Here is a 57,671-nt window from a genome sequence, read left to right as displayed (position 1 = left end):
CGGCGCATCAGGGAAGTGCGGGCCGAGTACTTCCGCAGCCTCATCAACGCGAGCCAGGTCGTGATCAACCGCGCCTACTTCTACAACAACGCGGCGATCAGCCGGGACCTCCTGGAAGAGGGCGAGGCCCGCTCGGCGCACCGCAGTCTGCTCGCCTCGGGTGCGATCGTGCCGTTCCTGCTCAACGAGCGCCACCCCGCCGAGGAACCACCCGCACACCTGCATGTACGACCCGAGGGGTTCACCGCCTGGCAGGAGACGCTGGAGGGCATGTCCGGCACCGACCGGGTCCGCTGTGTGCGCATGGCCTGGGACGACTCGCTCGGCGACCGGGCGAACCGGGAGTACACCCGGATCCGGCTGTTCCAGCCGTTCACCGAGAAGGTACAGGGCCTCACCGCCAAGAACATCGATGTCCTCGCCTCGCAAGTCGGCGTGCCGCCGGAGGAGTTCGACGCCTTTGGCAGGCGGCTCGGCGAGGTGGTCAGCCACAGCAACAGCCTCAGCGTCCGACGGCAGCCCGTGGTGCGCAACACGCTGTACGAGGAGTTCGTGTCCGTCCCCGGGTCGAATGTGGCAGAGGGGAGGTACGACCGCGACAAGCTCTTCGCCAAGGAGATCAAGCAGCTGCTCGACCTGATCTACAACGTCAACCTCGCCGACGCCCTGGGGCGTTACCCCCTCACCCCGGCCGACAGCCTGCGGCGGGTGGTGTTGCAGGAAGCGCGTGAGGCACGCACCACCACCGGGTTCGTGGAGGACCCCGAACAACTGCTGACCTTCCTGCGGCGGCAGGCCTTCGCGACCGTTCAGGACCATCTGACGCCGGCCGCGGTGAACTCGCTGGCTCTGCAGGACATCTGGCGGCTGCGGCAGACCTCCGTCTGGAACAGCTACATCCGGGCGTTCGGGGCGCTGACCGCGGCTCCGGACCACTTCCACGACGCCGCGGGACAGGTGTTCGACCGCTACGTCCGGCTCAACTCGGAGATTCTCAAACTCGCGCAGGAACGCAGGCAGGCTCGTCCCAACCGGTGGCGTCCGGTCGTCGAGGTCGTCGTCACCCTTACCGCGGGCACCTTCTCGGCCATCAGCGGGGCAGGCCTGTGGGAACTGACCGGCGCTCTCCTGCCGACCGCGGTGTCCGGTCCGGTGACCGGCTCGGTGCAGCTGGTGCTGCGCAACTGGGAGGCCGGGCGGCAGGAGCAGAGATTCGCCCGGGAGATAGCCTCCGTACGGCTGGCGAGTGAGCGAGAATGGCGGCAGTTCCGCGACCTGGTGCGGCGGCTGCCCGATTACCGGCAGGACGCGCACACCGGATCGGCCGGCAACGCCGCCACCACCACCCAGGACGACGACGTGCCCAACGACTACTGAGCTTCCGCTGGAGTACCGTGCACTGCCTGCGAAACGCCCGATGAACCGGTACGAGGCCCTGCGCCGACGCGTTCCGGAGTGGTTCCGCAACGAGCCAGGGGGCATCGAGATCCTGACGGACCCCGCGCTGGTCCGCAGGGCCCGCCGGTCGGCCGCCCCGACGGTGCGACGCGGCCCGTTGGGTTCTCTGCGGGCGTGGGCGAGGGCTGCCCTGCGGCCGGTCCCGACCGGTGTGGTGTCGGCCAACCGCTATCTGTGGTATCTGCGCGATCCGGTGCGGTTCCCCGACGGCCGGCTCGGGCTGTACGACCGTCTTCTGCCGCCTCCGGAGTCCTCCCCCGGCGTCGTCGTGCTGCCGCTGCTCGACGACGGGGCGAAGGTCGTGCTGATCGAGCACTACCGGCACGCCACCCGCGATCGGCACTGGGAGGCCGTGCGCGGCTTCGGTAATCCGGGCGCGACCGGCGAGGAGAACGTGGCGCGGGAACTGGAGGAGGAGGTCTCCGCGCGCCCCACGGTGGTGATCGCCCTCGGTGAGCTCCACCCCGACACCGGTCTGTGCGCGCACCGCGTCGAACTCTACGCGGCACGAGTGGAGTCGGTGGGTGCGCCGGAGGAGGGCGAGGCGATCCAGCGGGTGATCACGGTGCCGGCCGCCGAGGCGGAAGCCATGGTGGCCGACGGACGGATCACCGACGGCTTCACGGTCGCCGTCCTCTACCGGGCCCGGCTGGCGGGGTTGTTCACGTCTGTCACGGAAAACGGCGGTGAGAACTGACGGCTCGTCCGGCGGATGTCCGTCGCCGGACACCCGCCGTTTTGGAGCGCGGCGGCACTGATCAATAGGATCCGCCGATGATCACAAGAACACGGCTGGCGGCGGGTGCCTGTGCCCTGCTCGCCGCGCTGGCGGCCGGGATGGCGTTCCCGGCCGGGGCGAGTGCCGGTGAACCCACGGGTGAGGACGCGCCGAAGGTCGACCTCGTGCTCGACGTCAGCGGTTCGATGCGGACGCGGGACATCGACGGCGGTACGCGCATGGCGGCGGCGAAGCAGGCGTTCAACGAGGTGCTGGACGCGACGCCGGAAGAGGTGCAGCTGGGCATCCGGACGCTCGGCGCTGACTATCCGGGCGACGACCGCAAGACCGGCTGCAAGGACACCGCGCAGCTCTACCCGGTCGGGCCGCTGGACCGCACCGAGGCGAAGACGGCGGTGGCGACCCTGGCGCCGACCGGCTGGACGCCGATCGGGCCCGCGCTGCTCAAGGCGGCCGACGACCTCGACGGCGGCGACGGTTCCAAGCGGATCGTGCTGATCAGCGACGGCGAGGACACCTGCGCCCCGCTGGACCCGTGCGAGGTGGCCCGGGAGATCGCCGCCAAGGGCATCGGGCTGACCATCGACACGCTGGGACTGGTCCCGAACACCAAGATGCGGCAGCAGCTCAGCTGCATCGCCGAGGCGACCGGCGGCACGTACACCTCGGTCGAGCACACCGACGAACTGACCGACAAGGTCAACCAGTTGGTGGACCGGGCGGCCGACCCGGTGGTGACACCGGTGGCCACCGAGGGCGCGGACGCGTGTGCGAAGGCCCCGACGCTCAAGTCGGGGCTGTACACCGACCGCGAGGAGTTCGGGCAGCAGCGCTGGTACCGGGTGGACGTGGAGCCCGGCCAGGAGCTGCGCGCCTCGGTGAGCGTGGGCGCCGACCGGGCCGTGAACCCGTCCTACGGGGTGCTGCTGCGGGCGGTGACGGTGCACGGCCGGGAGATCGTGCGCGGCGAGGCGGCGGGCAACGGCCGTACCGACGTGCTCTCGACGGGGCTGCGCTACCCGAAGCAGGAGAGCGACGAGGAGGACGCCCCGGCCGAGGCCGTGTGCCTCCAGGTCACCAACTCCTTCTCCGTCGCCTCCGGCGTGAAGACCACGCCGGGTCTGCCGCTGGAGCTGACCGTCGACGTGGTGGACGGTCCGGGCGACTCCGACGACGTGGCCGCCTTCGGCCTCGGGCGCGGCTGGTGGCTGCTCGGCCTGCTGGTGCTGGTCGGCTTCGTCGCCGGTCTGCTGTGGGGCTGGCTCTCGCGCTGGCGGTTCGCGATCTGGAGGACCAACTGATGCGATTCACCCGAGCGTTGAGCGCGGCCGTGCTGCTGCTCGGCCTGGCCGCGGCTCCCGCGGCGGCCGACTCCTCGCCCTCCGCGAGCCCTTCGGGGGACGGTGACGCGCCGACCACGGCGGGCACGTCCTTCCGTACGGCGACCGAGTTCGAGCAGGGGCAGGCGGCCACGGCGAACGGGGCCGCGGGCGACTACCTGTACTGGTCCTTCCCGGCCGACGCCGGGCAGCGCCCCACCGTGAAGGCCACGGTGAAGCTGCCCGAGACGCACGCCGCCCAGACCTGGCGGGTCGACGTGTACGACGGCCTGCGCCGCCGCCAGGCCTGCCAGTGGGGCGCCCAGGCCCGCACCGCGGACGCGGGCGCCTCGTCCGTCGAGCTGGCCTGCGTGCTGCGCACCGTGCGCGCCTGGACCGAGCCGTGGGCCAACGACCCGCTGCCGGGCACCTACTACGTCCGGCTCACGGCGGTGAGCGTGCCCACCTCCGACCTCGGTGTGCCGGTCTCCGCCGAAGTCAGGGTGGAGTCCAAGGACATCGGCGGGGCCGCGGCGGTGGACGGTTCGCTGGCCGAGCCGCTGGTGCCGGGCATCGCGGTGACCTCCGGCGCCGACCAGGGCGACGAGGACGAGAAGGGCGCCGTGCTGTCCGCGATCGAGCCGGAGGACGGCTGGTCGTCGGGCTGGTGGTCGGACCGCTGGGTGTGGAGCGGGATCGGGGCCGTACTGGCCGCGCTCGCGGGCATCGGCGGCTACGCGCTGACCCGGGGTTCGGGACGGCCGTCCCGGGTGCCGCCCGGCGCCTGACCGCCACCCGGAAGGCCCGCCCACGGCGGGCCTTCTGCCGTTTCACGCCTCCCGCAGCGCCTTGGCCGCCGTGCCGTCGCCGGTCACCGCGACGCGGCCGTCGCGCACCGCGTCGCGCAGGGCGGCCTCGCCGCGGCCGAGGGCCGCGCAGGTCGCGGCGTCCAGCACGAGCGTGGCGTCGGGCTCGCCCGGTGCGGGCCCCTCGCCGTACACGGGACCGTCCTCCCCCTCGGCGCGGGCGTCGGCGTACAGGTGGAAGTCCCCCTCCTCCAGCCGGACCTCGACGAGGCCCTCGGCGGCGCCCGCCTCCCGCAGCGCCCGCAGCAGCGGCAGGGCGAACCAGTGCGCGCGCACGGCGTCGGTCGGCCGCCGCTCCCCCAGCTCGCCCGCGCCCCACGCGCCGAGCGCCTCCAGCACGGGCAGCAGTCCGCGTCCCCGCGCGGTGAGTTCGTAGACGTACGCCGCGCCGGGCGGGGGCAGCCGACGCCTGGTCGTCAGTCCCTCGCGCTCCATGTCCTTGAGCCGCGAGGCGAGTACGTCCGTGCTGACGCCGGGCAGGTCGGCGTGCAGGTCGGTGTAGCGCCGCGGACCGGCGAGCAGCTCCCGGACGATCAGCAGGGTCCAGCGGTCGCCGACGGCGTCGAGCGCGCGGGCGGCGGAACAGTACTGGTCGTAGCTACGGCGAGGACGTGGTGACATGCGACGCAGTGTAGACAAGTTGTTGGACTTCCCAAGCTGCTACTTGGTAAAACCAAGCAACACCAGATTCCGGAGGGGAAGCCGCGCATGGAGTTCCGGCAGTCGAACAAGCTCAGCGAGGTCTGTTACGAGATCCGCGGCCCGGTCATCGAGCACGCCAACGCGCTGGAGGAGGCGGGCCACAGCGTCCTGCGCCTCAACACCGGCAACCCGGCCCTCTTCGGCTTCGAGGCGCCGGAGGAGATCGTGCAGGACATGATCCGCATGCTGCCGCAGGCGCACGGCTACACGGACTCGCGCGGCATCCTCTCCGCCCGCCGGGCCGTCGCCCAGCGCTACCAGGCGCTCGGCCTGGAAGTGGACGTGGACGACGTCTTCCTGGGCAACGGCGTCTCCGAGCTGATCTCCATGGCCGTCCAGGCCCTGCTGGAGGACGGCGACGAGGTCCTGATCCCCGCCCCCGACTTCCCCCTCTGGACGGCGGTGACCACCCTCGCGGGCGGCAGGGCGGTGCACTACCTCTGCGACGAGCAGGCGGAGTGGTACCCGGACCTGGCCGACATGGAGGCGAAGATCACCGACCGCACCAAGGCGGTCGTCATCATCAACCCCAACAACCCCACCGGCGCCGTCTACCCCAAGGAGATCGTCGAGGGCATCCTCGACCTCGCCCGCCGGCACGGCCTGATGGTCTTCGCCGACGAGATCTACGACCAGATCCTGTACGACGACGCCGTGCACCACTCCGCCGCGTCCCTCGCCCCCGACCTGGTGGTGCTGACCTTCTGCGGGCTGTCCAAGACGTACCGGGTGGCGGGCTTCCGCTCCGGCTGGCTGGTGGTGACGGGGCCGAAGCAGCACGCGAAGGACTACCTGGAGGGCCTGACCATGCTGGCCTCCATGCGCCTGTGCGCCAACGCGCCCGCCCAGTACGCCATCCAGGCCGCGCTCGGCGGCCGCCAGTCCATCCGCGAGCTGACGGCCCCCGGCGGACGGCTGCACGAGCAGCGGGACGTGGCCTGGGAGAAGCTCAACGAGATCCCCGGTGTCTCCTGCGTCAAGCCCAAGGGCGCGCTGTACGCCTTCCCGCGCATCGACCCGGCCGTCCACAGGATCCACGACGACGAGCGCTTCGTCCTCGACCTGCTGCTCAGGGAGAAGATCCAGGTGGTGCAGGGGACGGGATTCAACTGGCCCTCCCCGGACCACTTCCGCATCCTGACGCTGCCGCACGCGGAGGACCTGGAGGCGGCGATCGGGCGCATCGGGCGCTTCCTGAGCGGCTACCGGCAGTAGCGGCCGGGCCTCAGCCCTTCCGAGTGTCCTTCCGGGTGAAGCGGACGCCCAGGTCGCAGGGGGTCTCCGGGTCCGACGTGGCGCACAGGGTGCCGCCGTCGTCGACGACCGTCAGCGTGAGCCGGCAGGGTTCGTCGGACTGCTCGGCGAAGGACAGGCCGATCTCCGATCCCGACCGGGCCCGCGGTGAGGTCATGTACAGGCCGTCGCCGTCGTCGGCGAAGAAGGCCCAGTCGCCGCCGGTGTCCCCGCCGGGGCAGCCGGTGCCGGCGAGCTTGCCCGAGTCGAGCCCGGACGCGGTGAAGGTGCGGTCGGCGGTCAGGGCGAGGGCCGTGCCGTCGCCGGCCTGCCAGGCGCCGGTGACGCGGTCGTCCGGGACCGTCGCGGCCCGCGCGCCGGTGCCGTCGCACGCCGTGGCCGCCAGCAGGGTGATCAGCACGGCGGCAGTCCAGCGGACGGCGGGCGCGAAGGGTGTCTTGAACACGGAGGAATCCTAGAAGGGTGCCTGATGCGGTGGTGGTCCGGGGCAGCGGGCCGCCCCGGACCACCGGGTGTCTGTCACGGTCGCGGCGGTGCTACTCCAGCCACTCCGAGTAGTTCACGCACTCGTTGATGGGCCACTTCTCCTCCCAGGAGAAGTCCTCCCGGACCGCCGCCCCGAAGGTGTCCTCGAACGCGGGGTTCCACGAGCGGGGAATGACGTGGGTCGCGGACCGCCAGTCGGAGCCGTTCCACGCGGTGAACTTGAGCGTGACCGAACCCTCCTTCTTGTTGATCGAGCTGATCCGGGCCTTGCCGCTGTACGTACCCAGGAAGGCGTCGGCCTGGTTGCCGGTGCCCACGGCGCCGTTGGTCAGCACACCGGCGATGTCCTTGGCCGCACCGCGCAGCGAGTTGAACTTGTACCAGGGGCTGCCGGGCTCGGGACCCTCGTCCACGTACTGGAACCCGACCTCCTTGGCGTAGGCCCCCTTCGTGCCCTTGCGGGCCTGACCGACCATCTTCGACCGCAGGCCGGAGATGGTCTCGTCCTGCGCCAGGATGGACGTGAAGGCGTCGCCGCCGCGGAAGTCCTGGTGCTCGCGCAGCGGGTAGCCGCCGCCCCAGAGCCAGCCGAAGAACAGGGAGCGTGAGGTCTCCCAGCGGTTGGCGGCCTTGGGGTCGCTGACGATGCCCCAGTCGGGCATCGACGCCAGCATCTCCTCCAGGCTCTGGGAGGGCGGGTTGAAGGGCAGGTCCCACGACTTGGTGATGAAGTTGTAGGTCGCCCCCGGCGTCCACTGCTTGGTCAGCGGCTGGGTCCAGCCACCGGACGAGGTGGGCGCCGTGCCGCCCCAGCCACCGCCGCCGCCCGAGCCGCCGCCGAGCGAGCCGACGGCCGTGATCGCTGCGCCGACCGCGCCGATCACCGCGCCCACGACACCCCCGATGATCGCCCCGATGGCGCCGAGGAGGCCGCCGAGACCGTCGCTGGTGCCGCTCGGGTCGGAGTTGGTGACCGGGCTGTTGCTGGCGTAGGCGTAGCCGTTGAGGGTGTTGGGCTTGTCCGGTTCGAGCAGCGGGTCGACGCTCAAGAACCGCCCGGTGTCCGGGTCGTACTGGCGGGCGCCGAGCTGGGTGAGGCCGGTCGTGGCGTCGGCCGGCTTGCCGAGGAAGCCCTTGTCGTCGGGCCAGGCACCGGAGGCCGTGCCGCGCGGGGCGCCGAACGGCGTGGACCAGCGCTTGGCGAAGGCCAGCGTGTCGGCGTTGATCGCCAGCCCCGAGGTGCCGTGGTGGTCACCGGCGACGAAGGTGAGCTTCGTGCCGCTGACGCCCGCGGTGGAGGTGCGGACGGCGATGACGGACGAGCCCGCCTTGTAGGTGCGGGCCCCGGAGAGCGCCTTGGCCGCGCCGTTGCCGCTCACCTTGAGGTGGACCTCGGTGGTGCCCAGGTACAGGACGGTCTCTCCGTCCGTGGTGGTGGGGCGGCGGATGAGCAGGTCGCCGCCGGCGTCGTACACGTAGGCCGTGCCGGTGGCCGCCTTGCCGCCCGCGGCGGGCTCGCTCGCGGTGGCGAGCCTGCCCTCGGAGTTCCAGTCCAGGGTCTGGGTGGCCTGGACGCCGGGCCGGGTCTCGGTGTTGCCGGTCTCGTCGTAGGTGTACGACGCCGTCTTGGCGCCGGTCACCGTGGAGGACAGGGCGTGCGGCCCGTCCTCGCCCGTGCCGTACTCGTACTCCGTCGTGACGTCGCCCGACGCGCCGTGCTCGGTCTGCCGTGAGCGCAGCCCGGACTCGTTGTACTGGTAGCTGGTCCAGTACGGCGCCGCCCCGCCGAGGTTGGCGACGGTGCGGCCGGCCGCGGAGCAGTCGGCGGACTTGGGTGTCCAGGCCTCGCTCAGTCGGCGGTGGCCGTCGTAGGTGAAGCACTGGTGGTCCGCCTTGCCGGTGCCGCCCAGGGTGGTGGCGTCGGAGACGGAGGTGACGTTGCCGGCGTCGTCCTGCTGGTACTTCAGCTCCTGGAGCATGAAACCGTGGACGTCGTCGGTGACGTACGACCGGGTGAGGCGGCGGGTGCCGGCCTCGTAGTCATTGTTGAGATAGACCTTCTTCGCTCCGGCCGGGTCGGTGGCCAGCGTCATCTGGCGCAGATCGCCGAGGGGCGAGTACGCCGTCTGCTGGAGGTAGCCGGTGGTGCCCTTGGCGGTCAGCACCTGGCCGAGCTCGTCGTAGGTGTAGGACACGGTCTCGGCGGACAGGCCGGCCACCGCGGGCGCGGCCGCCTGCTTGACGGTGCCGTCGAGGTTGTAGCCCGTGGAGAAGGCCAGCTTGGCGGGCACGCCGGCCGCGACCAGCGGGTCGTTCCCCGGGAGGGTCAGTTCGTTGTTGGTGACCTTGTACAGGGGGTCGTAGCGGGTGACCTTCTGGACGTAGGCCCTGCCGGTCGCGCCGCCCTCGTAGCGCACGGCCGTGTCCTGCTGGCCCTTGGCGAGGGTGTCGAAGGTCCAGGCCGCCAGCTTGCCGGCGTCGGTCTTCGCCGACTGCCACATGCCCGTCTTGCGGCCCAGCACGTCGTACTCGAAGAGCAGTGCCTTGCCGCGGCCGTCGGTGGACTTCACCGCCTGGTCGAGCTCGTTGTGCTGGGTGAGCGTCGTGCCCTTGTCGGGGTCGGTGACGGACACCTGGCGGCCGAAGAGGTCGTAGGTGTACGTCCACGCGGACCGGTCGTGCGCGGTGATCGACTCCTGCCGGTCGGCGGCGTCGAAGGTGTATCGCGTGGTCAGGTAGTCCGTGCCGGCCGGGCGGGGGCCCGCGTAGTCACGGCGCTCGACGGTCCGTCCGAGCGCGTCGGTGACCACCGCGTTGGCCGAGCCGCCCTCCGGGGCACCGGTGAGGACCAGGTCGCCCCGGTAGGCGGTGTCGACGGTCCATTCGGTGACGCCGTAGCTCTTGGTGACCGCCCTGGTGACGCGGCCCATGCCGTCGTACACGCTGTCGGTCTGCCGGGGTGCCTGGCCGCCGTCGATCTGCACGATCTTGCCGGACGGGGCCGCGGAGTCGTCCCAGATGTCCGACTGCGCGGTCACCGGCAGGCCACGGCCGTCGTAGAGGGTCTGCGCGATGATCCGGCCGCCCTGGGCCGAGGGCGCCTGCACCTGCCGGGTGCGCAGCAGCGAGTCGTAGATCTCGTAGGTGGTGTGGTAGCCGGAGCCGTCGCCGTTCAGGGTGGCGCTGGAGACCCACGGCAGCGACGTGGACTTCACGCTGTAGCCGTAGACGTAGTTGGCGGTCTTGCCGAGCGCGCGGGAGCGGTTCGGCAGCCACACGGCGGTGACGCGGCCCAGACTGTCGTAGCTGCTCTCCGTCACCTTCCCGTTGGCGTCGGTGACCTTCAGGTCCGCGCCCAGCGCGAAGTCCTTGACCGTGGTGGTCCGGTGTCCCTTGGCGTTGACGACCGCGGTGGAGATCAGCGGACCGGCCGCGGGCGGCTGGTACTCGGTCTTGGAGGTGATGACGTTGTTGGTGTTCTTCACCTGGACCGGGCGGCCCAGCGTGTCGAAGTCGGTGACGGCCGTCATCTGCCACAGCGGCTGGTCGTCAGCGCCGTAGCCCTTGGCGCGTCCGGACCAGCGCGCGTCGCCCCTGGTGGGCTTCTGCGTGGCGGACCAGGTGGTCGTGTCGTAGGCGGTGGCCTTGTCGGAGACGACGTCGCCGGGGCGCGTGGCGTCCGCCGGCAGGTCCAGGGCGGAGTCGGTGACCGAGCAGGCCCGGCCCACGATCCGGGTCCGGGAGACCAGCGCGGTCAGTCCCGCGGCGTCGTTGCGGGCGTACCAGGTGCGGGTGCACTTCTCGTCCCCCGTGACGGAGTCGTCACCGAGGTCCTCGACCGATACGGGCATGCCGTAGTCGTCGTAGCTCGTCCTGGTGGTGCGCACCCGGTCGTAGGGGTTGAGTCGGCTGGTGATGCGGGTGCGGGCGTGCGAGGCGCCCACGCGCACGTAGTACGCCTCGGTGTCGGCGTACGACTTGTGCTGGGTCGCCGTCCGCTTGGACCAGGGGTCGTTGACGGTGCCGGAGACCTCCTTGTCGCCGTCGTAGGCGACGCTCTCGCGCTGGAAGCCGGCCAGTTGGTCGGAGTCGGTGACGGCGACGGCGGTGACGCCGGAGACCTCCACCTTCCTGCGCCGGTCCGGGTCGGGGGTCTTGCCGTCGCTGCCGAGGACGCGGTCTCCGTCCATGCCGCGCAGGTACACGGTGACGGTCTTGGCCCGGGTGCCGTCGGACGGCCCGGTGTAGTGGGTGACCTTGCCGTAGCCGCGCCACTGGGACCAGGTGCGTTCCTTGGCGGGGGTCAGCGGGTCGTCGTTGTAGTGCCAGGCTCCGCCGCCGGAGTACTCGTAGGTGTGCTGCACGGCCTCGGAGCCGCCCAGCGGGTCGGTGGTGCGCACCGAGCTGACGGGGTACTTCTGGAACCAGTCGAGGATCGGCTCCTCCTGGCCGTAGGGCGACCAGTACACCGGGAAGCAGCGACCGGTGTTCTCGTCCACCTCGGGCATGGTCTGCCCGGCCACGCAGTCCGCGGGCAGGTAGTCGACGACGGTCTGCGCGCCGGTCTCGGAGACGACGGTCTTCAGCCGGGGCCGCTCGAAGGACAGGATGTCGTCGCTGGGTCCGTCCACCCGGTTCGGCAGGAAGACGTGGGAGAACTTCACCGCGTCCAGGGAGAGGTCGGTCCCCCGCTTGCCGGTGTGCTTGATCTCGTCCAGCCACAGCGACTGGTCGGTGGAGTCACCGGTGTCGCCCGGGTCGAGGTAGAGGTGCTTGAGGGCCCAGGTGTCGACCGGCGAGAAGGCCGGGGTGGCCGCCGCGGCGTCCCACGCGTAGGTGCTGACCGAGGTCAGCATCTTGCGGGTGAAGAACGACGGGCTGTCCAGGTACGGGCACTTGTCGCCGTCCTTGCAGATCCGGTCGAACGGCACGTCGGGCCAGTTGTCCCGGGTGTCCTCGGTGAGCGCGTCGCAGCCGGTACCGGAGGCCAGGCAGCGCTCGGCGTGACCGAACACGATCTTGTGCGAGGCTTCCGGGGTGCCGGAGAAGAGGGCACCGGCCCGCTGTCCGTAGCGGATCTCCTTCAGGTAGCCGCCGCGGATGTACGACGTTCCGGTGTTGTCGTCGCCGAGCTTGTCGTAGTTGTTGGTGTCGTCCTCGTACCAGTAGGTCGTGGCGTTGCCGTGGGTGTCCTCGGCGTAGTCGAGGTTCCACCGCCACGCCTGCTTCTTGTCGCGCGAGGTGAAGCCGGTTCCGTCGGCGTAACCAGGCTCGCCCTCGTCGTCGCCGAAGACCGGCACGGTCCACACCGACTTGGTGCGGACGTCGGCGGCGGCGCCGTCGAGCTTGTTCAGGCCGAACACGAAGCGGGTGCCGTCGCCCGTGGTGACGGTCCAGTACTCGCCGTTGTCGTCGCCGTTGTCCGCGCCGGTGGAGTGGGTGACCTTGGAGGCGTCGTCGTTCTTCAGCCGCCACTGGCCGGTGGTGTCGTCCTTGACCAGCTCGGTGGCCTTGCCGTTGAGGACGAGGGAGGCGTTGTCGTACTTCCAGCACAGGTCGTGCCGGTCCTTGTGCCCGTCGTCGGTGCACGAGCCGTACTTGCGCTCGATGAAGGACGAGGTGATGTCGAAGCCCTCGCCGACCTCGGTGCCCTGGTTGTTGCTGGTGGAGGTGCGGCCGTCGACGCTGCCGGAGTCGTAGGAGATCTCCAGCTTCGGGGCCTCGCCGGCGGCCGGCTCGGGCGCCTTCAGCGGGTAGGACCAGGTGAACGAGCCGGAGCTGCCGCCTGCCTCCCAGGTCGACGACGGCGACAGCGGGGTCGCCTTGTAGTCGCCGTCGGCGGAGGCGGTGCCGGCCGCCAGGGCGAGGGTCATGGTCTGCCCGGAGGTCGCCTTCGGGGCGAAGGCGAGGTCGGCGGTGAGCCGTTCGTCGCCGCGCGCGTTGGTGAACCTCACCGGCGTCGCGGGCGGGCAGGCTGCGGCACCGGTGGTGCAGTCGGGCAGGCGCAGCACCTGGAGGCGGCCGGCCCAGTCGCCGCCGTAGGCGGCGGCGAACGCCGAGTAGTCGATGCCGAGGCGGGCCGCGCCGCCGTCGGTGGGGCCGGTGACCTTCAGGACGACGCCCTTGACGCCGAGGCCGCGGGAGGCGCCCTGGTCCAGCACGTCGACCTTGACGCTGTGGGCGCGCTTGGTCTTCTTCGCCGCCGGCGGGGCGAGGGTGACGGGCAGCCGGCCGGGGGCGGCCTCGGCGGTCGCGGCCCCGGACGCGGTCAGGCGGGCCGAGCCGTGGGTGGGCCAACTGGTGTCGCGGGACTGGTCCTTGACAGCACGGCCGGCGGCTCTCTGGTCGGCGCGTGCGGCGTCGCGGACGACGGCCGCGGTCCGGGCGTTCTGCTTCGCCTCGAACGGCGCCACCTGCTGGGCGCTCGGCGCGGACAACTCGGGCCTGCCGAGCGGGTCCACGTCGTCGGCGGTGGCGGCGGGGGCGAGCAGGCCGGACAGCAGGGTGATGCCGACGAGCGCGCTGACGCGGCGCAGCCAGGGACGTGCCGCCCGGCGCCGGTGGGGGCCGGGTCCGGTCCCCGCGCGGGGGACCCCCAGGGGTTGGTGTCTCATGGGATTCCTTGTCCGAGAAGGAAACGTCGAAGGGGCCCGGCGCCGAAGGCGGGCGCCGGTCCGCGACGGACGGAGCGAGCCGGTCCGGGGGCGCGGGTGACCGCGCCCCCGGACCGGCTCAGGAAGGGAAGGGCGCCGTTCAGACGCCGCCGAGGACCTGCGATCGGACCTGGTCGGCGCTCATCGCGCCGGTCCACACGCGCAGTTCCTCCAGGGCGCCGGGCAGGTGGTGCCCGGTGGTGCCGCCCTGGCTGCCGCGGCCCACGGTCAGGGCCCCGGTGCCGTACTGGGGGGTGGTGAAGCCGGACTCGGTCTCCGACGGCTGGTCGAACTCGCCGACGTAGAGGTGGAGTCTGCCGTAGCGGGTCTCCGTCTTCGCCGGGTCGGCCGGGTCCGTCCACTCCCAGGATTCCTGGGCGTCGAAGACGCCGGTGACCTGCACCCAGGTGTCGGTCTCGGCGATGTCGCCGCCCGGCGCCTCGGCGGACCGGGTCGCCTTGCCGTCGGCGCCGACGGCGGTGCGGGTGAACTTCCACTGGTAGATGCCGTCGGCGGGCTTCACCGCCCACAGTGCCCAGGAGGACTCACCGGCACTCGCCTGCTGCCCGGCGACCAGGGCCTGGTACCCGACGGGCTTCGAGGCGAGCTCGGCGGAGTTCAGCTGGACACGGGCGGAGACCGTGAAGGAACCGGTCTCGTCGACGACCGGGCCGGTGGCGGAGGCGTAGCCCGCGGTGCCGTCCAGGACGAGGGCGTTGTTCTCCTCGTCCAGCACCGCCCCGGTGGCCGACAGCGTCAGGCTCGGCGCGGGGTAGGCGGAGAGCTCCTTGACCGTGGTGCCGGTGGACGAGGCGGCGTCCCACTGCGCGACGAGTTCGTTGGCCGGCACGCCCTCCTCAAGGAGCTGCGCCTGCTGGGCGATCTCGTCCGGGGTCAGCACGCGCTGCCAGGCGTTCACCTCGTCCAGGCGGCCGCGGAAGTGCTCGCCCCAGACGCCGCCGACCAGGGAGCGGCCGATCTGCAGACCTCCGGAGGAGACCCACGGCTGGTAGGCGGTCGACACGGTGCCGAGTACCACGGGCTTGCCCTGCGGGCGTCCGTTGACGAACAGCTGGACGGTGTCGTTCGCCTTGTCGGTGTCGTTCTTCGTGTCGAACACGGCGGCCAGGTGCGTCCACACCTTCAGCGGCGGGCTGGTGGCGTCACCGAGCGACCGAAGGTAGACCGGATTGTCCTTGACGTCACCGGCGGTCCGGTTGAAGACCCACTTCTTGTACGAGGCCGAGTAGTACAGCGTGAACGCCGAACCGTAGGTGCCGGGGGCCGCCATCACCACCCGGTTCTGGGAGGTGTCGGTCAGATAGGCCCACGCCGAGACGGTGAAGGAGTCCCTCGTGTTCACGGCCGGGGCCGCGGTCGCGGCGTAGCCCGCCCGCAGCGTCGTGTCCGACCCGTCGTTGAGCCACAGCGAGTTGTCGGCGTCGCCGCGCCGGGCCAGCGTGGACCAGCCGGCGCCCGCGGTGTAGAGGGTGGCGTCGTGCCGGGTGCCCTCGGCGGCGGTGTCCTTTGCGGTCGTCACGCCCGATCCGGGCAGGGCGTCGTCGAAGTGCCAGGTGCCCGTGGCGCCGGCCGCGGGGGCGACCTTGAAGCTGAACTCCGCCGGTGCGCCCCAGCGGCTGCGGACGTCCTTGGCCTCCACGGAGAGCACCTGTGTGCCCGACAGCGACGGTGTCACGTCGGAGACCGTGACGGACTTGCCGGTGACCGCCTCGGCCTCCTTGGCCGAGGTGGTCAGCAGCCGCCAGCGGTAGCCGGTGATGTCGGAGTCGGCGGCGTTGGGCTTGAAGGTGAAGGAACCGGCCACACCGGGACCGCCCTTGCCCTCGCACAGATCGGCGGTGCACTGGGTGTACGGCGAGACCGCGGTGATCACCGGGGCCTTGGGCGCCGTCGAGTCGATCTTGAAGTAGCACCATGAGGAGTAGGAGGAGAACAGGTCGCCGGACTTGCCGCTGTACGACCAGTGGGACTGGGTGCGCGAGCGCATCCGGTACAGACCGCCGTCCGCCCGGCTGGAGGTGCGCATCTTCTCCAGTGTCTCGTCGGGGTCCCAGCCGGAGGAGGGCCGGTAACCGGACCACACCTGGTGCCAGGCCGCGTCGTCACCGCGCTCGACGACGAACTCGGACTGGAGCGAGCCCTCCTCGTCGCCCAGGTGGTGCTCGACCTGGGTCTGCACACGGGACTGCACCATGGGGTCGACACGGGTGACGATCAGCGGGTCGGAGGAGGAGGTCCGGCAGTAGGCGGTGGTGCCGTCGCCGGGAATGACGCCGACGCTGGTGGGCACGCCGGGCTTGAAGGCGTAGGTCACCTTGAGTTCGGCGTTGTCGTCGAACCGCTTCCACGCCTCGGGGTCGGACTCGTCCTTGGCCCGCAGCATCAGCGTGAGCCGGCTGATCTTGCCGTCGGCGAACTTGCGCACCGTGGAGGCGAGGTTCTCATCGGTCTCGTCCGGGTTGTCGTTGAACTCGATCCACTGGTCGGGCTGGCCCGGGCTGCACTGGCTGCCGCGTCCGGCCGAGACGTACCGGTCGCCCATCTGGTCCAGCTGTGTCGGGCCGGGCCACCGGGTGCCCTCCGAGATGTTGTTGGTGCGTTCCAGGTCCACCCACTTGGCCGAGCAGCTGAACGACCACGTCTCGTAGGCGCGGAAGGTGGCGTCGAGGACGTACTTGCCGGCGAGCTTGGACGGGGAGAACTCGAAGTACATGCGGTTCGTGTAGTTGCTGCCGCAGTAGTACGGGCCCGACACGCTGCACCGGCCGACGCCGTAGTCGCCGTTGAACTGCCAGAACTTGTCGCCGTCGGACGACAGCACGGTGCGCTCGGACACGCCGAGGCCGACCGAGGGGTCGATGTAGACGGGGTAGACGGTGTCCGTGCCGCGCAGCAGGCCGAGGTCCGGCTCGACGGTGACGCTGTCGTCGTCGACCTGGACGGGCATGACGGCACTGGTGTCGCCGGCGCCGGGCTGGGTGCCTTCCTCGACCGGGTCGGGGACCTCGCCGCCGGTGTCGGCGGCGGTGGTGAGCTGGGTTCGCACGCCGTCGGTGCCCGGACGAACGTCCTGGCCGGCGGAGTCCCACATCTGGCCGGCCGGGCCCTTGAAGACGGTGTTGCCGTCGGTGTCGACGGCGCGCACCCCGCCCCCGGCTCCCGGCATCAGCCGCAGGTCGGTGGTGGAGGCGGTCAGCTCGATCCGCTCCAGGGCCGGATCGGCCGCGGCCCGGGGGGTCTTGACGACCAGGACCTCGCGGTATCCCTCGGCACTGGCGGTCAGCTCCAGGTCGACGCCGTCGAGCACCTCGGGGTAGACGGCCTTGGCGCCCTCCAGCCGGGGCTCGGGCAGCCGGCCGGGCCAGTCGAGGTGCAGGCTGCCCTCGTCGTTGGCCAGGCGGATCAGGCCCGACCCGTCGCCGCCGCCGGAGAAGGACAGGTCGACGACGGCGGCCCGGGGGCCGACGCTGCCGTCCGGCCTGCGCTCCAGCGTGGCGTCCACGGCACGCCAGGTGCCGTCGTCGCCCTTGGCCCGCTGCGGGACCGCGGACTGCACGAGGGTGAAGCTGCCGTCCGGGTTGGCCGTGGTGGTGGTGTACTCGGTGCGCTCACCGGTGACTTCCACCTGCTCGCCGGTGGCCGCGGCACGCCGGGCGGCGGTGGCGTGGTCGACCATCGCGTCCGAGGAGGCCGAGGTCGCCGCCGCCGGGGCCGCGGGAGCCGCGACGGCCGGCACGGTGAGCGCCGACAGGGAGGCCACCAGGGCCACCGAGGTGACTGCGGCTGTCAGTCCTGTTGGACCGGTGATGCGTCTGTGCCGGTTGCCCCCGGCCGGGTTGTACCAGCGCACTTGTGCGCCCTCCCCCATGAATTCTCATGCAATCTTCACAATGCCCGCGTCAGTCAATAGCGTTCCCCCGCCCACGGCAAGCGTGTTCATGATCACAAATGATCAACTCGTATGTCATATGGACAAAATGACGCCGCATGACACAAAGAACGGCCGTTGACCTGCCCAGGGACGTGCGCAGGGGGCCGAGTCGGTTCCGTGCGGCCCCCTGCGCATGTGGCACCGTGCTCACGAGCACGGCGGAAAGGTGGAGGCCCATGGGTGATCTTTTTCTGGTTCGGCACGGTGAGACCGAGTGGTCGCGTTCGGGCCGGCACACCGGGCTGACGGACGTCCCGCTGACCGAGAAGGGGCGGGAGCAGGCGCGGAGTCTGGTGCCGCTGATCCGGTCGCACCGGATCGGGGCGGCCCTCGTCAGCCCCTTCCAGCGGGCCCGGGAGACGGCCGAGTTGATCGGGCTGCACGACGTGCGGATCGAGCCGGACCTGCACGAGTGGGACTACGGCGGCTACGAGGGGATCACGACCGTCGAGATCCACCGGAGCAGGCCGGACTGGTTCCTGTTCACGGACGGGGTCGCGCCCGGACCGCCGGACCACCCCGGGGAGACGCCCGAGGAGGTGGGTGAGCGGGCCGACCGGGTGCTGGCCACGGTGGAGGCCGCGTTCGCCAACACCGAGGGGTGCGTGGTGCTGGTGGCGCACGGACACTTCCTGCGCGTGCTGACCGCCCGGCACCTGGGCCTTCCGCCCTCGCAGGGGGCGCTGTTCCAGCTGGGCACGGGGACGCTGTGCCGGCTGGGGACGGAGCACGGGCGGCCGGTGATCGCCGCCTGGAATGTCAGACCCCCGTCGTAGTCTCGAAGGCGTCACCGGTGAGCCGACGAGAGAAGGGGAGCGCGCCGTGGCCCTGTCTCCCACCGCCGCGCAGCGGCGGATCATCGACGCCGCCGAGCCCGCCACCGGTCGATTGCGGGGGACGCCGACGCAGCTCGCGGCGCTGGTGAAGCGGGGGCTCGCCTTCCGGCATCCGCGCCCGCCGCACGACCACTTCCTGACCCCGGCGGGGCACCGGATACGGGAGGCGGTGGAGGCGCCGGAAGGGCCGAAGGCTCCGGAGCCCGCCGGAGCCCCGGCCGCCGAGGGTGTGTTCGCCGCGCGGGTCGGCGGGGAGGAGGCCGCCCCGGGCGACGCGGGGCCCGCGCGGCTGCGCGAGGTGCGCGGCGCCTGGCAGGGGCTGCTGGAACTGCGGCGGATGACGCATCCCGACGGGAGCACCGACCGGCCGTGCGCGTGGGAGCGGTCGCATCTCGTGCGGGCCGCGGCGCTCGCCCTGGAGGCGGCCGGGCAGCGTCCGGCCGGTCCGGACGGCGAGGACGGGTACCGGGTGCGGGCGACGCCGCAGCCCGAGGCGGTCGCCGTGTACGAGGGCGACGGCGCCGCGCTGCGGGAGTGCGCGGCGACGCTGGAGCGGGCCGGCTGGCAGACCGGGGAGCACACCGAGCCGCGCACACGGGCCCGTTACCTGCTGGCCTCCCCGCGGAAGGTGTGACACCCGCATGTCAGGATCGGTCCGTCAGTATGTGTGCGAGGAGAGGCAGCAGCCGTGAACGAACCGTTCTCCGTGTCCGTGAGCGTCCGCGGGTACGAGACCGACACCCAGGGCCATCTGAACCAGTCGGTGTACCTGAACTACGCCGAGCACGCCCGCTGGTCGATGCTCCAGGCCGCCGGGATCCGGCAGGCGGACCTGGTCGCCCGCGGGGTCGGGCCGGTGGCCCTGGAGACGACCATCCGGTTCCAGCGGGAGCTGCTCGCCGGTGACGAGGTCACGGTGACCTGTGCGTTCGAGTGGGGCACGGGCAAGACCTTCCGGATCCGGCAGCTCATCACCAAGGCGGACGGCACGGTCGCCGCCGAGGTCGAGGGCGTCGGCGGGCTGATGGACCTGCGCGAGCGCCGGCTGGTGCCGGACCCGCGGCAGCGCTTCAAGGAGCTGGCGGCCCGGCCGGAGCTGTTCGGAATGTAGGCCGACGGGTGCCGCGTCAGGCCTCCGTCAGCTCGGGCCGGTGCTCGGTGTCGTAGGCCGCGCGGGCCTCGGCGATGTACAGGCGGTTGCGCTCGGCCCAGTCCGTCAGCTGTTGCAGCGAGGCGTGCAGTTCACGGGCCACGGGCGTCAGGGCGTACTCCACCTTCGGCGGCACCGTCGGGTGGACGGTGCGGGTCACCAGGCCGTCGCGCTCCAGGTTGCGCAGGGTCAGGGTCAGCATGCGGCGGCTGATGCCCTCGATGCCGCGCTCCAGTTCGGTGAAACGGAGCGGGCCGTGCGCCGCGGCGACCAGGATCTGCACGCTCCACTTCCCCGCGACCCTGTCAAGAACTTCCCGGACCGGGCACGCGTGCGCGTTCACCACCTGGGAGGTAACACGGGTGTTCCGCTGTGACATCGGACTGCCTCCTTATGCCGGTCTCCAGCGTTACCCACGATGGTCCCCGTTACAAGTCGTGCCCCAAGGGGGCGCGGAGAAACGGAGGGCACGTCACCATGACGATCACGACCGAGTCACCGGCCGCGGCACGCGGGCGGAGGTACTCCCGCTGGACGTCGCTCGTCGTCCTGTGCGCCGGGGCGCTGATGACGATCCTGGACGGCAACATCGTCACGGTGGCCATGCCCGCCGTCCAGCGCGACCTCGGCTTCACGGGTCCGGGCCTCGCGTGGGTCGTGAACGCGTACCTGATCCCGTTCGGCGGGCTGCTGCTGCTCGCGGGCCGGCTCGGCGACCTGGTGGGCCGCAAGCGGATGTTCACCGCCGGTCTCGCGCTGTTCACGGCGGCCTCCGTGCTGTGCGGGGTGGCCACCGGGCGGGAGGTGCTGGTCGCGGCCCGTGCCGTCCAGGGGGTCGGCGGCGCGATGACCATGGCCGTGGTGCTCGGCATGGTGGTCGCGCTCTTCCCCGAGCCGCGTGAACGGGCCCGCGCCATCGCGGTGTTCAGCGCGGTCGGCGCGGCGGGCGGGGCGCTCGGCACCTTCCTGGGCGGGGCGCTGACCGAGGCACTGAGCTGGCACTGGATCTTCCTGATCAACCTGCCGATCGGGGCGGCCGCCTGGGCGGCGGCGGTCCGGGTCCTCGCCCCCGACGAGGCCGCGGGCCCCGGTCGCGGTGTGGACTACCCCGGGGCGGCCCTGGTCACGGGCGCGCTGATGCTGACGGTGTACACGATCACCGGTGCCGGTGGGCTGGGCGCCCTCACCACAGTGCTCCTCTCCCTGGCCGCGCTCGCCCTGTTCGTCGCGTTCGCGGTGCGGCAGGCGCGGGCCGCCCGCCCGTTGCTGCGGCTGCGGCTGCTGCGCTCGCGGCTGCTGACGGGGGCGAACGCCGTGCAGGTGCTGATGGTGGCGACGATGTACGGCTTCCAGTTCATCGGCGCGCAGTACCTCCAGCGGGTGCTGGGCTACGGCGAGTTGGCGACGGGGACGGCGTTCCTGCCGGCGCCGGTCCTGATCGGTGTGCTGATGCTGGGGCTCTCGGCCCGCACGATCGGCCGGTTCGGGGCATACCGGGTGCTGCTGGCCGGGCTGGTGCTGATCGTGGCCGGTATGGCGCTGCTGAGCCGCGCACCGGTGGACGGCGGCTACCTCACGGACGTGCTCCCGCCGATGCTGCTCCTGGCCGTGGGCTTCGCCGCCGCGATGCCCGCGCTGACCGGGCTGGCGATGTCGGGGGCCCGCGAGGAGGACGCGGGGCTGGCGTCCGGTCTGTTCAACACCACGCAGGTGGTGGGCGGTTCGCTGGGGCTGGCGGCGTTGTCGGCGCTCGCGGCGGCCCGCACCGACGGTCTGCTCGGCCGGGGCACGGCGACCGTGCCGGCCACGGCCGAGGGCTACCAACTGGCGTTCCGAGTGGCGGCGGTGGTCGCCACGGCCGCCCTGGTCCTGGCGGCGGTCGTGCTGCGGCGCCGCGTGGAGACACGCGGCTGAGCCGCCCGGGACAGCTCGTCCCGGGCGGCACACCCACACACCGCGGGCCGCCCGGGACGCGTCCGACAGTCACACCGCACGGGAAGCCGGCGTCACTTCATCGCCGCCTGACGGGACGCCTCGGTGATCTCGTCGCCCGCCTCCATCGGGTGGGTGACTTCCTCCGCGTCCCGTTCCCGCCCGCCGATGTGGTTGAAGACCAGGTTGAGCAGGACTGCGGCCACGCAGCCGGTCGAGATGCCCGAGTCGAGGATGATCCGCGCGTTCTCCGGGAACGAGTGGTAGAACTCCGGCGCCGCGATCGGGATGATGCCGACGGCCAGGGAGACCGCCACGATCAGGACGTTGTTGTCCTTGTCCAGGCTCGCCCGGACCAGGGTCTGGATGCCGCTGGCCGCGACCGAGCCGAAGAGGACCACGCCGGCGCCGCCCAGGACCGGGCGCGGCACGACGGCGATGAGCGAGGCCGCCATCGGGCACAGGCCCATCAGGACCAGGAAGCCGCCGCCGACCGCGACGACGTACCGGCTGCGGATCTTCGTCATCGCGACCAGGCCGATGTTCTGGGCGAAGGCGCTGCACATGAAGCCGTTGAAGACCGGGCTCAGGGCGGAACCGAGGGTGTCGGCGCGCAGCCCGGCCGCGATGGTCTTCTCGTCGGCCGGGCGGTCCACGATCTCGCCGAGGGCGAGCATGTCGGCCGTGGACTCGGTCATCGAGACCACCATCACCACGCACATGGAGATGATCGCGGCGATCTGGAACTGCGGGGCGCCGAAGTGGAACGGCGTCGGGAAGCCGACGACGTCGGCGTCCGCGACCGGGCCGAAGTCCGTGACGCCGAACGGGATGGCGACGAGCGTGCCCGCGATCAGGCCGAGCAGCACCGCGATCTGCTTGACGAAGCCCCGGGTGAAGCGGCGCAGGAACAGAACGATGACGAGCGTGATCGCGGCGAGGCCGAGGTTGGTCGCCGAGCCGAAGTCGTCCGCGGTGGGGCTGGGTCCCTGGGCCCAGCCGAAGGCGACCGGCAGCAGGGATATGCCTATCAGGGTGATGACGGTGCCGGTGACGACCGGCGGGAAGAAGCGGATCGCCTTGCTGAAGAAGGGGGCGGCGACGAAGCCGAGGAGTCCGGCGACGATGACCGCGCCGAAGATGACCGGCAGCGCGTCGGACTTGTCGTCGGTGGAGGCGACGACCGCGGTCATGGGGGCGACACCGGCGAAGGTGACGCCGTTGACGAAGGGCAGCCGGGCGCCGATCTTCCAGATGCCCAGCGTCTGGAGGAAGGTGGCCAGGCCCGCGGTGAACAGGCAGGCGCCGGTGAGGAAGGTCAGCTCGGTGGCGCTCAGGCCGATGGCCGCGCCGACGATCAGGGGCGGGGCGACGACCCCGGCGTACATGGCGGCCACGTGTTGCAGGCCGGTCGTCGCCATCTTCAGTGGCGGGAGTTTCTCGTCAACAGGGTGGTCGGCCACGGCGGCGTTCCTCCGGTCGTTTACACGTCGGCTCTGACGCGGGTGTCAGGGAGGTGGAGCTAGTGGTGGTCGTGCGGGACCGGGACGGACCGTTCGGGGAGAACGGGCGACCGCTCCGGGGCGTGCGCGCAGGGGCGCACACCCCGGAGTAGGCCACCGTGGACCCCGCTCGGGTCCACGGTTACCGGCCGGGAGCCGTCCCTCCCGGCCGGAGATCAAGTGGTGTTCTGTTGTGCGGTCTTCTGCCTGCTGTGCGGTGTTCTGTTGTGCGGTGTTCGGCGGCGTCCGGCTCAGCCCTGCGCGGCGATCCGCGCCAGGCGCCGTGCCTCGTCCCGGGTGGAGCGGGCGACGGCGTCCTCGTCGGCCGTGAGCAGCCTGCCGTTCTCGACGATCTGACGGCCGTTCACGAACGACGCCGTGACCGGTGCGGGGGCGCCGAGGACCAGGGCGGTCACCGGGTCGGCGATGGAGGAGTGGGCGAGAGTGTCCATCCGCCACAGCACCAGGTCGGCGAGCTTGCCCGCCTCCAGGGAGCCGGTCTCGGCGGCCCGGCCGAGGACCTGTGCGCCGCCGTACGTGCCCAGGCGCAGCGCCTTGCGGGCGTTCAGCGCGGCCTCGCGGTGGGCGCCCAGGCGGTTGATCAGCAGGGCGCCCCGCAGTTCGGTGTGGAGTTCGCCGGACTCGTTGGAAGCGGTGCCGTCGACGCCGAGGCCGACCGGGACGCCGGCGGCGAGCAGGTCGGGGACCCGGGCGATGCCGGCGGCCAGACGGGCGTTGGAGGAGGGGCAGTGGGCGACGCCGGTGCCGGTGCGGGCGAAGGCGGCGATGTCGGAGTCGTTCATGTGGACGCAGTGCGCCATCCACACGTCGTCGCCGAGCCAGCCGGTGGACTCGAAGTAGTCGGTCGGGCCCATGCCGAACAGCTCGTGGCAGAACTTCTCCTCCTCGACGGTCTCCGAGCCGTGGGTGTGCAGCCGCACGCCGAGCCGGCGGGCCAGGTCGGCGCCCTGGCGCATCAGTTCGGTGGAGACGGAGAAGGGCGAGCAGGGCGCGACGGCGACCTGGGTCATCGCGTCGAAGGCGGGGTCGTGGTGCTCCCGGACGGTGGCCTCGGTGGCGGCGAGCGCGTCGTCCAGGCTCTCCACCGCGAAGTCCGGCGGCAGCCCGCCGTCGGACTCGCCGCGGTCCATGGAGCCGCGGGCGAGGGTGAAGCGGACGCCCATGTCGCGGGCGGCGCGGACGATCGCGCCGGACAGGTCGCCGGCGCCGCGCGGGTGGATGTAGTGGTGGTCGGCGGCGGTGGTGACGCCGCCGCGGGCCATCATCGCGAGCGAGCCCTGGGCCGCCGCGTGGGCCATCGGCTCGTCGATGCGCGCCCAGGTCGGGTACAGGGCGACCAGCCAGTCGAACAGGTTGTGGTCGGTGGCCAGGCCGCGGGTGAGCCACTGGTAGAAGTGGTGGTGGGTGTTGACCAGCCCGGGGGTGGCCAGGTGGCCGGTCGCGTCGATCCGGCGTACGACGTTGTCCAGGTCCTGGGGTGCCCCGCCCGCGCCGACGGACTCGATGCGGTTGCCGGCGAGCACGACGTGTCCGGAGGCGTACTCGGTGTCGCCCGCGTCCACGGTGGCGATCGCACAGTTCTCGATGACGGTGCGTTCGGTTGCCGATGCTGCTGCCATGCTGCTTCCTTGCCTTTCGGTGGGGCCCGTGGGCGGGGAGTCGAGTACCCGCGGGGAGGGCACGGCAGGACCCTAGGAGGATTTGAGTGCCGGAACCGGATGGCGGCTCCGGGTGCCGAGATGGTGGAAGAACAGGTTGAGGGCGACCGCGACGATCGCTCCGGCGCTGATGCCGGAGCCCAGTACGGTCTGGGCCCAGGCGGGGAACTCGGCGTAGAAGGTCGGCGCGGCGAGCGGGATGATGCCCGCGCCGAGCGCCACGGCGACCAGGATGATGTTGGAGCTGTCGTCGAGTCCGGCCTCGGACAGCGTACGGATGCCGCTGACCGCGATGGAGCCGAAGAGGACGATGCCCGCGCCGCCGAGCACCGGCATCGGCACCAGCGAGACGACCGCGCCGAGGACCGGGAAGGCGCCGAGGACGAGCAGGGTGGCACCGGCGACGGCGACGACGTAGCGGCTGCGCACCCGGGTGAGGGAGACGACGCCGACGTTCTGGGCGAAGGCGGAGGTGGGGAAGCCGCCGAAGACGGGGCCGACCAGGGTGGCGAGGCCGTCGGTGCGCAGGCCGCGGGTGATGACCCTGGCGTCGGCGCGGCGGTCGCAGATCTCGCCGAGGGCGAGCATGCCGGCGGACGACTCCGTCATCAGCACCAGCATGACGATGCACAGCGACAGGATGGCGGCGGGCTGGAACTCGGGGGCGCCGAAGGCGAAGGGCGTGGGCAGCGCGGCGACCGGCGCGGAGTCGAGGGCGCCGAAGTCGGCCATGCCGAACGGGATGGCGGCCAGGGTGCCGATCAACAGGCCGAACAGCAGGGCCACTTGCTTGACGAAGCCCTTGCCGAAGCGCTGGACGACGAGAATGACCGCGAGGGTGAAGGCGGCGAGCGCGAGGTTGCGCATCGAGCCGAAGTCGGCGGCGGTCTTGTCGCCGCCCTGGGCCCAGCCGACCGGGACCGGCATCAGCGTGACGCCGATGAGGGTGATGACGACGCCGGTGACCAGCGGCGGGAAGAAGCGCAGCAGTCGGCCGAAGAACGGTCCCACGGCGAGGCAGAAGACCCCGGCGACCATCACCGCGCCGTAGACGGCGGGGAGTTGGCTGCCCTTCGCGTTGGTCTCGACGATGGCGAGGATGGGCGCGATACCGGCCGAGGAGGCGGCGTTGACGAACGGCAGGCGGTTGCCGACGAAGCCCTTGACGCCGAGGGTCTGGAGCAGGGTGGCGACGCCCGCGATGAGCAGCGAGGCCGCGATCAGCCGGGTGCGGCCCTCGATGTCGAGGCCGCAGGCCTGGCCGATGATGAGCGGAGGAGTGACGACGCCCGCGTACATGGCGGCGATGTGCTGGAGCGCGGCGGGGACGAGCCGCGAGGGGTGGAGCTTCTCGTCGACCGGGTGCACGGACGTGACGGCGTCCTCGGTGTGCTCCGGTGGCGGGGTGGGACGTGAGCCTTTCGCCGGCTCCGTTGCAGGCTGTGCCATGGTGTTTCCTCCGGTGTGGCGCGCCACCGGCCCGAGTGGCCGGGCCGGTGGCGCGCGTCCCGCGTCAGAGGTTGGTCATGTCGACCGGGATGAGTTGCTCGGCGCCGTCGCGCAGGATGGTGGCCTCGATCAGGCCGTAGGGGCGGTCGGCGGCGTAGTACACGGCGCCGTCCTTGGCGTCGTTGTCGATCCCGAAGGGCGACAGGTCCGAGCGGAAGTGGTGCTTGTTGGGCATCGAGAAGCGGATCTCGTCGACCTCGTCGCGGGAGTTGAGCACCCGCACACCCATCTCGAAGAGGGTCTGCTGGAGCGAGTACGAGTAGGTCTCGGCGAACGCCTGGAGCGCGTGCTTGCGCACCCCGCCGTAGGAGCGGTCCCAGTCGGGGGCGTGCGAGTCGATGCCGTCCCAGTTGTGCCGCCACCAGGTGGAGACGGTGGTGGCGAGGATGCGGTCGTGGTCCTCGGGGAGGGTCGTGTACTTGTCCTTGAGGAAGCCGAAGAACTCGGAGTTGGTCGAGTTCAGGACGGTGAGGTCCTTGAAGCCGGAGAGCACCTGGATGCCGTGGCCGTCGTAGGTGATCTGCGCGACGCGGGTCTCCTGGCCGGTGCGGACGAAGGAGTGCGCGATCTCCTCCGCGCCGACGAAGCGGGCGCCGCCCTTGGAGGTCTCGATCCGCTCCCAGCCGTACTCCTCGACGCGAATGCGGGCTTGGTGGATCGGCTCGTTGTTGTCCACGAAGTGGCGGGCGAGCTTGACGCCGAGGTCCTCGGCGCTCTCGATGCCGTGCTCCTTGGCGAAGGCGAACACCGTGTTCTTGGTGGTGTCGGTCGGCAGGACGTTGGCGTTGGAACCGCTGCGGTGGACCTCCTCCATGTCGCCGGACAGGGCGACGGAGACGTTCAGGTCCTTGATGTGGTGCGTGTCGCCGTCGCGCGTGATCTTGACGACGCGGTTCTCTGCCTTGCCGTACTGGTTCTGTCCCAGGACGAAACGGGTCATGTGTCGGTCAGCTCCCTCGGTAAACGGAGTAGCCGAACGGGTTGAGCAGCAGCGGAACGTGGTAGTGCTCGCCGGGCACCACCGCGAAGGTGATGGTGACCTCGGGGAAGAACACGGGCCGGCCGTTCTCGCTGTCCCGGAGCGCGGGGGCGTCCTGCTGGGCCGCGGCTTGTTTCTTGGCGAAGTACGTCTCGGTGTCGAAGTCGAGCCGTACGTGGGTGGTGCCCTCCGGCAGGGCCGGGAGGTCCTTGCACCGGCCGTCGGCGTCGGTCGCGGAGCCGCCGAGTGCCCGCCAGTCCGCATCACGGCCGGTACGGGCGGCGAGGCGGACGGCGACGTCCCCGGCGGGGCGGCCGACGCTGGTGTCCAGGATGTGCGTGGACACGGAGGCGGTGGTGCTGGTGCTCATGGTCGGGCGTCCTGTTCGACGAGTCGGGTCAGGCGGATGCGGTTGATCTTCCCCAGTTCGGTGCGGACGATCTCCCGCTCCTGCTCGGGCGAGTTGCCGATCCGCTCCTTCACCGCGTCCCGCATCTGCTCACCGGTCCGGCCGGTGGCGCAGATCAGAAAGACGTGGCCGAACTTCTCCTGGTAGGCCAGGTTCAGTTCGAGCATCTCCGCCTTGAGTTCCTCGGCGGCACCGGCCATGCCCGCCTGTTCGCGGGACGAGGTCGGATCGCCCGGCTTGGGCCGGCCGATCGGCGGGTGCCCGGCCATCGCCTCGGCGAGGTCCTCGGCGGTCAGTTCGGCCATGGCGGCGTCGCCGGCGGCGTACAGCTCCTCAAGGGTGGCGAAGGGGCGGGCGGCGAGCAGGTGCCGGGCCCACGCCGTGGCGGCGCACGCCTCGTGGAGTTCCGCGAGTGCCGCGGTCTCCTCAAGGGTGTTGAAGCGGGCCAGGCCCGTCGCGGAAGTGGACGTCACGGGAGCCTCCGTGGCCTTGTGCTGAGCGGGCGTGCCGATAGCTAACGCCCTCGGAAACAAGCCGTCAACACTTTGTTGAAAATTCGGGGTCGGAAAAGCCGCCGCCCGGTTACCGGACGGCGGCTGGTGGTGCGGGGGAACCGTGCAGGTCAGGTGCCCTTCTCGCGGTTGAGGTAGTTGTACACGGTGAAGCGGCTGACGCCGAGGGCGCTCGCGACGGTCTCCACGCCGTGCCGTACGGCGAAGGCGCCGCGCGCCTCCAGGGCCCGGACGACCTCCTGCTTGGTGCGGCGGTCCAGGTCGGCCAGCGGCCTGCCCCGGCGGCGCTCCATGGCGGCCAGGATGTGGTCGAGGGAGTCGGCGAGCTGGGGCAGGCGCACGGCGACGACGTCGGCGCCCTCCCAGGAGAGCACGACGTCCTCGAGACCCGCCTCGTCCGGCGGCAGCATCTCGCCGCCCATGGCGTCGACCAGGGGCTTGACGGCCGCGATGAACGGCTCCTCGGCCGGGCCGGTCACCGCTCGCCCTCCGCTTCGGCGCCCTCTCCGACCACGTTGACCTGGAGCGAGATCCGGGTCGCACCCGCCTCCAGGGAACGGCGCAGCAGCGCGTCCACGGCGGTGAGCACCTGGTCGGCGCCGCCCTCGGCGGTGTTGCCGAAGGGGCCGACGTCCACCGCGTCCAGTTCGGCCGCCTCGACGACCTCCCGGGCCACCACCGCGTGGGCGGGCGCCTCGTCCAGGTCGAAGGGTTCGGTCGTGAACTCCACTCTCAATCGCACGCGGTCAACCTAACGCGGGGTGACCGCTTTGCACCGCCCCCCTCTTGACAACAGCCACGCTCCACCGGCAATCTTCCATTACGCAGAAACGAACTTCCGTAATGCGGAACATCGATCGAAACGGAAGGGAGCGCGGCACCCGATGGGCTTCGCAGATCAGCGCTTCAACGTCAACCTGTCGATCCTCTTCACGGAACTCCCGCTCCTGGAGCGTCCCGCGGCCGCCGCCGCGGCCGGCTTCACCGCGGTCGAGCTGTGGTGGCCCTGGACCGACTCGCCCACCCCCGAGCAGTCCGAGCTCGACGCCCTCAAGTCGGCGATCGAGGACGCGGGCGTCCGGCTCACCGGGCTGAACTTCTACGCCGGGCAGCTGCCCGGCCCCGACCGGGGCGCGCTGTCGCTCCCCGGCGAGGAGTCGGACCGGTTCCGCGCCAACATCGACGTGGCCGCCGACTTCGCCGCGTCGCTCGGCTGCACGGCCCTCAACGCCCTGTACGGCAACCGCGTCGACGGCGTGGACCCGGCCGAGCAGGACCGGCTCGCGCTGGAGAACCTGGTCCTCGCCGCCCGCGCGGCCGACCGGATCGGCGCGGTCCTGCTGATCGAGGCGCTCAACGCGCCCGAGTCGCCGCGGTACCCGCTGGTGTCGGCGCCGGCCGCGATCGAGGTCGTGGACAAGGTCAACGAGGCCACCGGTCTCGGCAACGCCAAGTTCCTCATGGACCTCTACCACCTGTCCATGAACGGCGAGGACCTGCCGCGGGTGATCGACGCGTACGCCGCGAGGACCGGCCACGTCCAGATCGCCGACAACCCGGGCCGCGGCGCCCCCGGCACGGGCTCCCTCCCGCTGGAGGACCTGCTCGACCGGCTGAGGAAGGCCGGGTACGACGGCTGGGTCGGCCTGGAGTACAAGCCCGGCGACGACCCCAGCGCCCAGTCCTTCTCCTGGCTGCCGGCCGAGGCCCGCGCGGCCCGCTGAGCGCCACCCGCAGAACTCTTCAGAGATTTTCCAGAGAGGTACCCATCATGAGCACGCTCCCCAAGGTCGCCTGGGTCGGTCTCGGCATCATGGGCTCCCCCATGTCCGAGAACCTGATCAAGGCGGGTTACCAGGTCACCGGCTTCACCCTGGAGCAGGAGAAGCTGGACCGCCTGTCCGCCGCCGGCGGCAGCGCGGCCGGCTCGATCGCCGAGGCCGTCCGCGACGCCGACGTGATCATCACCATGGTGCCCGCGTCGCCGCAGGTCGAGGCCATCGCCTACGGCCCCGACGGCATCCTGGAGAACGCGAAGTCCGGTGCGCTGCTGATCGACATGTCCTCGATCACCCCGCAGACCTCGGTGGACCTCGCCGAGGCGGCGAAGGACAAGGGCATCCGCGTCCTGGACGCCCCCGTCTCCGGCGGCGAGGCCGGCGCGATCGAGGCCGTGCTGTCCATCATGGTCGGCGGCGAGCAGGCCGAGTTCGACGAGGCCAAGCCGCTCCTGGAGGCGCTCGGCAAGACCATCGTGCTGTGCGGTCCGCACGGCTCGGGCCAGACCGTGAAGGCCGCCAACCAGCTGATCGTCGCCGTGAACATCCAGGCGTGCGCCGAGGCCGTGGTCTTCCTGGAGAAGTCCGGCGTGGACCTGAAGGCCGCCCTGGACGTCCTGGGCGGCGGCCTGGCCGGCTCGACCGTGCTGACGCGGAAGAAGGACAACTTCCTGGGCCGCGACTTCAAGCCGGGCTTCCGCATCGACCTGCACCACAAGGACATGGGCATCGTCACCGACGCCGCCCGCAACGTGGGCGCCGCGCTGCCGGTGGGCGCCGTGGTGGCCCAGCTGGTCGCCTCGCTGCGCGCCCAGGGCGACGGCGGCCTGGACCACTCGGCGCTGCTGCGCGCCGTGGAGCGCCTGTCCGGCGGCCGGGTCTGACCGTCGTACCGGCCCCATGAGACCTCCGGGCGGCGCGGTCGCTGACACCTGTCATGTCGCGCCCGAGCGGCGGCGCCGCCCGGAACCCACTTCAACAAACTGTTGACGTGCCACAGTCCCAAATCTAGGCTCCACGAAGCGGAAACGAGTTTCCACTAGATGTTTCCGCTGAACCCTCGTCTGCAAGGCCACGGAAGGTCCACGATGTCGCAGCGCGTGCTCACCACCGAGTCCGGCGCCCCGGTCGCCGACAACCAGAACTCCGCTTCCGCCGGCATCGGCGGCCCCCTCCTGATCCAGGACCAGCACCTCATCGAGAAGCTCGCCCGCTTCAACCGCGAGCGCATCCCGGAGCGCGTGGTGCACGCCCGCGGCTCGGGCGCCTACGGCCACTTCGAGGTGACCGACGACGTCAGCGGCTTCACGCACGCCGACTTCCTGGACACGGTCGGCAAGCGCACCGAGGTCTTCCTGCGCTTCTCCACGGTGGCCGACTCGCTCGGCGGCGCGGACGCGGTCCGCGACCCGCGCGGCTTCGCGCTGAAGTTCTACACCGAGGAGGGCAACTACGACCTCGTCGGCAACAACACCCCGGTGTTCTTCATCAAGGACCCGATCAAGTTCCCGGACTTCATCCACTCGCAGAAGCGCGACCCGTTCACCGGCCGTCAGGAGCCGGACAACGTCTTCGACTTCTGGGCCCACTCCCCCGAGGCCACGCACCAGGTCACCTGGCTGATGGGCGACCGCGGCATCCCGGCGTCGTACCGGCACATGGACGGCTTCGGCTCGCACACCTACCAGTGGACGAACGCCAAGGGCGAGTCCTTCTTCGTCAAGTACCACTTCAAGACGGACCAGGGCATCCGCTGCCTGACCGCCGACGAGGCCGCGAAGCTCGCGGGCGAGGACCCGACCTCGCACCAGACGGACCTGGTGCAGGCGATCGAGCGGGGCGTGTACCCGTCCTGGACGCTGCACGTGCAGCTGATGCCGGTGGCCGAGGCGGCGAACTACCGCTTCAACCCGTTCGACGTGACCAAGGTGTGGCCGCACGCCGACTACCCGCTCAGGCGGGTCGGCCGGCTGGTGCTCGACCGCAACCCGGACAACGTCTTCGCGGAGGTCGAGCAGGCCGCGTTCTCCCCGAACAACTTCGTCCCGGGCATCGGCCCCTCCCCCGACAAGATGCTCCAGGGCCGCCTGTTCGCCTACGCGGACGCGCACCGCTACCGCCTGGGCGTCAACCACACCCAGCTCGCGGTGAACGCCCCGAAGGCCGTGCCCGGCGGCGCCGCCAACTACGGCCGCGACGGCCTGATGGCGGCCAACCCGCAGGGCCGGTACGCCAAGAACTACGAGCCGAACTCCTACGACGGCCCGGCCGAGACCGGCACGCCGCTGGCCGCCCCGCTCGCGGTGTCCGGCCACACCGGCACGCACGAGGCGCCGCTGCACACCAAGGACGACCACTTCGTGCAGGCCGGCGCGCTGTACCGGCTGATGAGCGAGGACGAGAAGCAGCGCCTGGTGGCGAACCTCGCCGGCGGTCTGTCCCAGGTCTCGCGGGGCGACGTCGTGGAGAAGAACCTCGCGCACTTCCACGCGGCCGACCCCGAGTACGGCAAGCGCGTGCAGGAGGCGGTCCGCGCCCTGCGCGAGGACTGACCCACCGGCTCGCGCACGGGACCCGGCGGGGAGGCCGGGACCGTGCGCGCGGCCCGCGCAGGCACCGAAGCGGCCCGGATGAGGGGTGACCGCCAGGTGCCGGCGCGGGCAGGGCGAGGACCGCGGCGGCCTGCGAGCCAGTGCGGTGGTGAAGGGCGGGGACGTTCCTCCTACGACCTGAGGGGAGGAGCCGTTCCGGCCCGTCGCACCGTCGCGGTCCCAGCCACCCGCCTCTCGTGATCGAGAGGCCCCACATACTCCGTCCGGCGGCGCGAACGACCTGTCGCGCCCAGCCTCGCGCCGCCGGACGGGCACCACGTGAAGACGCCTCGCACCGAGAACCTTCACCGGCCGGGCAGCGCCGGATGCGGACGGTCCCGCATCCGGCGCTGCCCGGCGTTCACCGGGTGCGGATTCGCCTCCCGCGCAGCAGCCTGGAGGCATGGCAACCGCACACCCGCCCGAGCATCCGCACATCGTCGTCCACTCCCCCGCCCTCGACGGCTCCCGCCGGGTCACCTCGGGCGAGGAGACCCTGGGTGTCGCCTCGCACGTCGACGACGTGGCCGAACTGCTGCGGCTGGCCGACCTGTACGTGACCGACGTCGAGTCGAGCGACCTGGTCGAGTGGCAGGGCGGCGGCCCGGAGGACTGGCCGGGGCTGCACGAACACCACGAGCACCACCAACGCCATGAGCCCCACGAGCACCATGAGCGCCACGAGCACCGCGGTGACTGAACGCGCGTAGGAGTCACCCGCAGCGGGCACAACCCCGGCACAGCACGGGGCGCACGGGGGTGGTGTCGTGGACGCCGGCACGGAGATCGGGTGGGAGCCGCACGAGGTCGCGCTGCTGGGCGGCGGGCCGCGGGCCGCCGTCACGGTGGCGGTGGTCGCCCTGCATCTGCTGGGCGCCGTGGAGACCGGCCCGGGCAGGACGCTGTGCGCGGCGGGCCCGGAGCCGGAGGGACTGGGGCCGTTCGAGGGGACCGTCCTGGACTGTCTGCGCGAGCCGCTCACCGCCCGCGAGCTGGTCCGGCACGCCGACGTGCGCCTGGCCCTGGCCCTGACGCGCATCCCGCTCGCGGAGGACGGACTGCTGACCCACCCCTGGCTCAGGCCCACCCGGGGCGCCCGCCGGCGGGTGGCGTTCTGGCGGGAGCGGCATCCGCTGCCGGCGGTCAGGCACGGGCTGACGGACGAGGACACGCTGCTCGCGGTCGCCCTGCACGGTGATGCCGCCCTGCGCCTGCTGCTGCCCCGCTTCGCGCTGCGGACCGGGCTGATGGACCCGGGCGCACCGGCCGACGGGGTGCGCTTCTCGCTGGGCCGGGGCAGGTTCCTGAGGTGGCGCGACGAGTACGAGGACTCGGTCTCGGGCGACGGGGGCGGCACGGGCCACGGGGACCACTCGGGCGGCTGCGGCTCGGGGGGCGGCGGCTCGGACTGAGCGCGCACACATGGGGCCCGCACACATGTGGGGTCCGCACACATGGGGCCCGTACACAGGTGAGAGCGGCCCGTCCCCCCGAGGAGAGGGACGGGCCGCTCTCGGCCCTCGGCGCCCGGTCCGTCAGACCTTCAGCGTCCTGACCGCGGTCGGGGCGTGGCCCGGCTCCGTGGCCACCTCCTCGAACTCCACCACGTTGGAGATGTCGTTGGTGCCCGACATGGAGATGTTGGTGACGCGCTCCAGGATCGCCTCGACGACGACCGGCACCCGGTGCTCGGCGGCGAGCTTCTTGGCCTGCTCCAGGGCCGCGCCCAGCTCGTTCGGGTCGGTCACCCGGATCGCCCGGCAGCCCAGGCCCTCGGCGACCTTGACGTGGTCGACGCCGTAGACGCCCAGCTCGGGCGAGTTGATGTTCTCGAACTCCAGGTTGACCTGGAAGTCGATGTCGAACGCCCGCTGCGCCTGGCGGATCAGGCCCAGGTAGGAGTTGTTCACCAGGACGTGCACGTACGGGATCCTGTGCTGCGCGCCGACGGCCAGCTCCTCCAGCATGAACTGGAAGTCGTAGTCGCCGGAGAGCGCCACGACCTGGGCGTCCGGGTCGGCCTTGGCGACACCGAGGGCGGCCGGGACGGTCCAGCCGAGCGGTCCCGCCTGGCCGCAGTTGATCCAGTGCCGCGGCCGGTAGACGTGCAGCATCTGGGCGCCGGCGATCTGCGAGAGGCCGATGGTGGAGACGTACCGGGTCTCCGGGCCGAAGGCCTTGTTCATCTCCTCGTAGACGCGCTGCGGCTTGATCGGGATGTCGTCGAAGTGTGTACGGCGCTGGAGGGTGGCCCTGCGCTCCTGTGCGGAGGCGGCCCACGCGGAGCGGTCGGGCAGCTTGCCGGCCGCCTTCAGCTCGCGCGCGACCTCGACGAACAGCTCCAGGGCCGCCTTGGCGTCGGAGGCGATGCCGTAGTCCGGGGCGAAGATCTTGCCGATCTGGGTCGGCTCGACGTCGACGTGGACGAACTTCCGCCCGGCGGTGTAGACGTCCAGCCTGCCGGTGTGGCGGTTGGCCCAGCGGTTGCCGATGCCGAGGACGAAGTCGGACTCCAGGAAGGTCGCGTTGCCGTAGCGGTGCGAGGTCTGCAGCCCGACCATGCCGGCGTTCAGCTCGTGGTCGTCGGGCAGCAGGCCCCAGCCCATCAGGGTCGGCACGACCGGGGTGCCGGTCAGCTCGGCGAACTCCACGAGCAGGTCGGCGGCGTCGGCGTTGATGACACCGCCGCCGGCCACGATCAGCGGCCGCTCGGCGGCGTTGAGCAGGCCGATCGCCTTCTCGATCTGGGCGCGGGTGGCGGTGGGCCGGTAGACCGGGAGCGGCTCGTAGGTCTCCGGGTCGAACTCGATCTCGGTCGTCTGGACGTCGATCGGCAGGTCGATCAGGACCGGTCCCGGACGGCCGGAGCGCATCAGGTGGAACGCCTGCTGGAAGACGCCGGGGACCTGCGCGGCCTCCAGGACGGTGACCGCCATCTTCGTCACCGGCTTGGCGATCGAGGCGATGTCGACGGCCTGGAAGTCCTCCTTGTGGATCACGGCGGTCGGTGCCTGGCCGGTGATGCACAGGATCGGGATCGAGTCGCCGGTCGCCGAGTAGAGACCGGTGATCATGTCGGTGCCGGCCGGGCCCGAGGTGCCGATGCAGACGCCGATGTTGCCGGGGTGGGTGCGGGTGTAGCCCTCGGCCATGTGCGAGGCACCCTCGACGTGACGGGCGAGGGTGTGCTGGACGCCGCCGGACGCCTTGAGCGCCGCGTAGAAGGGGTTGATCGCCGCACCGGGCACACCGAACGCGTCGGTGACGCCCTCGCGCTTGAGGATCTCAACTGCCGCTCGGGCAGCGGTCATACGAGCCATCGAGTACTCCTGATCCGGCTGTCGGATTCGCACTCCCGTCGCGCCCCGCGGTGAGCTTCTTCCGTAGCAACTTCCGTATAGCGAAATTTGTTTTCTACGATCTGGAAGTAATGTAAGTGGGCAGCCGAGGGCCGTCAAGAGAGGACGATGGGGGTCATGTCCGAGACCATCTCGGTGTGCTGCACCGCCTGCGGGCGGCGGCACCGCTACACGGCACCGTCCTACCCCTGTGTGTGCGGGGCGCCCGTCGCCCCGGAGCTGGACCCGGGCGGGGCCGCCACCGCGGTCACCCGGCGGGCCTGGGACGAGGAGTGGATCGGGGTGCGCTGCGCGGCCTGCGGGACCGAGAGCCGGTGGCCGCGGCCGGAGCTGGGCTGCCCCTGCGGGACGGTGCTGTGCGTGCCGGTGGACCCCACGGCCGCGGGCCGGTCCGGACGCACTCCGGGGTCACGGGTCCCGGCGCACCGGGCCGTGCCGATCCGTACCGCCCGCGACGCGGTCACGGCCGCCGTGCTGTACCTGCGCGGCCTCGGCCACCGGGACGTGCGCCGCGCGGACCAGCGCCCGCTGTCGGGCATCGGGCTGGCCGCGCCCGGCCTCGTCGTCCAGGTGGATCCGACGGTGGGCCCGGCCTCGGTGCGGGACGTGGAGTGCCTGTGGCTGACGGCCATGGCGGAATCCGCGCGGGGCGTGTACTTCTCGCTCGCCGGGTACGCCGAGGACGCCCGGGTCCGCGGCGACCTGCTGGACGTCGCGCTGTTCGTGCTCGACCCGTCGGGCGTGCCGCGCCCGGCGAACGCGCCGGCCGTGGCGCTGGACGCCACGGCCGGCCCGGACTGACGCGGCGACTACCGCGCCGCGAACCCGAAGGTGGTGCCGGAGGCGGGGAGACCGCCCTGTCCCGGCTGGTAGGCGGTGACCTCGGCGTTGGGCTCGCCGAGGGTCACGTTGGACATCGGCAGGGCGTACAGCGCGCCGGTGCTGGTCGGACCGTAGGGCATGCCCACGTACAGGTGGGTGCCGGTGAAGTGAAGGCTGGAGCCGAGGCGCTGGTTCGCGCCCGGAGTCCCGGGGACACCGTCGCCGTCACCGGACTCGATCCACTTGTCGCTCGCGCCGGGCGAACCGAGCAGCGAGAAGACCTGCACCGCCCCGGCACTGGCCGTCGAGCCGACGGCCTCGTCCGGGATGCCGACGGCCAGCTTCATGGTCGCCGCGGTGCTCACCGCGCGCGGTGCGGTGTTGACGGCGGTGAGGGTGGAGCCGAAGTGGTCGCCGGCCTCGGAGGCGCCGGAGACGTCGTCGTCGTTGGTGCCGCCGTAGATGCCGCCGTGGATCTGGACGAAGCTGCCGTCCGCGGTGACCCGGAAGACGTAGACACTGCCCGCCTCCGCCTTGGTGGTACCGCCGAGGTCCAGGCCCTCGCCCGGCGAACCGACCGCGAGCAGCGACTCGTCGGCCCGCGCCGCGCCCTCGGGGCGGTACGGGGCCAGCGCCAGGGCCGCGCCGAAGCGGTCGCCCTTCTCGGCACCGCCCGAGACCGTGTCCAGGTCCTGGTCGAGGCCGAACAGCGCGGTGGGCCGCTTCTCACTGTTGAGGGTGTGCGAGAAGACCACGGCGAGGCCCGCTCCGTCGTCACCGGCGATGTTCTCGTCGGGGGCGCCGATCACGAGGTGGTTGGCGTCCGCGGCGAGCGTCTCACCGAAGCCGTCGTTCGCCTCGACGACGCCGGGCACGTCCAGCCTGTTCTGGTGGACGCCCACGTTGGTGCCGCCCCGGACGTAGTAGACCTGGCCGGCCTTGGCGACGGAGCCGAGCCCCTCGCCCGGGACGCCTATGGCGAGGAACGGCTCGCCGGTGGCGGTGGTACCGGCCGCGAGGGCCTGTCCCATCAGGTCGCCGGTCTCCGACGCGGAGGCGCCGATGGTCCCGTCCCCGGCCCCCTGCTCGAAGTGGGTGGCCTTGGTCACCGAGGTGCCGAGGCCGCCCCGGCCGCCGTACAGGACGTCGACCATGCCGGCGTCGACGGCCTCGCCGAGGTTCTCGCGCGGAGTGCCGACCGCGAGGTCGCTGCAGCCGTCCTCGTCGTAGTCGACGACGGCCAGCGCCGTACCGAACTGGTCGTTGCCCTCGGAGCCGCCCGGGACCCAGTCGAGGTCCTGGGTGATCTCGGCGGTGCCCTTGCCGCCGCCGTAGACGATCCTGACCAGGCCCGCCTTGGCGTGTGTGTCGACGTCGGCCATCGGGTCGGCGACGGCGACGTCCTCCACTCCGTCGCAGTTGAAGTCGGTGATCCGGTTGGCGCCGGTCTTGGACGCCACCCAGGAGCCGAGGTCGTCGACGCGGCTGACGACGCCGCCGGTGCGCGTCTCGGCGGCGTCGATGCCGAAGCAACCGCCCTGGTAGGAGCGGCTGCCCAGGGCGGCCAGCCGCTGGGTGCCGTCCGCGGTGCGCACCAGCGGGCCGCCGGTGTCGCCCATGCACGCGGCCGCGCCGTCCTGGCCGGTCACCGTCGCGCTGGTGGCGTCGGACGCGTCCACCGAGAAGACGCCGGTGTGCAGGTTCAGCGGCGCCCACTCGGACGCGCTGCGGCCGTACCCGGCGAGCGTCAGCTCCTCGCCGGCGGTGGGGGCGGTGGTGGCCAGGGCGAGCGGGGTGACGTTGGTGACCGGGCGGTTCAGCCGGGCCAGGACCACGTCACGGTCGGTGCGCGGCACCAGCTCCACGACCTTGCGGACGGCGCCCCCCGTGCCGGTGAGGTCGGCGCGGCCGATGGTCGCGGTGGTGGCCAGGGCGGGCTTGCCCGGGGGCACGGCGAGGCTCTCGGCGGGGTTGTCGGCGAAGCAGCTGGCGGCGGTCAGCAGCCACTCGGTGTCGATCAGGACGCCGGAGCAGCCGCGGTCGTGGTCGCCGATCACCAGTTGGGCGGTGTACGCGTGAGTGGTGTCGGAGTCGGCCGCGGCGGGGCCGGTGACGGAGACGGCCGGTGACGCCGTCATGAGCGCGGAGCCCGCGGCCAGGACGACCGCGAGTGCGGCGAAGCGTATCGATCCGGTGGGACCCACTGGTCTCGCGCGGTGCACGAATAACTCCTCTATTTTCAAGTCACTGAAGTGCCAGGAAGAGGCTCCCACCCCGATACGGACCGTTCACCCTCCAAACGGACCACGAGATTTCGCCAACTCGCCTCATCCAAACAACAGTTCCTTCACATGTCCACCAGATCAAAACGGGCGATCACCGGGCTCGGCGGGCGAACCGGCCCTCTCGTCTCACGCTCCGTACCGCTCCCGCAACTCCACCTTGCGCACCTTCCCCGAGACGGTCATCGGGAAGGAGTCGAGGAGTTGGAGGCGGCTGGGCACCTTGTAGTGGGCGAGCTGCCCGGCGCAGTAGCCGCGCAGCTCCTCCAGGGTGAGCGGGTCGGCGGCATCGCGCACGACGACGCAGGCCAGCACCTCCTCGCCGTAGCGTTCGTGCGGGACGCCGACGACCTGGACGTCAGCGATCTTCGGGTGGGCGTACAGGAACTCCTCGACCTCGCGCGGGTAGACGTTCTCGCCGCCCCGGATGATCATGTCCTTGATGCGGCCGACGATCTCGACGTATCCGTCCTCGCGCATCACCGCGAGGTCCCCGGTGTGCATCCAGCGGCCCTGGTCGATGGCCTCGGCGGTCTTCCCGGGCTCCTCCCAGTAGCCGAGCATCACGCTGTAGCCGCGGGTGCGCAGTTCACCCGCCCCGCCGCGCGGCAGGGTCACGCCGGTGACCGGGTCGACGACCTTGACCTCGATGTGCGGCAGGACGCGGCCGACGGTGCCGGTGCGGTGTTCCAGGTCGTCGTCCATGCGGGTCTGCAGGGAGACCGGGGAGGTCTCGGTCATGCCGTAGCAGATGGAGACCTGCTCCATGTGCATCTCGGCGACCACCCGCTTCATCACCTCCACCGGGCAGGGCGAGCCCGCCATGATGCCGGTGCGCAGGGAGGTGAGGTCGTAGGAGGCGAAGCCGGGCAGGTTCAGCTCGGCGATGAACATGGTCGGGACGCCGTACAGGGAGGTGCAGCGCTCCCGCTGCACCGCCTCCAGTGTCGCCGCCGGCTCGAAGGACGGGGCCGGGATGACGATGCAGGCGCCGTGGGAGGTGGCACCCAGATTTCCCATGACCATGCCAAAACAGTGGTAGAACGGCACCGGCAGGCACACCCGGTCCTGCTCGGTGTAGCCGACCGTGCGGCCCACCCAGTAGCCGTTGTTGAGGATGTTGTGGTGGGAGAGGGTGGCACCCTTCGGGAAGCCGGTGGTGCCGGAGGTGTACTGGATGTTGACCGGGTCGTCGCAGCTCAGTTCGGCGGCGAGGGCGTCGACCCGCTCCTGCCCCACCGCGGCGGCGCCCGCGGTCAGCGCGTCCCAGGACGGGTCGCCGATGTAGACGGTCTCGCGCAGCGCGGGGCAGCGGCCGCGGACCTGCTCCACGATCGCCCGGTAGTCGCTGCTCTTGTGGGCGAGGGAGGCGACCAGCAGGGTGATGCCGGACTGCTTGAGGACGTACTCCAACTCGTGTGCCCGGTAGGCCGGGTTGACGTTCACCATGATGACGCCGATGCGGGCGGTGGCGTACTGGACGAGGACCCACTCGGGGCAGTTGACCGCCCAGATGCCGACCCGGTCGCCCCGCGTGACGCCCTTCGCGAGCAGCCCCCGGGCCAGCTCGTCGACGGCGGCGCCGAACTCGGCGTAGGTCCAGCGTCGTCCGGACGGGACGTCGACGAGGGCCTCGCGGTCCGGGTGGGCGGCGATCGCGCGGCCGAGGTTGGCGCCGACGGTGTCGCCGAGCAGCGGGGTGGTGCTGGTGCCGTGCGCGTACGACGGCTGGGGCGTGGGTGCGGTCACCGGAAGTCCTCCTCGCGGTACTCGTCGGTGGAACCGGCCGCGGTGGCCTCGCGCAGTTCGATCCGGCGGATCTTGCCGGAGACGGTCTTGGGCAGCTCGCCGAACTCCAGACGGCGCACCCGCTTGTACGGGGCGAGGCTGTCGCGGGAGTGCTCGAAAAGCACCTTCGCGGTGTCCGGTCCCGGCTCCCACCCCGCCGCCAGCACGACGTACGCCTTCGGCACCGCCAGGCGCAGCTCGTCCGGGGCGGGCACGACCGCGGCCTCGGCGACCGCCTCGTGCTCCAGCAGCGCGCTCTCCAGCTCGAACGGGCTGATCTTGTAGTCGGAGGCCTTGAACACGTCGTCGGCCCGGCCCACATAGGTCAGGTAGCCGTCCGCGTCCCGCGCGCCGATGTCCCCGGTGCGATAGTAGCCGCCCGCCATCGCCTCGCCGGTACGGTCCGGGTCGCCGTGGTAGCCGGTCATCACACCCACCGGACGCCCGGACAGGTCCAGGGCGATCTCCCCCTCGGCGGCACCGGGCGCGCCGGTCACCGGGTCCAGCAGCTCGACGCGGTAGCCGGGGCTGGGACGGCCCATCGAACCGGACTTCAGCACCTGGCCCGGACTGTTGGAGACCTGCACGGCGGTCTCCGTCTGACCGAAACCGTCCCGGATCGTGCGCCCCCACAGACGGCGGACCTGCTCGATCACCTCGGGGTTGAGCGGCTCCCCGGCCGCGACGACCTCACGCGGCGGGGTGGCGAGCCGGGACAGGTCGGCCTGGATGAGCATCCGCCACACCGTCGGCGGCGCGCAGAACGTACTCACCCCCGCCCGGTCCATCTCGGCCATCAGCCGGGACGCGTCGAACCGCGTGTAGTTGTACAGGAAGACCGTCGCCTCGGCGTTCCACGGCGCGAACAGATTCGACCAGGCATGCTTGGCCCAGCCCGGCGAGGAGATGTTCAGATGCACGTCCCCGGGCTTCAGCCCGATCCAGTACATCGTCGCCAGATGCCCCACCGGATACGACACATGCGTGTGCTCGACCAGCTTCGGACGGGCCGTGGTGCCCGAGGTGAAATACAGCATCAGCGGGTCGTCCGCGGCCGTCGCACCCTCCGGGGAGAAGGTGCCGGAGGCGCCGTACACGTCCTCGTACGCCCGCCAGCCGGCAGCCGGCGTGCCCCCGCCCACCGCGACGCGCGTGTAGTCGCCGGGCACCTCGCCGAACTTGCCGGCGTCCTCGGCCCGCACGATCACATGCCCGACCCGGCCCCGGTCGACCCGGTCACGCAGATCGGCCGGACCGAGCAGCGTGGTCGCCGGAATCACGACCGCGCGCAGCTTCATCGCGGCCAGCGCCGTCTCCCACAGCTCCACCTGATTGCCCAGCATCACCAGAATGCGGTCCCCGGCGCCGACACCCCACTCCCGCAGACGGTTCGCGACCCGGTTCGAGCGGGCGGACATCTCGGCGAAGGAGACCCGGACCTCGCCCCCGTCCTCCTCCACGATGTGCAGCGCGGTGCGCCCGTTGCCCTCAGCGATGACGTCGAACCAGTCCAACGCCCAGTTGAAGGCATCGGGACGGGGCCACCGGAACCCCTCGTAGGCGGCGGTGTAGTCCTCGCGGTGCTCCAGCAGGAAGTCCCGCGCACTGCGGAACAACTCCGTGGCCGTCGTCATCTGTCCTCCTCGGTGCCGGACCTTGCCGGGCGGCTCTGTGCCATCGTGTAATCCGTGATGTGGGTCTCACTACCCCCGAACGGGGGTGTGCGTCCCGCAACGATCACCAGGGAGGGCGGAACGGGTGGCGGTCGACGCGGTGGACGCGGCTCAGATCCGCAGCGCGCTGGTGCGGCTGCGGCGCACGACCGGGCTGCCCGTCGCCTTCGGAGGTCTCGTCGAAGCCGGACGGCGCCAGGTGCGCATCAGCGAGCTGAGCGGCACGGCGACGACAGCGCTCAGCGCGCTGGCGGTGACGGCCGGCAACGGGCTCGGTGGCCGGGCGGTGGCGCTGTCGCGGCCGTGCGCGGTGACGGACTACTCCGTCTCCCGGCAGATCAGTCACGAGTACGACCTGCCCGTCGCCGCCGAGGGCCTGCGCTCGGTCCTCGCGGTGCCGGTGGTCGTACGGCGCCGGGTGCGCGGCGTCCTGTACGGCGCCCTGCGCACGGCCCAGCCGCTGGGCGACCGCACGCTGAGCGCGGCCGTGGCGGCGGCGCGGGACGCGGAGCAGGCGCTGGTGCTGCGGGACGAGGCGGACGACCTGCTGGCGGCGGCCGGGCCCGGGCCGGGTGCGCCCGCGGCGGGTGCGGCGGACGGCGCGGCCTGGGAGCAGGTGCGGGAGGCGCACGCGGCGCTGCGGGCGCTGGCCCCGAGGATCACGGACCCGGCGCTGCGGGACGAGCTGCTGCGCGCGTGCGGTCTGCTGGCGGCGGGGAGCGGCCCGGTGCCGGGGCCCCGGCTGGCGCCGCGTGAGGTGGACGTGCTGGGGTGCGTGGCCGCGGGCGCGACGAACGCGGCGGCGGCCGAGCGGCTCGGGGTGGGTCCGGAGACCGTCAAGAGCTATCTGCGCTCGGCCATGCGCAAACTGGGCGCCCGTACCCGCACGGAGGCCGTCGCGTCGGCCCGCCGGACGGGGTGGCTGCCGTAGGAGGCGGGCCGGGACGGGGCGGGCGCGGGCGTTTTCCGGCCGTGCTCCGTTTCCGGCGGCGCCCCGTCGGTGGCCCGTTTGTTGTTCGGGTCACCTCGCCGACCCTCCGTAACGCGATGCACCGTTGCCTAATATTGGCCCGGACACGCCACACGGAGGGGAGCGGTCACCGTGCCACGGGACTTCGCGGAGGCTGCCGGATGCCGCTCCGACCTGGTCATCGGGCGGGAGGCGTCGTTCGGCGCGGCGCGTGAGCAGCTCGCCCGGGGCGGCAGTGTGCTGCTGCACGGCCCCGCGGGAATCGGAAAGTCGACGGTCCTGCGCACCCTGGCCGCGGAATACGCCCGCACGGCGCACACCGTACTGCGCTGCTCGGCCACCGAGTCCGAGTCCCATCTGCCCTTCCTCGCCCTCGCCGACCTCCTGGGGCAGGTCCTCGACGAGGTCTCCGGGGCGCTGCCGGCCGCCCAGCGCACCGCGCTGGAGTCGGCGCTCACCGGCCGCGGCGAGTCCACCCTCCAGCGCGACGGTCTGGCGCTGCGCCTGGCCGTGCTGTCCGCGCTGCGCGCCCTCGCCGCCGAGGGGCCGGTCCTCGTCGTCGCCGACGACCTCCAATGGCTCGATCCGGCCAGCACGGAACTCCTCGGCTTCGCCGCCCGCCGCCTGGGCGAGACCCCGGTACGGCTGCTGTGCGCGGTACGGACCGAGGGGACCGAGACGGACGACGCCGAGTACGACCGCCATCTGCGGGCCTCCCCGCCGGACACCCGTGCGGTCCGCCTCGGGCCGCTGACCCGTGCCCAGGTGTCGGCGCTGCTCGACGAACGCGGCTATTCGGGCCTGCACCGTGCCACCGTCCGGGACATCCACCGCACCAGCGGCGGCAACCCGCTGTTCGCCCTGGAGCTGGGCCGGGCCCTGGCCGAGAGCCCCGCCGCACCGCGTCCGGGCGAGCCGCTGCCGGTGCCGACCTCGCTGCGCGCCCTGGTCCTGTCCCGCCTGGAGATGCTGTCGGGCGAGGCCCGCCGCACCCTCCTGGTGGCCAGCGCCGGTGCCCGGCCCACCCCGGCGCTGCTGCGCGCGGCCGGCCGGGAGAACGCCGAGGCGGAGACCGCGCAGGCGGCGGCGCTCGGGCTGCTGGCGCCCGACCCGGAGGGCCCGACCGTACGGTTCGCGCACCCGCTGATCTCGGCGGCGCTGTACGCCGAGGCTCCGGCGCCGGAGCGACGGGCCGCGCACGCCGCGCTGTCCACGGCGGCCTCCGACCCGATCGAGCGCGCCCGGCACCTGGCGCTGGCCAGCACCGGCACCGACCCCGAGGTGGCGGCCCGGCTGGCGGAGGCCGCCGCGCTGGCCCGGGACCGCGGGGCGCCCTCGGTGGCCGCCTCGCTGGGGCTGCTGGCCGCCCGCCACACCCCGGCGGACGGCACGCCGGGCCCGGACGAGCGCCGGCTGACGGCCGCCGAGGACGCGATCACCGCGGGCGAGCAGGATCTCGCCCGGGACGTCGCCCGCGAGGTGCTGACCCGGGCCACCGCGCCCGGCGAGCGGGTGCGGGCCTGGATGGCGGTGATCGAGGCGGCCGGGCAGGCCATCGGCGAGGTCGACGCCGTCTTCCCGCAGGCCCTGGCCGACGCGGGCGACGATCCCCGGCTGCTCGCCCTGGTCCACTACCAGCTGGCCTGGCGCTCCCTGGTGGTGCAGGGCGACTTCGCCCAGGGCCGGGAGGAGGCCGCGCACGCGGCCCGGCTGGCGGCGCGGGCCGGGGACCGGCGTACCGAACTGCTCGCGCTCGCGTTCCAGGCGCAGGCGGAGACGCTGATGGGTCATCCGGGTGCCCCGGCGACCATCCAGCGGGCGCTCCAGGAGCCGCAGGACCCGCGGGTGGCGTGCCATCACAACGGGGCCGGGTCCTCCCGGTTCCGGTGGCTGGTGATGAGCGACCGGCTGGCCGAGGCGCGGAGCACCGTCACCGCGCTGCTGCGCGAGGTGCGCCGCCGCGGCATGGCCGAGAGCGAGGTCCACTACCTGCGTTTCCTCGCGGAGACCGAGCTGCACTCCGGCCACTGCGGCCGGGCCCTGGAGCTGTCCCGGGAGAGCCTCACCCTGGCGCGCGACGCGGGCATCGGGGAGGGCGCGGGCGCGATGCAGGCCGCGCTCGCCGAGGCCGCGGGCGGCGATCCCGACCGGGCCCTGGAGCTGGCCCGGGAGGCGGTACGGCGGTCGGAGGGCGACGGCGACGCCGTGTACCTGTCGCGGGCGCTGGCCGCGCTCGGTCACGCGCACCTGGTGGCGGGCGACGCGGCGGCGGCGGTACGGGCGCTGCGGCGGGTGCGGGAGCTGGAGGCGGGGGCGGGCATCACCGACCCGGCGCGCGGCCGGTGGCAGGGCGATCTCGCGGAGGCGCTGGTGCGCACCGGGGAGCCGGCCGAGGCGATGGACGTCATCGAGGTCGCCCGGGCGCACGCGCTGCGGCTCGGGCGGCAGAGCGTGCTCGCCGTCCTCGACCGGTCCGAGGCGCTGGTGCGGGCGGCGCGGGGCGAACACCGGGCGGCCGTCGCCCGGTTGACGTCGGCGCGGGAGCGGCTGGCCGGGCTGGGCTTCGGTCTGGAGGAGGCCCGGGCGGTCTTCGCGCTGGCCGAGTTGCACGCCGAACGGCCGGGGCGGGCCCCGGAGTCGGCGTCGTACGACGAGGCGGCGCGGCTGTTCCGGCGGTGCCGGGCGCTGCCCTGGCTGCGGCGGGTGGAGGCCGCCGTCGCGGTGCGGGCGGCCGGACCGGCCCCGGCGGCGGCCGCCGAGCCGGACGGTCTGGCGGGGCTGGCCTCGATGGAGCGTCAGGTGGCTTCGCTCGTGATTCAGGGCGCGACCAACCGGGAGATCGCCGCCCGGCTGTTCGTCAGCGTCAAGACCGTGGAGGCGACCCTCACCCGCGTCTACCGCAAGCTGGGGATCCGGTCCCGGGTCGACATCGTCCGCCTGGCGGCGGGCCGGCGCCCCGACTGACGGCGACCGGCCGCCGACGGGCGGGTTTACCGGCGGTAAACCGAGGGTTTTCCCTGCCCGACGCGCCTAGGGGGTTCCCTCATTGGGCGGTCCGGACCGGCGGTTCTAGCGTGAACGTGTGCCGCCGGCCCGAGCAACGGGAGTCTGTCCCGAGACCCCCGTCCAACCCCCCACGCCCGGGCCGCCCCCTGAGCATCCCTCAGGTGCAAGACCGGGGGGCGTTGCGAGCCTCCACGAGCGGCCCGCAGCGCCCCCTCTCCACGTCAGTCCCGTACGGTCCCGAAGCGGACGTCGTACGCGGTGCCGGGGTGCATCGTCGCCAGCATCCGCCCGCCCTCGGCCGCGATCTCGTCCCGCTGCCGCTTCGGGGGGCGGTCGAAGGCCTCGACGACCAGGGCGTCGTCGTCCAGCTTCCACAGTCCGGCCACGAAGCCGTCGACGAGCAGGACGCGGTAGGCCTGGTTCTTCTTCCAGGTGCGGCCCTTGTGCGCGGGCGGGACGACGCGGGCCCGGTCGGCGTGGGAGAGGAGCAGGTTGTCGAACTCGGGCAGGAAGCGCGGCGGGGCCGGGGTGTCCGGGTCGGGGCGCGGCGCGTCGGGGAGGTCGAAGAGTTCGGTGCCGCCGGGGTCCCGGAAGGTGACGAGACGGGGGCGCAGCCGCTCGAAGACGTCCCGGAGCCGGGTCACACCGGCCCAGGTCTGCATGTCCTTCACCGACGCGGGCCCGAACGCGGCGAGGTAGCGCAGCACGGTGTCCTCGGGTGCGGGCGCCGGGCGTGCGGGGCGGCCGAGCCAGTGGCCGGCAGTGGTCAGCGTGACCTGACCGCTCCGGCCCCACAGGCCGCGCGGCGTCACCTGGACGAGCGGGAGCCGGCAGCGGGCGGCGACGGACAGGGCCTGCGGGTCGGCGTCGGGCCATTCGGCACCGAGGGCCTCGCGCAACTGCCCCGGCGTGCGCGGCTCGGCCTCGACCAGTTCCCGGGAGAGGCGGGCCAGCCGGTCGAGGTCGACGCCGGCCAGGCCCTTGCGGAAGGTCCTCAGCTCCCGTTCCCGGGCGGCCTGTGCCAGGGGGAACAGGGTGAGGCAGTCGTCGGCGGTGTGGGTGTGGATGGTCGAGCGCAGGGCGACGAGGCGGGCGACGCGGCGGTCGGCCATCGGCCCGGACAGGTCCTCGGGCGTGAAGCCGTCGAGACGGGCGGCGAGCGCGTAGTACGGGGGCTTCACGTTCTGGGCCTGGAGCCCGACGAGGTGCGCGACGGCGTCCTCGGCGGTCATCGCGGCGCGCCGCAGCAGCAACTGGCGCGCCAGGGTGGCGCGGTTGAGGGCCCGGATACCGAGGACGGGGGCGGTGGTTGCTGCCTTGGTCGTCATGCCGTGCACGGTAGCGGGCATCGAGGACGGATCCTGTCCGCGATGGCGCCCGTCCGGTGCGCGGGTGCTACCCGCAGGTGGGCCGGTAGGGCAGCCGGGGCAGGAGTTCGGCCCAGCGGTCGGGGGTGAGGTCGCCGCCGGTGCGGTCGCAGACCTGGCGCAGCGCCCGGTCGGTGTCCAGCGTCCAGATCCTGGCCGTCAGGTCGTTGCCCACCGAGGCCAGCGTGGCGCCGCCGGGCGCGAAGGCGACCGACGTGACGGTGTCCAGGTGGCCGGTGAGCGCGTCGCCGTAGGCCTCGGCGTGGGCGGGGTCGGCCACGTCCCACAGGCGGACCGCGTGGTCCTCGCCGCCGCTGGCGAGGGTGCGGCCGTCCGGGGCGAAGGAGACCGAGGTGACGCCGCCCCGGTGCCCGGTCAGCTCGTCGCCCAGCGGGCGGGCCCGGCCGGGGTCGGTGACGTCCCAGAGCCGTACGGTGCGGTCCCGGCCGCCGGTGGCGAGGACGTGGCCGCCGGGCGCGAAGGCGACCGCGTTGACCCAGTCGCCGTGGGCGGTCAGGGGTTCGCCGACGGGCCGGGGCCGCTCGCGGTCGCGCACGTCCCACAGCCGGGCCGTCTTGTCCTGGCTGCCGGTGGCGAGGGTGTGCCCGTCCGGGGCGAAGGCCACCGAGCCGACCCAGTCGGTGTGGCCGGTCAGGGGCGTGCCGAAGGGGCGCACGTCGGCGGGGTCGGAGACGTCCCACATGCGGACCCGCTCGTCGACGCCGCCGGTGGCGAGGGTGCGGCCGTCCGGCGCGAAGGCGACGGTGAGGACACCGCCGGGGTGGGCGTCCGGGACGGTGGCCGCGGGCACCGGCCGGGCCGGGTCGGAGACGTCCCACAGCCGCAGCGTGCCGTCCTCGGCGCCGGACGCGACGGTACGGCCGTCCGGCGCGAACGCCGTGGTCAGGACGGGCGCCCGGTGGCCGGTGAGGGCGCGCGGCAGCGGGCGCGGGGCCCCCGGCCGGCCTACGTCCCAGAGCCGGACCAGGGCGTCGTCCGTGCTGGCGGCGGCGAGCAGCCTGCCGGTGGGGTCGTAGGCCACGGCGGTGAGCGGGTTGGTGAAGTCGGTCAGGACGCTGTCCGGCAGGTGCCACACCCGGACGCTGTGGTCGGCGCCGGTGGTGGCGAGGGTGCGGCCGTCCGGGCCGTAGGCCAGGTCCCACAGGCCCTCGGTGTGCCCCGTCAGCGGTTCGCCGATCCGGTGCGGGTAGGCGGGGTTGGCCACGTTCCACAGGATGACGGTGTCGTCCTGCGCCGCGCTGGCCAGCGTGTCTCCGTCCGGGCCGAACTCCACCGACCACACGGCGGCGGTGTGCGCGGTCAGCGGTTCGCCCAGCGGGCGCAGGCCTTCGGCGGCCGCCCCGCCGGGACCCGTTCCGCCCCCGTCGGACACCTCCCACAGGCGCACCGTGTCGTCGTACCCGGCGGTGGCGAGGGTGTCGCCGTCCGGGGAGAACGCCAGCGACCAGACGGCCGCGTCGTGCGCGTGCCGGGGCTCGCCGAGCGGGACCGGCCCGTCGGCGCCGTCCGGTCGCCACAGCCGTACGGCCCCGGTGTACCCGGCGGTGGCCAGGGTGCGGCCGTCCGGGGCGAAGGCCACGTCCCGCACGCTGCGCGCGTCGGCGCGGGCCGGTGCGCCGACCGGTGCGGGCCGGGCGGGGTCGGTGAGGTCCCACAGCCGCAGGGTGCCGTCGTCACCGACGGTGGCGAGGCTGCGGCCGTCGGGGGCGAAGGCGACGGAGGTGACGGACTCGCCCGCGTGGCTGACGAGGGGGGCGCCCAGGGGCCGGGGCCGGGTGCGGTCCTTGGTGTCCCACAGCCGGATGCCGCCGTTGTGGCCGGCCGCCACCAGCACGGTGCCGTCCGGCGCGTACGCCACGGCGCCGACGGGGCCGCCCGCGATCCGCAGCGGCTCGCCGAGTTGCCGGCCGGATCCGGCCGTGTCCCACAGCCGTACGGTGCCGTCGTGACCGCCGCTGGCGAGGGTGCGGCCGTCCGGGGCGAAGGCCACGGCGCTGCCGATGTCGTCGTGTCCGGGCAGCCGGGTGGACAGCACCCGGCCCGTGTCCGTGGTGAGCGCGGTGCGCAGTTCGGGGGTGGAGCGCATGCCGAGCGCGGCGACGTCCAGCCGCGCGGAGAGGGCGGCGTTGGTCTCGCGCAGCCGGTCCGCCTCCGCGGTGATCCGGCCGAAGACGGCGTCGTCCCGCTCCGCCTGGGCGGTGGCCCGCGCCCTGAGCGCGACGACGGCGGTGCCCGAGGCGAGCAGCACCAGCAGCGCGAGGACGGCCGACAGCCCGCGCCCGATCCACACCGCGCGCCGCCGCCGCTGGATCGACGCGGCCAGGAACTCGCGCTCCGCGGACGTCAGTTCACCGGACACCGGTTCCGGGCCCCGCCGGTCCCGGGCGAAGGCCTCGCGGGCGGCGGCCAGCCGCGAGCCCGCGTAGAGCGCGGCGTTCTCCCGGCCGAGGGTCAGCCAGGTGCGGGCGGCCTCGGAGAGGGCGCGGTGGACGCGGAGCCGGTCGCGTTCGGCGTCGATCCAGCCGCGCAGCCGCGGCCACGCGGTGATGAGGGCCTCGTGGGCGAGTTCCACGGTGCCGTCGTCGAGGGTGAGCAGCCGGGCGGCGACCAGCCGGTCCAGCACGGTGCGGGTGCCGTCCCGGTCGCCGAGGTCGAGTTCCGCGTGCTCGGCGGGGCGCCGGGTGTCGGGGGTGCCGTCGCCCGGGGCGACCAGCCGCAGCAGGATCCGGCGGGCCAGGTCGGCCTGGGGCGCGGTGAGTTCGCCGTACACCTCCTCGGCGGTGCGTACCACGGCGCCGCGCAGCCCCCCGGCCGCCTCGTAGCCGGTGACGGTCAGGGTGCGGCCGGTGCGGTGCCGCCAGGTCTCCAGCAGCGCGTGCGACATCAGCGGCAGTCCGCCCGGGGCGTCCTCGACCTCGTCGAGCAGCCGGGTGGTCAGGGCGCGTTCGACGACCAGGGAGCCCGCGGCGGCGGGGCGGACGACGGCCTCCCGCAGCTCGTCCCGGCTCATCGGCCCGGCCAGCAGGGTCGCGTCCTGCAACGCGTCGGTGAGGCCGGGGTGTTCGGCGCAGCGTCCGAGGAAGTCGGCGCGCACGGCGACCACCACGCGCAGCCGGCTGCCGGGGTCGGTGGCGGTCAGGAGCCGGTCCACGAAGGCGTTCCGCTCGGCCGGGTCGGTGCAGAGGGTGTAGAGCTCCTCGAACTGGTCGACGATCAGCCAGGTGTCGGCGTCCGTGTCCGGCACCGGGCCGAGCCGGTCCGCGTGGGTGGTCCCCGGCGTCGCGCCGGGGGTGAGGATGCGGACGGCCGCGGGGGCGGCGGGTGCGTCGGCGGGTGCGTCGGCGGCGGTTCCGGGGGCGCGCAGGCGGGGGATCAGTCCGGCCCGCAGCAGGGAGGACTTGCCGCTGCCCGAGGGGCCGAAGACGGCGGTGAAGCGGTGCTCGCGGGTCAGCCCGGCCAGCCGGTCCACGAGTCGGTCGCGGCCGAAGAACAGGGCGGCGTCGTCCGGTTCGTAGCGGGTCAGGCCCCGGTAGGGCGGGCGGGCCCCGTCGTCGGGGCCGGCCAGCGCGGCGGCCTCCGCGCTCGCCGCCCGCCAGCGGCGCTCCCACTCCCCCGGGTCGCCGCCGCAGACGTCGACGTAGGCGAGGGTGACCGCGAGGGTGGGCAGCTGCCGTCCGGCGGCCGCCTGCGACAGGGCGGTCACCGAGAACGGGACCTTGTCGGCCATCGTCCGGTACGTCGGCCGCCCCACCGCGTCGCGCAGGGCGCGGAGTTCGGCGGCGAACCGCTCTACCGGTCCGGCCGCGGGATCCAGCCGTCGCTCCCGGCGCCCCACTCCGTTTCCGCCCACGTGTGCCCCGCCCCGCCGTCGCTCTCGGTCCCCGTCCGGGCGCCCACGGTAGGGAGGCGCGGCAGCGGGCGGCAAGCGCCGGGCTGCTCGTCGGGGGGTGGCGCACGGGGAGTTCACGGTCTCTTCACGCCGGGTCCGCACGGTTCCGGTTCGCTGCGCGCGGCCTGCCGCATTGTTCAGTGCCGGGCGCGGGCTGCTGAACAACGGTGTTCCGCGGTGGAATCGGTGGCCGGGGGAGTGCGGGGCGGCACGACCGCCGGGTCCGTCACGGCCGCGCCGCCCCGCGCCCGTTCCCCCCGTCCGTAGAGAGCACCCACAGGTCCGAACCAGGCACATGAAGGAAGTGATCCGATGACCGCCCAGACGGCGACCCGTCGGCCGTGGACCGTGACGCTGGCGGTGGTACTGGTGATGCTGGGGACGCTGGTCGCGGCGACGACGGCGACCGGGCCGCAGGGCGCGGCGACCCTGGTGCTCCTGCTGCTGGCGGTCTGCTTCTGGTTCGCGGTCCGGGCGGGCCGCGGCCGGCGGGGCGCCCGGACCGCGGTGAGCGGTCTGACCGCGGCGGTGCTCGTCGTCGCCGCGCCGTTCGCCCTGGACGATCCGCTGTACGGCGGCACCACGCTGCTGCTCGCCGCGCTGCTCGCCGTCCCCGGCGTGGTCCTGCTCCACCTGCCGGCCGCGGAGGCGTACGTGCGGGCCCGCAGCGGGGAGAGCGGCGAGGAGAGTGACGAGGAGTTCGCGGGATGACCGAGCCGCCGCGCACCGAGCCGCCGCACGAGGATCCCGCCGAGCCCTGGGGTCCCCCGCCGGACTACGGGCGGGTGGCGCCCCGGGAGCCGCGTGCGCCCGATCCGCTCGCCGTGGCCGTCGCCAACGCCTCGCTGCTCGGGGCGGGTTACCTGATCCTGGGGCGCCGGGCGCTGTTCTGGGCCGCCGCGGCGGTCACGGCGTCGCTGCTGTGGCTGACGTACCGGACCGCCGAGACGTGGTGCGAGCTGCTCGTGCTGCTGTGGTGGGCGACGGCCGTCGGGCACGGCTGGTGGCTGGCGCGCCGCCACCCGGCCGCGGGAGCCCGGCGCGCGCAGCGGCTGCTCGCGCTGGCCCTCACCGTGCCGGTGCTGGCGGCGGCCGGGTGGGTGCGGTCCGACGCGCAGGGGGTCCAGGACGAGGTCGCCGCCGCCCGCGCGGACGGGGACTGCGGGGCCGTCGCGGACGCCCAGGAGGGGGTGGGGTTCCGGCACCGGCTGGTCGCCGCACCGGTGGCCGCCCGGGGGGACGCGGTGGTCGAGGCGTGCGAGCGGCTGGACACGGCCGGGGGCTACCTCAGTGGCGGGCTGACCGGTGACCTGGACTCGCTGCGGACCGGTTTCCGGCGGCTCGGCGCGGAGCTCGGCGAGTCCGGCAACGAGCGGACCGTCCGGGCCACGCTGGACCGCTTCCTCGGCCGGCTACCCACCGACGACGGCTGTCTCACCGTGAGCATCGCGGACTGGCTGCGGGAGCACGCGAGCGGACCGCGGGACCTGACCGGCCCCGCCTCCGCCACCGCGGCCCGGGTCGCCCCGCAGGCCCTGCTGGACTGCGCCGGCGACTTCATGTTCACGGAGGACTGGCCGGACGCACGCGAGCGCTACCAGCGGCTGCTCGACGAGTATCCCGACGACGCCCACGCGGACGCCGCCCGCAAGGGGATCAGGAAGGCGGGGCTGGCCATCGAGCTGGACCGAGTCCGCGAGCTGATCGAGGCGGCGGACTCCATGGGCTCCGGGTACTGCCGGAAACCGGCGAAGTACTCGCAGGCTCCCGCCTACCGCAAGGGCCGGATCCAGGCCGTGTTCGTCGGCGACACCGAGTACACGGACAAGCTGCCCGAGGAGTGGCGGACCGACACGGCCCACGCCTCCCTGGTGGTGTGCGCCGACGAGGCGGAGGCGGGGGACGTGGTCGAGACGTGCCAGTACCAGGACCACAACGGCCGCATCGGCAGCGTCAGGTTCAACAAGCTGGCGGTCCGGGTGAAGGGCTACGCGCTGCGCACCGGGAAGCTCGTCGTCGACCGCACGGTGCAGATGGGCGGCGAGAGCTGCCCCGGCATCCTCCGGTACTTCGGCGCACTGCCGTCGCGGATGGCCGTCACGCCCTCGAACGGGGACGTGCGCGACGCCTTCGGGCCGGTGGTCGGGCGCTGACGGGGCTCCGGCGGCCGTCGGGGCCGGTCCGTCACGCCGGTACCGGGCGCGCGGGGCACGGAGCGCGGTAGGCCTGTTCCGCACCGTCGGCGACCCGCGCCCAGGTGTAGTGCCGCAGGACGCGCTCGCGGCCGTTCCTGCCGTACTGGCGGCGCAGCCGTTCGTCGGCGAGGAGCGCGTGTGCCGCCTCCGCCAGGGCTTCGAGGTTCTGCGGGGCCACCAGGCGGCCGGTGCCGCCGTCGGCCAGGGAGTCCCGGTGGCCGCCGACGTCGGTGGCGAGGACGGGCACGCCGCACGCCATGGCCTCCAGCGGGACGAGGCCGAACGCCTCGTACACCGGGGTGCACACCACCAGGTCGGCGCTGCGCAGCAGGGCGGGCATGTCCTCCGGGTCCACCGCGCCGAGCAGCCGGACCCGGTCGGCCACGCCCGCCCGGTGGGCGATGTCCGTCAGCCGCCGCGCCTCTGCGTCGGTCTCCACGGTGCCGGCCGGCGGACCGCCGGCGACGAGGAGTTCGGTGTCGGGGAGGTGGGCCAGGACGCGGACGGCCTGGTCGTAGCCCTTGCGCCGGACGAGCCTGCCGCAGGCGAGGAGCCGGTGCCGCAGGCGCCGCTCGGGGGTGCCGCCGGTGTCGGCGGCGGGGTGGAAGTGCTCGGTGTCCACACCGCCGGGCACCACGCGGATCCGTCGGGCCGGGACACCCATGCGGCCGAGTTCGACGACCTCGTCGGTGCTGGTGGCCAGGACCCCCTCGCAGGTGCGGCCGAGGTGCCGCTCGATGCCGACGCGCTCGTACGGGCTGGTGTCCCGCACGCCCTCGTGGCGCCGCTCGACCGCGCCGAGGGTGTGGAAGGTCTGGACGAGGGGGACACCGAGCGGACCGGTGCCCAGCTGCGAGGCCGTACCGGACATCCAGAAGTGGGCGTGGACCACGTCCGGCCGGTCCCGGGCCCAGGCGCGGGCCAGATGGGCGCCGAAGGCGGGCATGTGCGGGAGGAGTTCGTCCTTGGGGACGGACACGGGCGGTCCGGCCGGTACGTGTTCGACGACCGCGCCGCCCGGCAGCGGCACCCGGTCGGGGAGGTCCGGGGCGTCCCGGCGGGTGTAGACCGTGACGTCGTGGCCTCGCTTGGCCAGCTCCTCGGTGAGACGGGCCACGTAGACGTTCTGTCCTCCGGCGTCGACACCGCCGGGCGCGGCCAGCGGGCTCGCGTGCCCGGACACCATGGCGATCCTCATCGGGTCACCTCCTTGAGCAGCCGCTCCCGTCCGTCGGGGAAGCGGGGCGGACCGCGGTGGCCCGGAACCTCCGGGGCCACCACGGGGGTCCCGGCCGCGCGTGCGGCGGGTCGGTGGTCCGGCGTCCCCGGGCGCGTGCGGGGCGTCCTGACCGGCATACGGGGCAGCACGGGACGCGGGAGAGGCCTCATCCGGCCGCCTCGTGCCATGCGGGCGCGCCGCGGTGGCGCCACAGTCCGCTCAGCCGGTGCCAGGTCGCGGCGGGCGGGACGAGCACGCTGGTGATGAGCACGGTGGTGACCTCGTGCCGGGTACGCGGTCCGGGCCCGATCCGGGCCCAGGCGAACTCGGCGGTACCCGCGGCCCAGCCCGCGCCTGCCGCCGCCGCGGCCCTGGGACGACCGGCCGCCGCGAGGGCGAGGGCCGCGGTACCGGCCGCGGTGATCGCCACGTGGCGCCGGATCCGGCCCCGGGGTGCGACGGCCCTGGACCACCAGTGGGGGCCGTGCAACCGCCGCATCAGGGCGTCGTCGGCGTTGCCGCTCTGCTGCTTCACGGCGGCCCACCGAGAGGCCGGGCGTACGGGGTGGCGGGTGGCACGGCCGCCCCTGCGGATGCGCCAGCCCGCGTCGAGGACGCGCAGCGCCAGGTCGGCGTCCTCGCGGAAGGGCCGGGTGAAGCGCTCGTCGAAGCCGCGGACCTGTTTGAGTACGTCGGTGCGGTAGGCCATGTCGGCGGCGGTCCACCGGGCTCGCGCGAGGCCCGCCGTGTCGCGCTCCCGGTCGGTGGGACGGCGTCCGTCCGGCAGCGGCACGGTGATCACACCCTGCACGGCACCGGTGTCGGGCGCCGCCTCGGTGACGTCCTGGATCAGCTGGTCGCACCAGTGCGGGCCGACCTGGACGTCGTCGTCGAGAAGGACGGTCCAGGGCGCGGTGACCGCCCGGACGCCGGTGTTGCGGGCGGCGGCGGGGCCGCGGCCGCCACTGCGCAGCACCGTGGTGCGCTCCCGCAGGTCGCCGAGGACGGTCAGGGCGTGCTCCAGCGTGTCCGGGTCGGCATCGGGGTCCGCCCGGTCGTCGACCAGCACGATCTCGTCGGGGTGCGGCCCGTGCGCGGCGGCCAGCGCGGCCAGGCAGTCGGCCAGCGTGTCGCGCACCAGGGTGGGCACGACGACGGCGTAGCCCGCGCGAGGGTCGCCGCAGGCGCGGGCGCCCGTCATGCGAGTGCCCGCGCGGGGTGAGGACCGTCCGCCGTGAACCGGCCGTCCTTGCCCCGGTCCTTGCCCCGGTCCGTGCGCCGCGCCGCCTCCGCCGGGCACCACATCACGTGCACCGCCCGGTCGGAGAAGAACGCCGGGCTCCTGCCGTGCTCGCGAAGGGTGCGCATGGGGCGTGCTCCTCTCTCGACCTCGCGGGTGCCGCGGCCGGGCCGCCTCAAACACCCGCATCCGGCGCCGGGGCTCCCCGGCAGCGGGCGGCCGGAAGACCCGGTGGGCGCCCCGCCGCGCCGGTCCGTCGAGCCGAAAGGACCACTATGCACTGCGTATATACACGCAGCGTATAGTCCTCGCATGCTTTCGCTGACCAGGAAGATGACGAAAACGGGGACCAGGTTGCGTGTGCTCGCGACCTTCGCGGCCGCGGCCTCGCTGACCCTCGCGCTGAGCGGCTGCACGCAGCTGGAGACACACTCCCCCAGCTCCGTCCGCAACGCCGCCGGCACCGGGGCGGCCGTGCCGGCGGACACGTCCGGCACCCAGGCCCGCGCGGGCGGGCTCGGCAGCGTGGACTGCGCGCACGTCAAGTGCATCGCGCTGACCTTCGACGCCGGACCGAGCGAGAACTCCGCCCGGCTGCTCGACATACTCAAGGAGAAGCAGGTCCCGGCGACCTTCTTCCTGCTCGGCAAACGGCACATCGACACGTACCCCGAGCTGGTCAGGCGCATGGCCGACGAGGGCCACGAGGTGGCGAGCCACACCTGGACGCACAAGATCCTCACGGACGCCGAGCCGGACGAGATACGCGAGGAGCTGGAGCGCCCGAACAAGGAGATAGAGCGCCTGACGGGCAGGCGGCCGACCCTGATGCGCCCGCCGCAGGGCCGCACGGACGACACGGTGCACGACGTCTCCCGCGAGCTGGGGCTGGCGGAGGTGCTGTGGACCGTGACCGCCAAGGACTACAAGACGACCGACTCCGACCTGATCACCGAGCGAGTCCTGGACCAGTCGTCCCGGGACGGCATCATCCTGCTGCACGACATCTACGACGGCACCGTGCCCGCCGTGCCCGGGATCATCGACGCGCTCAAGAAGCGGGGCTACGTCTTCGTGACGGTCCCCCAGCTGCTGGCCCCGGGGAAGGCCGAGCCGGGCAAGGTCTACCGCTGAAGCCGGTACGGCGGACCATGCCGGACAGGCCCCGGCAAACGTGCCACGATCGCCCCGTGGCCGTCTTCTCGCTCGAACGCACCGTTCCGCTCGCCCCGGGCGAGGCCTGGCGCCGCCTCACCCGGTGGGAGCGGCACGGCGACACCGTGCCGCTGACCCGGGTCACCGCCGGTCCGCCCGGCCCCACCCGCCGGGGCACGGTGGTCGTGGCCCGCACGGGGGCCGGGCCGCTCGCCTTCGACGACACCATGGAGGTGACGGTCTGGCGGCCGCCGCGGGAGGACGCCCCCGGCCGGTGCCGGCTGGACAAGCGCGGCCGGGTGGTCAGGGGCTGGGCGGAGATCGAGGTCGGGGCCGGGCCCGGCGGCCGGGCGCGCGTCGTGTGGCGCGAGGAACTGGA

General features: G+C 72.9%; 43 protein-coding genes (2 of these 43 cut by a window edge). 21 read left to right on the top strand and 22 right to left on the bottom strand.

The window, feature by feature from the left end; all coding sequences use genetic code 11:
- The 4 genes from ACH4D3_RS02370 to ACH4D3_RS02355 form a co-directional block, all read left to right on the top strand.
- Window positions 1-1,377: the 3' portion of a hypothetical protein gene (locus tag ACH4D3_RS02370; RefSeq protein ID WP_398315474.1), read on the top strand. It extends 162 nt beyond the left edge of the window; 1,377 of the gene's 1,539 nt are visible here — the last part of the coding sequence; its start codon lies off the left edge, out of view; it ends in the stop codon at window positions 1,375-1,377.
- 40 nt (window positions 1,378-1,417) lie between these two features.
- The gene (locus tag ACH4D3_RS02365; RefSeq protein WP_398315472.1) at window positions 1,418-2,155 is read left to right on the top strand and encodes an NUDIX hydrolase; all 738 of its coding nucleotides are present in this window, start codon (window positions 1,418-1,420) and stop codon (window positions 2,153-2,155) included.
- Window positions 2,156-2,232: 77 nt separating this feature from the next.
- Complete coding sequence (locus ACH4D3_RS02360; RefSeq protein WP_398315470.1) at window positions 2,233-3,498, top strand: VWA domain-containing protein; 1,266 nt, start codon at window positions 2,233-2,235, stop codon at window positions 3,496-3,498.
- Window positions 3,498-4,304 carry a hypothetical protein gene (locus ACH4D3_RS02355; RefSeq protein WP_398315468.1) on the top strand — a complete coding sequence of 269 codons (807 nt, stop codon included), beginning with the start codon at window positions 3,498-3,500 and terminating at the stop codon, window positions 4,302-4,304. The genes ACH4D3_RS02360 and ACH4D3_RS02355 overlap by 1 nt, the downstream gene beginning before the upstream one ends.
- A 42-nt stretch (window positions 4,305-4,346) precedes the next feature.
- Here the strand turns inward: ACH4D3_RS02355 and ACH4D3_RS02350 are convergent, their stop codons facing one another.
- Window positions 4,347-5,003, bottom strand: a complete 657-nt coding sequence (locus ACH4D3_RS02350; RefSeq protein ID WP_398315466.1) for a winged helix-turn-helix transcriptional regulator — start codon at window positions 5,001-5,003, stop codon at window positions 4,347-4,349.
- Window positions 5,004-5,090: 87 nt separating this feature from the next.
- On the opposite strand from ACH4D3_RS02350, the gene ACH4D3_RS02345 reads away from it, so the two are divergent.
- Window positions 5,091-6,299, top strand: coding sequence for a pyridoxal phosphate-dependent aminotransferase (locus ACH4D3_RS02345; RefSeq protein ID WP_109029575.1), 1,209 nt, complete (start codon window positions 5,091-5,093; stop codon window positions 6,297-6,299).
- A gap of 10 nt (window positions 6,300-6,309) precedes the next feature.
- Here ACH4D3_RS02345 and ACH4D3_RS02340 read toward each other — a convergent pair whose 3' ends face one another.
- The 3 genes from ACH4D3_RS02340 to ACH4D3_RS02330 all read right to left on the bottom strand — a co-directional run bounded on the left by ACH4D3_RS02340 (window position 6,310) and on the right by ACH4D3_RS02330 (window position 17,366).
- Window positions 6,310-6,783 carry a hypothetical protein gene (locus ACH4D3_RS02340; RefSeq protein ID WP_398315464.1) on the bottom strand — a complete coding sequence of 158 codons (474 nt, stop codon included), beginning with the start codon at window positions 6,781-6,783 and terminating at the stop codon, window positions 6,310-6,312.
- Window positions 6,784-6,874: 91 nt separating this feature from the next.
- The gene (locus tag ACH4D3_RS02335; protein ID WP_398315462.1) at window positions 6,875-13,438 is read right to left on the bottom strand and encodes an RHS repeat domain-containing protein; all 6,564 of its coding nucleotides are present in this window, start codon (window positions 13,436-13,438) and stop codon (window positions 6,875-6,877) included.
- Window positions 13,439-13,577: 139 nt separating this feature from the next.
- Window positions 13,578-17,366 (bottom strand): LamG-like jellyroll fold domain-containing protein, encoded by a 3,789-nt coding sequence (locus tag ACH4D3_RS02330; RefSeq protein WP_398315460.1) that lies wholly within the window; start codon window positions 17,364-17,366, stop codon window positions 13,578-13,580.
- 239 nt (window positions 17,367-17,605) lie between these two features.
- On the opposite strand from ACH4D3_RS02330, the gene ACH4D3_RS02325 reads away from it, so the two are divergent.
- From ACH4D3_RS02325 to ACH4D3_RS02315, 3 genes are read left to right on the top strand one after another with little or no spacing between them, the layout of a single operon-like run.
- Window positions 17,606-18,205, top strand: a complete 600-nt coding sequence (locus ACH4D3_RS02325; protein WP_398315458.1) for a histidine phosphatase family protein — start codon at window positions 17,606-17,608, stop codon at window positions 18,203-18,205.
- 46 nt (window positions 18,206-18,251) lie between these two features.
- A complete protein-coding gene (locus ACH4D3_RS02320; protein ID WP_398315456.1) occupies window positions 18,252-18,899 on the top strand; it encodes a hypothetical protein in 648 nt (215 codons plus the stop codon).
- 54 nt (window positions 18,900-18,953) lie between these two features.
- Window positions 18,954-19,376 (top strand): acyl-CoA thioesterase, encoded by a 423-nt coding sequence (locus tag ACH4D3_RS02315; RefSeq protein WP_398315454.1) that lies wholly within the window; start codon window positions 18,954-18,956, stop codon window positions 19,374-19,376.
- Between the two features lie 16 nt (window positions 19,377-19,392).
- Here ACH4D3_RS02315 and ACH4D3_RS02310 read toward each other — a convergent pair whose 3' ends face one another.
- Window positions 19,393-19,794: a winged helix-turn-helix transcriptional regulator gene (locus ACH4D3_RS02310; protein WP_398315452.1), complete on the bottom strand. Its 402-nt coding sequence runs from the start codon at window positions 19,792-19,794 to the stop codon at window positions 19,393-19,395.
- 98 nt (window positions 19,795-19,892) lie between these two features.
- Here ACH4D3_RS02310 and ACH4D3_RS02305 point away from each other — a divergent pair, with 98 nt between their 5' ends.
- On the top strand, window positions 19,893-21,329 hold the full coding sequence (locus ACH4D3_RS02305) for an MFS transporter (protein WP_398315450.1): 1,437 nt from the start codon (window positions 19,893-19,895) through the stop codon (window positions 21,327-21,329).
- A 92-nt stretch (window positions 21,330-21,421) separates the two neighbouring features.
- Here ACH4D3_RS02305 and ACH4D3_RS02300 read toward each other — a convergent pair whose 3' ends face one another.
- From ACH4D3_RS02300 to ACH4D3_RS02265, 8 genes are all read right to left on the bottom strand, one after another.
- Complete coding sequence (locus ACH4D3_RS02300) at window positions 21,422-22,810, bottom strand: nucleobase:cation symporter-2 family protein (RefSeq protein ID WP_398315448.1); 1,389 nt, start codon at window positions 22,808-22,810, stop codon at window positions 21,422-21,424.
- 290 nt (window positions 22,811-23,100) lie between these two features.
- Window positions 23,101-24,489, bottom strand: coding sequence for an 8-oxoguanine deaminase (locus ACH4D3_RS02295; RefSeq protein ID WP_398315446.1), 1,389 nt, complete (start codon window positions 24,487-24,489; stop codon window positions 23,101-23,103).
- A gap of 72 nt (window positions 24,490-24,561) precedes the next feature.
- Window positions 24,562-25,977 (bottom strand): nucleobase:cation symporter-2 family protein, encoded by a 1,416-nt coding sequence (locus tag ACH4D3_RS02290; protein WP_398315444.1) that lies wholly within the window; start codon window positions 25,975-25,977, stop codon window positions 24,562-24,564.
- A gap of 64 nt (window positions 25,978-26,041) precedes the next feature.
- Window positions 26,042-26,977, bottom strand: coding sequence for a factor-independent urate hydroxylase (gene pucL / locus ACH4D3_RS02285; RefSeq protein WP_398315442.1), 936 nt, complete (start codon window positions 26,975-26,977; stop codon window positions 26,042-26,044).
- 7 nt (window positions 26,978-26,984) lie between these two features.
- Window positions 26,985-27,386, bottom strand: coding sequence for a hydroxyisourate hydrolase (gene uraH / locus ACH4D3_RS02280; protein WP_398315440.1), 402 nt, complete (start codon window positions 27,384-27,386; stop codon window positions 26,985-26,987).
- Complete coding sequence (gene uraD, locus ACH4D3_RS02275) at window positions 27,383-27,898, bottom strand: 2-oxo-4-hydroxy-4-carboxy-5-ureidoimidazoline decarboxylase (RefSeq protein WP_398315438.1); 516 nt, start codon at window positions 27,896-27,898, stop codon at window positions 27,383-27,385. Before uraD ends, uraH begins: the two co-directional genes overlap by 4 nt.
- Window positions 27,899-28,047: 149 nt before the next feature.
- On the bottom strand, window positions 28,048-28,416 hold the full coding sequence (locus ACH4D3_RS02270; protein ID WP_115744936.1) for a helix-turn-helix domain-containing protein: 369 nt from the start codon (window positions 28,414-28,416) through the stop codon (window positions 28,048-28,050).
- Window positions 28,413-28,679, bottom strand: a complete 267-nt coding sequence (locus ACH4D3_RS02265) for a hypothetical protein (RefSeq protein WP_007445522.1) — start codon at window positions 28,677-28,679, stop codon at window positions 28,413-28,415. The genes ACH4D3_RS02270 and ACH4D3_RS02265 overlap by 4 nt, the downstream gene beginning before the upstream one ends.
- Before the next feature lie 142 nt (window positions 28,680-28,821).
- Here ACH4D3_RS02265 and ACH4D3_RS02260 point away from each other — a divergent pair, with 142 nt between their 5' ends.
- The 5 genes from ACH4D3_RS02260 to ACH4D3_RS02240 all read left to right on the top strand — a co-directional run bounded on the left by ACH4D3_RS02260 (window position 28,822) and on the right by ACH4D3_RS02240 (window position 33,718).
- Window positions 28,822-29,661, top strand: a complete 840-nt coding sequence (locus tag ACH4D3_RS02260) for a TIM barrel protein (RefSeq protein ID WP_398315436.1) — start codon at window positions 28,822-28,824, stop codon at window positions 29,659-29,661.
- A gap of 47 nt (window positions 29,662-29,708) precedes the next feature.
- Window positions 29,709-30,599 (top strand): 2-hydroxy-3-oxopropionate reductase, encoded by an 891-nt coding sequence (locus ACH4D3_RS02255; protein ID WP_398315434.1) that lies wholly within the window; start codon window positions 29,709-29,711, stop codon window positions 30,597-30,599.
- Window positions 30,600-30,803: 204 nt separating this feature from the next.
- Window positions 30,804-32,267, top strand: a complete 1,464-nt coding sequence (locus tag ACH4D3_RS02250) for a catalase (protein WP_398315432.1) — start codon at window positions 30,804-30,806, stop codon at window positions 32,265-32,267.
- A gap of 442 nt (window positions 32,268-32,709) precedes the next feature.
- Window positions 32,710-33,006 (top strand): hypothetical protein, encoded by a 297-nt coding sequence (locus ACH4D3_RS02245; protein ID WP_398315430.1) that lies wholly within the window; start codon window positions 32,710-32,712, stop codon window positions 33,004-33,006.
- 67 nt (window positions 33,007-33,073) lie between these two features.
- Complete coding sequence (locus tag ACH4D3_RS02240) at window positions 33,074-33,718, top strand: TIGR04222 domain-containing membrane protein (protein ID WP_398315428.1); 645 nt, start codon at window positions 33,074-33,076, stop codon at window positions 33,716-33,718.
- A 123-nt stretch (window positions 33,719-33,841) separates the two neighbouring features.
- Here ACH4D3_RS02240 and gcl read toward each other — a convergent pair whose 3' ends face one another.
- The gene (gene gcl, locus ACH4D3_RS02235; protein ID WP_398315426.1) at window positions 33,842-35,626 is read right to left on the bottom strand and encodes a glyoxylate carboligase; all 1,785 of its coding nucleotides are present in this window, start codon (window positions 35,624-35,626) and stop codon (window positions 33,842-33,844) included.
- Between the two features lie 147 nt (window positions 35,627-35,773).
- Between gcl and ACH4D3_RS02230 the strand changes: the two genes are divergently transcribed.
- A complete protein-coding gene (locus ACH4D3_RS02230; RefSeq protein ID WP_398315424.1) occupies window positions 35,774-36,466 on the top strand; it encodes a hypothetical protein in 693 nt (230 codons plus the stop codon).
- A gap of 8 nt (window positions 36,467-36,474) precedes the next feature.
- On the opposite strand, the gene ACH4D3_RS02225 is transcribed toward ACH4D3_RS02230, so the two are convergent.
- The 3 genes from ACH4D3_RS02225 to ibuL all read right to left on the bottom strand — a co-directional run bounded on the left by ACH4D3_RS02225 (window position 36,475) and on the right by ibuL (window position 42,191).
- Window positions 36,475-38,709: a trypsin-like serine protease gene (locus ACH4D3_RS02225; protein WP_398315422.1), complete on the bottom strand. Its 2,235-nt coding sequence runs from the start codon at window positions 38,707-38,709 to the stop codon at window positions 36,475-36,477.
- A gap of 189 nt (window positions 38,710-38,898) precedes the next feature.
- Window positions 38,899-40,518, bottom strand: coding sequence for a linear/branched/unsaturated fatty acid:CoA ligase LbuL (gene lbuL, locus ACH4D3_RS02220; RefSeq protein ID WP_398315420.1), 1,620 nt, complete (start codon window positions 40,516-40,518; stop codon window positions 38,899-38,901).
- Entirely contained in the window at window positions 40,515-42,191 is a 1,677-nt protein-coding gene (gene ibuL / locus ACH4D3_RS02215; protein ID WP_398315418.1) for an isobutyrate:CoA ligase IbuL, read from the bottom strand. The genes lbuL and ibuL overlap by 4 nt, the downstream gene beginning before the upstream one ends.
- A gap of 124 nt (window positions 42,192-42,315) precedes the next feature.
- Between ibuL and ACH4D3_RS02210 the strand changes: the two genes are divergently transcribed.
- Window positions 42,316-43,161 (top strand): LuxR C-terminal-related transcriptional regulator, encoded by an 846-nt coding sequence (locus tag ACH4D3_RS02210; protein WP_398315416.1) that lies wholly within the window; start codon window positions 42,316-42,318, stop codon window positions 43,159-43,161.
- Between the two features lie 171 nt (window positions 43,162-43,332).
- Complete coding sequence (locus ACH4D3_RS02205) at window positions 43,333-46,164, top strand: AAA family ATPase (RefSeq protein ID WP_398315414.1); 2,832 nt, start codon at window positions 43,333-43,335, stop codon at window positions 46,162-46,164.
- Window positions 46,165-46,427: 263 nt separating this feature from the next.
- Here the strand turns inward: ACH4D3_RS02205 and ACH4D3_RS02200 are convergent, their stop codons facing one another.
- Together ACH4D3_RS02200 and ACH4D3_RS02195 are read right to left on the bottom strand one after the other, a co-directional pair.
- A complete protein-coding gene (locus ACH4D3_RS02200; protein WP_398315412.1) occupies window positions 46,428-47,534 on the bottom strand; it encodes a winged helix DNA-binding domain-containing protein in 1,107 nt (368 codons plus the stop codon).
- A 67-nt stretch (window positions 47,535-47,601) separates the two neighbouring features.
- Window positions 47,602-51,444, bottom strand: a complete 3,843-nt coding sequence (locus tag ACH4D3_RS02195) for a WD40 repeat domain-containing protein (protein WP_398315410.1) — start codon at window positions 51,442-51,444, stop codon at window positions 47,602-47,604.
- A gap of 351 nt (window positions 51,445-51,795) precedes the next feature.
- Here ACH4D3_RS02195 and ACH4D3_RS02190 point away from each other — a divergent pair, with 351 nt between their 5' ends.
- Together ACH4D3_RS02190 and ACH4D3_RS02185 are read left to right on the top strand one after the other, a co-directional pair.
- The gene (locus ACH4D3_RS02190) at window positions 51,796-52,194 is read left to right on the top strand and encodes a hypothetical protein (protein WP_398315408.1); all 399 of its coding nucleotides are present in this window, start codon (window positions 51,796-51,798) and stop codon (window positions 52,192-52,194) included.
- Entirely contained in the window at window positions 52,191-53,636 is a 1,446-nt protein-coding gene (locus tag ACH4D3_RS02185) for a hypothetical protein (protein ID WP_398315406.1), read from the top strand. Before ACH4D3_RS02190 ends, ACH4D3_RS02185 begins: the two co-directional genes overlap by 4 nt.
- Window positions 53,637-53,667: 31 nt before the next feature.
- Here ACH4D3_RS02185 and ACH4D3_RS02180 read toward each other — a convergent pair whose 3' ends face one another.
- From ACH4D3_RS02180 to ACH4D3_RS02170, 3 genes are all read right to left on the bottom strand, one after another.
- Window positions 53,668-54,876: a glycosyltransferase gene (locus ACH4D3_RS02180; protein ID WP_398315404.1), complete on the bottom strand. Its 1,209-nt coding sequence runs from the start codon at window positions 54,874-54,876 to the stop codon at window positions 53,668-53,670.
- A gap of 187 nt (window positions 54,877-55,063) precedes the next feature.
- The gene (locus ACH4D3_RS02175; protein ID WP_398315402.1) at window positions 55,064-56,098 is read right to left on the bottom strand and encodes a glycosyltransferase; all 1,035 of its coding nucleotides are present in this window, start codon (window positions 56,096-56,098) and stop codon (window positions 55,064-55,066) included.
- Entirely contained in the window at window positions 56,095-56,265 is a 171-nt protein-coding gene (locus ACH4D3_RS02170) for a hypothetical protein (RefSeq protein ID WP_398315400.1), read from the bottom strand. The genes ACH4D3_RS02175 and ACH4D3_RS02170 overlap by 4 nt, the downstream gene beginning before the upstream one ends.
- A gap of 184 nt (window positions 56,266-56,449) precedes the next feature.
- On the opposite strand from ACH4D3_RS02170, the gene ACH4D3_RS02165 reads away from it, so the two are divergent.
- Entirely contained in the window at window positions 56,450-57,271 is an 822-nt protein-coding gene (locus tag ACH4D3_RS02165) for a polysaccharide deacetylase family protein (protein ID WP_398315398.1), read from the top strand.
- A 56-nt stretch (window positions 57,272-57,327) separates the two neighbouring features.
- Window positions 57,328-57,671: the 5' portion of an SRPBCC family protein gene (locus ACH4D3_RS02160; protein WP_398315396.1), read on the top strand. The gene runs 97 nt beyond the window's last position; the window shows 344 of its 441 coding nt (coding positions 1-344); the start codon lies at window positions 57,328-57,330; its stop codon lies off the right edge, out of view.

This window comes from Streptomyces sp. NPDC018026 (assembly GCF_044327745.1).
Taxonomy (GTDB): domain Bacteria; phylum Actinomycetota; class Actinomycetes; order Streptomycetales; family Streptomycetaceae; genus Streptomyces; species Streptomyces rubrogriseus.
The sequence above is the reverse complement of the archived record's forward strand: the minus strand, read 5'-3'. Positions and strand labels throughout refer to the sequence as shown.

Excerpts from the sequence above, each read along its gene's own strand:
- ACH4D3_RS02365 (WP_398315472.1), top strand. The coding sequence starts at position 1,418 with ATGAACCGGTACGAGGCCCTGCGCCGACGCGTTCCGGAGTGGTTCCGC.
- ACH4D3_RS02360 (WP_398315470.1), top strand. The coding sequence starts at position 2,233 with ATGATCACAAGAACACGGCTGGCGGCGGGTGCCTGTGCCCTGCTCGCC.
- ACH4D3_RS02355 (WP_398315468.1), top strand. The coding sequence starts at position 3,498 with ATGCGATTCACCCGAGCGTTGAGCGCGGCCGTGCTGCTGCTCGGCCTG.
- ACH4D3_RS02350 (WP_398315466.1), bottom strand. The coding sequence starts at position 5,003 with ATGTCACCACGTCCTCGCCGTAGCTACGACCAGTACTGTTCCGCCGCC.
- ACH4D3_RS02345 (WP_109029575.1), top strand. The coding sequence starts at position 5,091 with ATGGAGTTCCGGCAGTCGAACAAGCTCAGCGAGGTCTGTTACGAGATC.
- ACH4D3_RS02335 (WP_398315462.1), bottom strand. The coding sequence starts at position 13,438 with ATGAGACACCAACCCCTGGGGGTCCCCCGCGCGGGGACCGGACCCGGC.
- ACH4D3_RS02330 (WP_398315460.1), bottom strand. The coding sequence starts at position 17,366 with ATGGGGGAGGGCGCACAAGTGCGCTGGTACAACCCGGCCGGGGGCAAC.
- ACH4D3_RS02325 (WP_398315458.1), top strand. The coding sequence starts at position 17,606 with ATGGGTGATCTTTTTCTGGTTCGGCACGGTGAGACCGAGTGGTCGCGT.
- ACH4D3_RS02310 (WP_398315452.1), bottom strand. The coding sequence starts at position 19,794 with ATGTCACAGCGGAACACCCGTGTTACCTCCCAGGTGGTGAACGCGCAC.
- ACH4D3_RS02305 (WP_398315450.1), top strand. The coding sequence starts at position 19,893 with ATGACGATCACGACCGAGTCACCGGCCGCGGCACGCGGGCGGAGGTAC.
- ACH4D3_RS02295 (WP_398315446.1), bottom strand. The coding sequence starts at position 24,489 with ATGGCAGCAGCATCGGCAACCGAACGCACCGTCATCGAGAACTGTGCG.
- ACH4D3_RS02290 (WP_398315444.1), bottom strand. The coding sequence starts at position 25,977 with ATGGCACAGCCTGCAACGGAGCCGGCGAAAGGCTCACGTCCCACCCCG.
- pucL (WP_398315442.1), bottom strand. The coding sequence starts at position 26,977 with ATGACCCGTTTCGTCCTGGGACAGAACCAGTACGGCAAGGCAGAGAAC.
- uraH (WP_398315440.1), bottom strand. The coding sequence starts at position 27,386 with ATGAGCACCAGCACCACCGCCTCCGTGTCCACGCACATCCTGGACACC.
- ACH4D3_RS02260 (WP_398315436.1), top strand. The coding sequence starts at position 28,822 with ATGGGCTTCGCAGATCAGCGCTTCAACGTCAACCTGTCGATCCTCTTC.
- ACH4D3_RS02255 (WP_398315434.1), top strand. The coding sequence starts at position 29,709 with ATGAGCACGCTCCCCAAGGTCGCCTGGGTCGGTCTCGGCATCATGGGC.
- ACH4D3_RS02250 (WP_398315432.1), top strand. The coding sequence starts at position 30,804 with ATGTCGCAGCGCGTGCTCACCACCGAGTCCGGCGCCCCGGTCGCCGAC.
- ACH4D3_RS02245 (WP_398315430.1), top strand. The coding sequence starts at position 32,710 with ATGGCAACCGCACACCCGCCCGAGCATCCGCACATCGTCGTCCACTCC.
- gcl (WP_398315426.1), bottom strand. The coding sequence starts at position 35,626 with ATGGCTCGTATGACCGCTGCCCGAGCGGCAGTTGAGATCCTCAAGCGC.
- ACH4D3_RS02230 (WP_398315424.1), top strand. The coding sequence starts at position 35,774 with ATGGGGGTCATGTCCGAGACCATCTCGGTGTGCTGCACCGCCTGCGGG.
- ibuL (WP_398315418.1), bottom strand. The coding sequence starts at position 42,191 with ATGACGACGGCCACGGAGTTGTTCCGCAGTGCGCGGGACTTCCTGCTG.
- ACH4D3_RS02200 (WP_398315412.1), bottom strand. The coding sequence starts at position 47,534 with ATGACGACCAAGGCAGCAACCACCGCCCCCGTCCTCGGTATCCGGGCC.
- ACH4D3_RS02190 (WP_398315408.1), top strand. The coding sequence starts at position 51,796 with ATGACCGCCCAGACGGCGACCCGTCGGCCGTGGACCGTGACGCTGGCG.
- ACH4D3_RS02185 (WP_398315406.1), top strand. The coding sequence starts at position 52,191 with ATGACCGAGCCGCCGCGCACCGAGCCGCCGCACGAGGATCCCGCCGAG.
- ACH4D3_RS02180 (WP_398315404.1), bottom strand. The coding sequence starts at position 54,876 with ATGAGGATCGCCATGGTGTCCGGGCACGCGAGCCCGCTGGCCGCGCCC.
- ACH4D3_RS02175 (WP_398315402.1), bottom strand. The coding sequence starts at position 56,098 with ATGACGGGCGCCCGCGCCTGCGGCGACCCTCGCGCGGGCTACGCCGTC.
- ACH4D3_RS02170 (WP_398315400.1), bottom strand. The coding sequence starts at position 56,265 with ATGCGCACCCTTCGCGAGCACGGCAGGAGCCCGGCGTTCTTCTCCGAC.
- ACH4D3_RS02165 (WP_398315398.1), top strand. The coding sequence starts at position 56,450 with ATGCTTTCGCTGACCAGGAAGATGACGAAAACGGGGACCAGGTTGCGT.